The organism is Methanobrevibacter sp. (assembly GCF_017447225.1).
Lineage (GTDB): Archaea > Methanobacteriota > Methanobacteria > Methanobacteriales > Methanobacteriaceae > Methanocatella.
The window spans coordinates 1-42,462 of sequence record NZ_JAFSNZ010000111.1; the positions used below are offsets into that span (position 1 = coordinate 1).

A 42,462-nucleotide genomic window follows, 5' to 3' on the forward strand; every position below is an offset into this window, starting at 1 on the left:
ACCAACAACCATACTTTTATCCAGTTTCGCTTTATCTGTGGATATTGCTAATCCATTAGCAGATTGAGTTACTGCACTATAAGTTGTATTAGTATCACTTGCAGGAATACCCAATCCAGTAATATTATCTTTAGTAATATTTAAATTAGCAAAAGGTACTTTTGAAATTGTTTTCAAGTTATTACTTGAATCTGTGACTGCTACTTTATTAACACTAGTAATATCTGAATTTAAAGTACCACCATTAGCTAAAGAACCGTGAGTATGACTGGAAGCTGCTCTTGAAGTATCCACTGGATGGACATGGTCTGCTTTTGCAAAAGTTGATAATGAACCTGCACTTTGAGTACCATCCATCTTAATATTAGTAGCAGTACTATTAGCTGAAGGAATAGTTGGTTTGGCTTCGGTTGTTATTTTTCCATTGGCATCAGTTACAACATTCTTTGATGCTTGACCACTTATAACACCATCATTACTAATATTTCCATGAGCATGGCTTGAAGGAGTCATACTTGTAGGGAAATCTGTAATTTGTGATTTTGTATGTGTGTGAGTAGAAGATAAATCAATATCTCCTGCAACAATATCATCACATCTTTCATCAACTTCTTTAATAGCTGAATCTAATGCTGAATTAATGCTTGTTTGTGTAGCATTTGCCGCAGTATTAATTGCTTCGGTATGTGCAGTTGCATCTTTTAAAGTATCGGCAGTATAAGTAGTATTACTATCATATGAGTAAATTAATTGCCAACAACCAGTGCTAACAATACTTGTATTATACATGAAGATACAGGTGGATTTGTTTGGATATCTGCCTGCTGTAATTGCTGAAGCGTTGTAATATATTGGTTTAGCACCTAAACTATTAACATTTAAAGTAGCACTAGCAGCATTCGCACCAATTGCATTATATAATGCTATTAATGTTCCATGAGTTAATGTGACACCAGTTAGTGAAACCGTGTATGCTGAAGTTGTTCCGCCAACATTACCTGCACTGATACTCATACTTTTATCTAATTTTGTTTTATCTTCTTTACTCATCAAACCATTTGCAGATTGAGTTACTGCAGCAGTACTAGCACGACTGGTATCCGTCGGGTGAACATGGTCCCCACGAGCAAATGTGTTCTGTGTTCCTACTGCCTGCGTTCCATTCATTTTAATATTTGTTGCAGTACTTTCAAAATCTCCTGTAGTCAGTTTACCGGAGGTTGTTGTGATAACTGGCTTGTTTGCAGCAGAACCAATAGCACCCGCATTCGTAATATTACCATGAGTATGACTGGAAGCTGCTCTTGAAGTATCCACTGGATGGACATGGTCTTCTCTTGCAACATTTTCACTTGTACCTGCACTTTGGGTACCGTTCATTTTTATTTGTGATGCAGTTGATCCTAATTTTTTCTTAAACCAATTAGAGATATTTGCTGAGAATTTTTTTACCATATTGAATATTCCTCCTTTAAATAGATATTTTAGTAAATAAAAATTTTTTAGAATAATCTTGAAAAAAAATAGAAAAAAAAGTTAGAAGAAAAAAGAATTTTCCTCTAATAATCAATAGTTAAAATACCAGTGTCTTCATCAAAAGCAGGTTGGAAGTTTGCAGTTTGCATGTAACCAGATAAATCAATACGTGCAGTATCAACTTTCTCCCAATCATAATTATTACCAGATTTTACAGTGATGAAAATTTCATAATTATCATTGGTAGCACTGGTGGATTCTGCAACAAGATACATTTTATTCATAGTAGATGCTGAAGCAGTAGGGAGATTTGCAACAACAGTAATTAATTCAATTGCTAATAATGAACCAATTTTGGAGTTCACTGCACTGTTAATAGTTGCTTGAGTAGCACCTGCAGCAGTTTCTAAATTTGCATAAGCAGTTGCATCAGTAACTTCAGATGCGGAATGTGAATGAGAAGATGCTGCTTTGCCATCTAAAGCACTTTTAACTACTTTGTTTTGAACTGGGTTTTCACTTGTTGCATTTAATGCAGAATCAACTGTAGTGTTTTCTAATCCTGCTAATTTGGTTTTTTCAGCTGTGGTAAAGTCTTCTGTGGATAATCCTTTACCGTTTACTTTGTCAACTTTACCATCTAAAGCAGTGTATATTGCTTTGTTTTGAACTGGGTTTTCTGAAGAGTTGTCTAATGCTGCATCAACAGTAGTGTTTTCGAGGTTTGCTAATTTGTTTTTTTCTGCAGTAGTAAAATCTTCAGTGGATAATCCTTTACCTGATACTTTATCGACTTTAGTGTCCATTTGAGTGTCGATTTCAGTTTCAGTGTAATATAAATCTCCGTGTTCGTGGTTTGAATCTGCTTTACCATTTAATAAGGTATCTATTTCACTTTTTATGTAAGTTATTTTTTTAATATAGTTTTGTATATTTAATGTAAATTTTCCCATATTAATCACATTTTAAAATATATTTTTTATTTTTCGAAAGTTAATTCTCCATTCTCAAAATCAAAATCAAGATTTTTTATATATCCTTCGGATTCTAAGAATGTTTTTAATTCAATTTTACTAACATAATCTTGTATCAACTCATTAAAACGAGTTTCATCTACAAAACTGTTTAAACCATTTAAACTGACACTGTCAATTAATTCACCATCACTATAACATTGAATGCTGTTATCGATGACAAGGATATCATCTATTTTCTTATCTAGTTTATCGAAAATATCTACAAAGATATCTTTATGTTCATGATGACATTCATGTTGGTGATGATGCTTGCTATAACCACTTTTCATTAATGGAATAGTCACATCATTTGTAGTGACAAGGTCTCCTCCATAAACAGTGACTTTGAAGTATGTTCCGTTTAAGCAGGAAGCCGGCACTATGCAACTGCATTTGCATGATTTTCCAAGATGGGTTGTTATTTTATTTCCCCAGGAATCAGTGAATATTGCGAATTTATTAATATTTTCCCATATTTCACCGTTGAAAGAAAAGAAGGTTTTGATGATGTTTTTAGCATTTTGTACTATGACTATGGTGTCGGTTCTTTTTAATTGTTGGTTATTTACCGTGAATAAAGTTTCTATCACAAAATATCATCCTCCAAAGAAAATAATATGATTTTTCATAAAAAATTAGTCAATTCTCAATTTAATACTACGGTAAACTTGATAATAGTTTCCTGATCCAGCGAACATGAAATGTATATCAAATGTTCCAGGACCTATATTAATACCAATTGTCCCTCCATTATCAACAACTCTATTTGCACCATTGATAGAATAATGAACAGTAGTATTTGGAATAGCATAATTATCTATATTATCATATACATCTATGGGACTACCCATTTCATCTTGATTGAATACAACAACTTTCAAACGGGTGCCTTTATCAATAGTGATTAAATTTTGATTCGTATTGTCTTTATCAGAACTAATGTATATTCCAGGAACTCGTTTCTTTGCTTTAGCACCATCAGTAATACTATCCAGTTTATTTTTATCCGTACTAGACATTAAACCCCTATTTGAACTACTAGCCATAGTTAATGGAGCTTTATTATCCAATTCTGCAAGAATTAACCTAGATTCAATTGGATTTGTACTTTCCTGAATCCATTGATTATCTACAGTGACAAGTTCATCCTTATCCGCTTTATAAGATAAATCCTCTTCTAAACCAGCAATATTACTAACAGTATGAGTATGATTAGTATTGGCTTTACCATTCAATGCATTATTGATTACTTTATTTTGAACTGGATTCGTAGATGAATTATTTAATGCAGTGTCAACTGTATGAGTATGAATTGCATTAGCTTTATCATCTAAAGCATCTTTAACTACTTTGTTTTGAACAGGATTAGTGGAATTCGCATTTAATGAGGAGTCAACTGTATGTGTGTGGTTTGTATCTGATTTACCATTTAATTTAGTGGTTACTTCTGTTTCTGTGAAGTAACGGTCATCATGAATATGGTCTGTATCAGATTTTCCATTTAAAAGGATATCCACGTCACTTTTAAGATAAAAATGTGATTTCATTGCTTCTTTAATGTTGCATAATAAATCGCTTATACTATCAATTTTATCAATTAGATTATCTGTATCAACCATAAAATATCACCCATTATTTTCTACAACTAAAAATTTTTGTTCACTTACCGGATTTTTACCATCATAACCCGCCATTAATGCAGTGACAAGATAAGTTCCAGGACTTAAATTAATTGTAACTGCACTAGTTTTTCCTTGTCCATCAGTAATTCTATCATACATTACACCATTAATCAACAATCTTATTGTGCGTCCATTTAAATCATAGTCCTGCTCGTCACAATCAATACGTGCAACAATACCATTTCCTGTATTATACCCCATGATAATTTGAGTTCCAGTTTCGCCTGCACCATCACTTTTACGTGAAAGAAGTATTCGAACATTATTTTTCTTAACATTTCCTTCCAAATCTGTGAGTCTTGAATCTAATTCATAACCTTGCCTAGCAGATAATGCTTCCCCATCATGATAACTGTCATGATTGCAATTATCAACTAATTTAACATGACCATAATCTGATGTAGAACCTGCTCCATAAACTGGAGAAGATGAACTATGTGGACCTGGTGAAAATTGATAAGCATTAATATCATCTGTTTTTAGAAATTTATCACTAGCAAAACCAGATAGTGTAGTAGCATTAATTATGTTTGATTCGTTTGAATTTTCTAAATATTCTTTTAATTCATTGTTATCAACATAAGTAGTATTTAATTCACCTAATTGTTCAGATAATTCATCAAATTTTGTTTTATCGACTAAAACAATATTATCTATAACATCATCACCACTATAAATTATTACTTCAGCACCAATGACCTTACCTTCATTATCATTATGATAACATCTAACTTTAAAATCAGTCATAATCACACCTTATATTCAATATAATTTGGCTTAATATTCACTTGTTTATCAGTATTTTCCCTTTTAGCATAATAACCAATACTAATTGCATTATCATCCAAATTAGGAGTATAAACAATTTTAATAATATCTCCCTCGGCGATAATTGGTGATTCACCATCAAAATTAGTAATTTCTAAAAGAATATTTTTTTCAGATAAAACATAATCAATATTTTCATATAAATTCAGCTCTTCACCATTACTTTTTATCAAAGTAAATTTTCTGATTGGATCTATAGGTTCTGTTCGAAGATTAATATTTCTAGTTTCCACCATTTCATTATCAACGATAAATGTTTCTTCAAAATAATCTAGGATTAAACCTTCTGTTTTATCCGCTCTTAAACCAACTTCCTCATTTGTCAAACCTTCAATGAAAACTGGATTATATGAAACAGTTAAAGTTCCTTTCACAAGATTTTCAAGATTATAATCAGATAAAGTTAAAATATTCTCATCATAATCTATGATGTAATCATACCATTCACCATAATTAACAGTAGAACTACCAACAGCAGATGGTTGTAATGATGCATTAATCATAGGATAAGCCGGTTTATTAATGAATTTAAACTCATCAATGAAACCAATAACATAAATATTATGTTCTTTCAATAGGGAAACAATTGAAGGTTTATTCGTTAAATAAGTTTTAAGTTGATTTGCAGTTTTGCCTTCAATATCACTAGCTTCAATACCCTCAATATAAGTATAATATATTAAATCCGATGGTTCAATTATGATAAAATGTTCCATTACTTCTTTTTCTCTGATTATTTCCACACCACAAGTTGTTGTTGGGTCACAATCAAATGGAGCGAAAATTCTTCCCCAGACAGAAGCTCCTAGAATACAGGATAATTGAGGATAATAAAATGGAGTTCTAACATACATTTCACGAGGCAAATCAGTGCTTAAAGTTAATCCTAATGATTCAATGTACGGTGTTTTAGAACCATTAGTGCTTTTAAATATTGCTCTAACGAATAACACATTAACTGGATTTTCAAAATAGATTGTTCCACCATTAGATATGCTCTTCCAGGTATGGCCATCATTGCTTACTTCATATTTTAATGTGTAACCGGATGTAGCAGTTGACCCTTCACATTCAGCACCTAAAGTAACAGATTTGATTGGATTGTCAAAAATAGGCTTTAAGTATAAGTAACATTCATCCGTACTATAAGCAGTACCCAATTCTCTTATATGGCATTGATATGAGAAATCTTGCGGAGCATATTTTCCCTGATGATAATCTACATCTTCATCTTTACCATATCTAATCCAAGTGTATCCACAATTAAAACTATAGAATGCATGTTCATTTGGAGTATTATCCGCATGACAATGTTTATTCCACCCACCAACTGCATAGCAATTAGTTGAATGAGATAATGGAGATAATAAAACTATAGCATAAGTTTCACCTTCTTTAACCGTGCAAGGATAATCAAAAGTAACACTATATACACCAGGATTAGTATTATTAAATTTAACTTCCTGATAAGCCAAATGATTTACATCTGAATTAACAGGCACGTAAACATCATCAATTTTTTCTGTTTTTCTTATCTCAACAACAAGAGGCATTCCAGTATTTGTACCCCCTTGAAGATTAAGAACAACATTTTCTAGTAATCCTGAGGATTTAGCAACAAATGTTTGAGCTCTAGTAATTCCCGGTATTTCACCATTAAGCATATTAAAAAGCCAATTAGGCCTGACTTCATAATGTCTATTCCTATCAAATCCAATGTACCAAAATTCGTTACAAGTCATATCATCTGAAACAACATTTCCATCTTCATCTCTGATGGTCCATGGACTATAATTTCGAGTTTCCTTATTAATTCCTTTATCCAAAGTAACTAAAGGCAATTCAAATTTATGCTGCACGTTCCTATTATCATCAAGAAAAGACTTCCAAACAGCAGTGGTTTTTGCTGTATCGACAATACTTAAATCATCAAAATTAAAATTCAATGTTTTTAAAGTTGATTTATTAAATGTAATATTATTATTTTGCTGAATTTTATAACCATAACTCTTAGATTCATCAACAGGAATTGGTTTAAAATTTTTTCTAACAGCTGGTGGAGTTAAATACTCCAACTTTTCAATCTGCTTTTTTAGATATTCATCATTATTACAAAAAGTACGCAATAAATCCGCAGTAACATACCTTTGTTCACCAAAACTGCTGAGACCGGGATTTACATATTTATCTCCTGGACATGTCATAAAAAATAACCTCATTTTTATTTAGTTTGTACAATAATTTGAATAGAATTAGGATCTTTACCCAATAAAGGTTTTATATACACATTTTTACTGGTTACATCCCAATAGTAACAACCTTCAATTAATTCATCCCTACTTTTAACTTGATTATAACCGGAACCAGAATCTAATTCACTAACCCCAACAACAGTATTCGGCTCATAAATATAATATTCCCCAGATTCTGTAGGTTTCCAATCACTACGTAAACTACCTGTAACAAGACTGAAAGTGTAATGGATTGTAACAGAACTGGTGGTATTTCCAAGAAAAGTAGATGAAATTTTTCTATAAACATCATGACTAATTAACAAATCATCATTGCATACACCAATTTCACTTGTATCTAAAATTTCTGAAGCTGAAACATTAGTGGTTAATTCTATTTTTTTAGTTGTTGGATCCACTGAGTAATTACATGTTTTTCGACATGTTTCATTACCTAATGTTTCATCGCTTTTACGGGGCCTTGAAGTTCCTTTTCCCAGAACAATATATTTTATTGGTGAAAATTCATTGTTGACCCATCGATTCATGAAGAAACATTCACCGAAAAAAGTTATTAGATTATTGCCTTTAATTTCAATTGATTCATTCATGAACATTGTTGCAATAGGGATAATAAATCTATATGCTCCTTTAACATTGACATTCATCATATTATATCAACTCTTTTTACGTGATTATTTACTGTTAAGGATAACTCAGAAACAATATCTATTGTAGAATTTAATTCTTGTTTTCCTTCATCTAATTTTAAATGAATAGCTTTGCTTAAAGGCATTAATTTTTGCAATCTATTTGATAGATTCGGAACGTCTTCAAGAATAATATTTGATGGTATCTGATTATGATTTATTTCTAAATCATAATCGTTTGGTGTCCAATTGTATTTTGTTCTCATGTATTTACAATTTTTAGTCATTCTTCTTCACCTTCATCGATTAATAAGATATCCGGCTCACTATCATCACTATCAATTATAAGAATATCTTCATCTGTTAATGTTGATGTATCATACTCAATATCTGAAGTGATGATTATATTCGGATAATCATCATCCAATTCGGTTAAAACATGATATTCTTCTGTTGAATCAATATCTGTTGGGAATTCATCAACTAACATAATATTGAAATCATCATCTTTATTTGTTGAAATAATATAATATGGTCCATACACAATAAGCAGCACATCAGTGTTTACGTTTTCCAAATAATCATTTCCGGAATAGATTAATTTACATTGTACTTCACCAGTTTCTTCCATGACTACATTAAGTTCGCCAGAAGTTACATCCGCTATTGCAATTTCAGAATTATCATTATTATCAATCAATGATATTTCGCCATTTAATGGTATTCTAGTATTTCTAGATATGCTGAACGGAATTAATGTTGATTCTAAAACTGGAATTGAATGTTCTGATTCAGCAGTTAGTATTGGTGTAACTTTAGTAATCACAACATTTTTAGTAATATTTGATGCATTATAAAAAGTATTTTCAACGAAATTGAATGATAATTGATATGTGTCTGCTTTAAGAACTTCATCTATTTGTAAGTCAAATTGTCCATTAGTTATATTTTTAGAATAATTTTTATTGTTTAATGAAATATTGACTGTTCCAGTATCAACTTTACGATTATTTTCATCTGTTATTTCTCCAGAGATGTTAATTATTTCTCCGGCAGGTAAATTAATATTTTCAGATGTGATAATTGTGTTTAATTGTTTGAATTGTACAGTCACATCATCTGTGAAACTAGAATATTTATAATCTGTTTGATTATATTTGATTTGGAATTTAATGTCTTTTCCACGAATATTACTGTTTGTGGTGAATGTTGTTTCCCATTCTCCGAAGATATCTGTTGTTAATGATTTACTTTGAATTGTTGCACCATCAACAATCATGTTAACAAAAATATTTTCATTTGGAACCGGATCATCATCACTATCCACCAGATAACCATTAATATGAAGAACATCATCAGAGTAACTGTAATATGATTCATCTGCAAATATTCCACCAGAAAGATTAATTTCTTCTTTAACACCATAAACAATATGAGCAACATTACTGTAGACATCTCCATCAACAGTACTGACTGCCTGAAGATATGTTCCACTACAATTTATAATAGCTTGTGTGGATACATTCACCGCACACCATCCATCATTTCCTGTTGTGTAAACCTGACTAACATTGTTCTCACAAGAATTATTATAAGTATCCCATATTTTAAAAGTAGTTTTTAAAGGATTTCGATTGCTATCGCATGCAAAAACATTTATTGGAATTAAAGAGGAATTCGAAAGTAATACTTTGTTTTCAGGATATAATCTCAGATTAATATCCGCTAATTCATTTTCCCTCACTCTTACGCGATAACTATTACTGACACTTGAATAATATTTTCTTGTTTCTCCATATTCGAAGTGTAAATTATGTGTTCCTGAAGTTAATTTATCATTCCAAGAAACTTCCCCATTACTATCACTATTTAAAGTTGTTATTAACGAGGAGCCATCATATAGTTTTAAACTAGCATTTTCAATTGGATTACTGTTTTCATCAGTAATAATCCCTGTAAGTTTGATATTTTCATTAGTTAAGTATGTGGATTTTCCAGAGCCGATTAAACTAATAGAAGTTTCTAATTTAACAACTTTAACTGAAAATGTAATGTTACTATCAACATAAGTTTCATCATGAGAATAAACAAGTTTATAATTATGAATTCCTTCACTTGAAGGTGTGTGAGATAATCTTTCTCCGTTATCAACTGTTTTTAGAAGAGTATTGTTTTCATATAATTTTAATGTTCCTCCACTAACATTATTATCATAATAATCTAAAACTTCATAATTAACAGAGAATGAATCATCGATAATAATTTTGTCAGCAGTATTAGTCAATAAATAGGTAGGCATTGGGTTTACAGTAACATTATAATAATCTTCACTATAACAATATTTTTTGGATTCCTGGTGTTTGACTTTTAAATTAAACTCTCCAATTTCATTGAAATTATAATCTAAATTGTACAATCCAGTATCATCTGTAACTTCCGAATCCACAATAATATCTTTATGATATAATTCAATTGTTTCTCCACTTACAGGTTTATCTATCTCATTAGTACTTTCAGGACAGTTACTGGTTAAAGTACCATTAACTTGTATTTCATTTCCAACACTATAATCGCCAGTATTTGTTAATAATGATCCTGTAAATTGGATGTCTTTATGAGCATAAACTTCAAGTTCTTTTTCCATATTAATCTTAGTTGAAATTTTACAAACCCACTTAGGAATCGTGATATTAACGGGATAATTTAAAATATTTTGATTAATAAAATCATTGCCTGTTGCATTTATTTCACAGCATTTATGTTTTAATGTGATATTTTGAAGATATAATCTGGTATCTTGCATTATTTTAAAGATTTCCCATCCATTGTTTTGATAAATTACTGCTCCTGCAGGACAAGATAATATACTGCATGTTTCATTAATCACTAATGGATTATCAATATAAAATCGTTCATTCTTATTAATCAACACGATTACATTATTGGAACCTTCAATTCGTTCTAAAGCATGATTTATAGTACGTAACGGATAATCTTGAGAACCGTCATTGGAATCATTACCTGAAACACAGTCAACATATAAATCTGCAGTGGCACATCCTTTTATGATGATTCTTATTTCATCAGATTCAATGTAATTCTGTGAATTTTCCTGTAGTTTTTTCAATGATTCGTAAGCTCTGAAAGTGAAATCAAATTGATATTTACCATCATTTATTCCTGGAAAATCATCAGTGCTTACTGACCAGGAATTATCTGTTAGGTAAAACTCTTCCTGAAATATTTCATCATCAACATAAGGTACGATGTAAAATGTTTTATTATATCTTTTTGCGTAAGCATCATAAAAATTAAAAGTGAAATTCACTTTTCGTCCTTCAATGGGTGATGCATTGTCAACTTGTGCAAAGAAGAAAATTTTAGGTGAAATTGGACACCATAATGAGTCTTTATGCTCCCATCTTTCAGGCTGCCAACCATTATCATATTCTCCATCACTATTTAAATGTCTTGAAGTTTCAAACATTTTACATAAATATTTTTCACGATTAGTTAACTTAATCAAATCAGGATTAGTTGGATCTAAGCCATAAATCTTCCAAACTTCCAAAACAGGCAATGGGATTTTATTCAAATATTTAATATAATCCAATATTCTATTCATATAATGATAATCATCTTCTGTAGTGGAATTATTGAAAGGATGTTCTGTTTTTTGATAATAGTCAATTATCTGAATTGGACTCATTTCAGCTAAATCATTTGAAGATAATGTTTTGTATGTTTTTCTGGGAATATTGTATAATGCTCCGAAAGAATCTAATGATGTATCATGATCATAGATATCATCTATCAGGCCATCATTTTCAGGAAAGCCTTTCACTAGACTATATTCTTCATGAGTGGTGACATAAATCTTAAACTTATCTTCAGGAATGATATTTTCTGATGTGCTTTCATAAGAATACTCGAAAGTATGTACTTCATCATTATATGAAAATGTTTCAGTGTATATGGCTTCATCATTTTTATAGCAAGTAACACTTTTCAAGTACGGGAAATTAGCAACAAAATTAATTGCATACTCATTAGCTGAAGTCTGCTCTCTCCAAATAAGTAAATTTTTCTCTAATTTACCTGCAAGATAAACCTGGAATAACTCATTATAAACATCAACTAAACGATTATTGAAAACTTCTTTAGTTTTACTGAAATTACTACCATCAGACTTATCCAAGAAGTAAGGAAATTTATCCTTTAATTTTTTCAAACTATTACGTGGCATAAAATATCACTTACTCCATTTTAATAATAATTTCACCAGCAACACATTTCTCTTCATTATTAACACTGATAGGTTCTGTAGGATTTGAAAAAACAATATTTTTGAGTTCAGTAATTTCTCTATCAATAAAAACTCCTAATTTATGAGGTATGAAATCTTCACCTATAATCATTCCTTTATGATAATTACCATTTGCTAGAAAACCACCATTGATAAAAACTTTAATAGCTGACTTGATTTTTGCGGAAATAATTTCTTTTTCTTTAGTTGAATAAGGATTTAAACGGTCAATATCCGTATTACACGTAACATAAATATCAACAGGTTTTAATATTGGAGCCATTAAAACAATATCTTCCGTTTCTTGAGTGATTTCATTATTTAAATCATCGTAAATTTTATTAAGTGTATAACTATCTCCAGGATCCACTACAATTTTTACAGTTCCAGAACCATCCCAGTTAGGAACAATACTATACCCATCTATGCCATCAGCTCTTGCAAAATAATTTTGATATGCTTTATCACTGCCTTTAAGGTTAATTTCAATCCAGTTAAGTATTAATTCACGATATTCATCATCAGTGTAAGTTCTACTTCCACGGCTTGAAACATTATTATTAGTGCATGATACACCGACAGGAATATTATCGATGTTGCTAATGATTTTTGTTAAAGTATTTTCTATAACACTATATTCTACACCAGCATCAACTGATAATGCATAAACTGTACATTCTGTTTCACCAGATGGGAAATATAAATCCTCTACAGTCTTATAAACAATTCCTGTAGTTGATGAAATAAGTATTCCAGCAGGTTCCAGTACGTCTTCGTTCAATGTTCTTCTTAATGAAAAAGTTATTTCAACACCAGCATGTGTCGCCTGTGGTCTAGGACAATTAATTAATTGTCCCCATTTATCCAAATCTGTACCTGTTGCAGTTAAAGGGCTTCCAGCAAGATAAATATTATTTTCTTCGATATATGCATCTTCAAGGCTTTTAGCATCAACACTTAAATTCATTACATAAAAATTACTGATATCCTTCTTATTTTTGATATAATTAATGAATTCTTCTGAATTGCTAATTAAGCCCTTATCATAAGCATCCTTTAATGAATTTAAAAAGATTTCTTCATATTGTTTGGGTTTAAAAGTCATATTTCAACACTTCCTTCAACTAATTCATCAGAAATACTAGTTACACTAAAAGAAATCCTATGTCTGAAGTATTCATTATCCACATTATCTTCAACTGTAATATCATTTATTTTATGGATTCTACGCATATTTTTTAAGACATCTTCAATGAATAATTCCATTTTATATCTTGACATATTGGAGACCTTTCCTTTTATTAACTCGTGGATTCTACAACCAAAACCATCATATAAAGGCATTTCTTCTAATTCTTTGTATCTGGTCATTATTGCTATGCATATTGCATTGCGTAAACTATCCTGGCCAGTTACATTAATCCAATCACCATTACTAAATTGTACATCCCATTTGTTGTTTTCATCAGGTTTTAGAAGTACATCTTCATGTAATGTTTTATAAAATCTGAAATTATCACTTTCCAGATCAACCGGTAGAGTCACTATTATCACCTGTTAATTCTTCTCTTAATTTATCAATGGCTTTTTTAATTTCTTCATCAACTTCTTCTTTAGTGTAAATTTCTTTTTTATCATAGACATTATCTGAAGTTGCATATTCAACAACAGTATTCTCATCTGCAATCAATCCTTCTGTAAAGGTAACTCCATTATTAGAATTAATGCATATGTTTCCTGTGCCAACATCTAAACCATATTCATTTGTAGAACCCACATCAGATATTCTATAATGTCCTTGTTTAGCAGGATTAATGAAAACAATATCCTCTTTAATGAAATAACCCAATAATAACTGTTCTTTGGTATTATCATTAATATCTGCTATAAGACAATCAAGTTCACTACGTGGAATGATGCATGGTTCATTTAATATTTCACAAAAACTAGCATCACCATCTGGAGTAAAGAAATCAATAATGGATCCGTGCATTCTATGTAAAATTTTACAAAAAATTAATTTATTACCTACTTTAACTTGGGCTTTATCCAAATAGGGATAATATTTAGTTAAAACACCAATATGAATTTTAGATTTATCTACTTCAGACTTTATTTTATCATTGACTGTTGAATCAATGACTGAATGAATAATTGGAGAAAATGCTTTAATTACTCTACCATCCGTGGCGGTTATGTCACTACTTTTCATTCTAGTTCCTCCTCTGATGTTTCTTCTTCATTTTCTTCAGAATCATCATCTGAATTTTCTTTTGGTTCACCCAGACTAGGAGGATAATCTGTTAATGTTAAACTGCATTGAGAATTATTAGGAGAATTAGATTGTGAAACTTTAGTAATATACATAAAGCAATCCTCATCAAAACTGGGAATATAAACTTTAACCCATTCACCTTGACGCCATTTAGGAGAAGCATTTACTCTACATTCTATTGTATGACCATTCTCACGGCGAATTTTAGCCCATTCTGTTTTAGCGAAATTTAGAGCTTCTTCATAAGTTTCAACAGGAACTTCTTTGGTGGAAGTGGTAGTTTTAGATTCAGTACTAATAGAATCATCAGCATTACTATCTATTTCACTTGATGATGATTCACCGGATGATTCATCCGTTTCTGTGATAGTAATTGTTTTAACAGCATCTAATTCAGATACTTTCTCACCAAACCTATCTATTAACTCATCATTCATATAAACAATATCTTCACCATTATTCCAATGTACAATCAGTTTATTAATAGTGTTAGGATTATAATCAGTTATGCTTATTGAATCATATATTACATTAATTCCTTCCAATAATTCTAAATTATATGATGATTCTGGTTCAGGAATCTTATTAACAAATACTTTATCATTAATCACTTTACATTCAACTTCACCATCTAAAGGACTTAATACATCTCTTAAAGCTTCTTTTATTGATGATGCTGAAGATTCTCCATCATCATCACTTCCACCATTAGCTAATTTTGTGGCTATTTCATCAAAACTACAACCTAACTTTCCACAAACATAGTTAATGTACTGTTTATTCGCTTCAAAATAAGCTTTAGCAGTTTGACCAACGGACTCAATAGTACTTCCACTATAATTATCATCATGAGCTCTAACAAGAGGAGTATTGGCGATACCATTGCAGGTTAACCATTTGTCTGTAGTTGCAGTATTGGATGCAAATACTACCCACATATATTTATAGTGATAATAACCGTTTTTTAATCCTGTGACAAAGTCAACGAACATTCCTGCATCAGAACCATTGACAATAAATACTCCAATTTTTCCGGAGGCTTTAGATGATAATCCATATGATTGAATAGTATTTGGACCCACACCCGCATTTTCACAGGTATGACCTTTGGCTTCTAATTTCTTAATAACAGTATCAATCCAACCTTTCTCAGTTGCATGATTTCCATTAGAATAATTATCGGCTGCTACTACATATGTAGACAAATTAAATCACCTCTTAATTAACATGATGGGAAATCCCATAATCTAGTCACAGTTTGATTTTCATAGACTTGACCTAAACTTCTTCGAGCATAGCCAGGATCTGAATTTTGCCATTGCCCATCGACATAATATTGAACCCATACATGACCAGTACCATAAACTCCACGTGCTTTTAATTTAACAACCTGAGCCATTTCATAACCTAAACGGGCTCTGTCACAGCAATTACTATAACCTGAAGATAATACTTCCGATGGGCATTTATGATGATTAGGATAATTTGGTGCAGGGTATTTCACATGGTCACAGATAAAAGCAGTTATTGCATTAGCCTTTGCTTTTGCAGTTTTTTTACCTTTACAGACTTTTTTAGCCATTGCCTTAACATCTGAAGATACACTACCACTATAATCTCCACCATCATCGCCATCTTCACTACTGGAAACATTACTATAATCAATAACTTCATCAACCATTCCTGTAAAATCCACTACAGGAACCAATCCTGCAGTTTTAATAATTTCTTCAACAATAGCTGAACGTTTCATTTGAGAAAAATCAAACTGATATTTTTTATCTAGTAATTTAGTCATGCCTGCGATTTGAAGTTCAACATTATCTGTTGAAAATCTTTGTTCTGTTATGAATCCTAATAATACTTCAGCCATATCATCATAAGAAGTAGTTTCATTAGGTGATTCGACATATTCGCGAAGACAAGTTCTCACTCCTTTATAAAATCTTTTTTTATCAACATATGGGAATGAGATGCTTCCATTATTACTTATATCTTCATAATCATGTTCATGGGAAGAATTGAATATATTTCCATAGTAATAAATTTCTTGGATTTCTCCTTGATGTAATGTGAAACCTTCATTATTTTCCTCTTCTTCAGTGGTGGAAGTATCCTCTTCTTCTGAATTATCCTCAGAAGATTCATTTGATTCACCACCATTAGGAATATATGGAATGAAATTTTCTTCATCAGTTTTATAGACTTCAAATACACTACGATAAATATCATACTGTTCCATAATTGAAAATACCATACTTATTCCTCACTTAATTTATCTTCAGGTATGATGAATGTATCACCTGGAATCAAAGAATCCTCACCAGGTATTTCGATTACTTGAACATCTAAATTTATATGATTGGGAGATGCTTCCTCAATATCCTTGCTAATGATGACTTCTGCCATGAATTTACCTCCCATATACGGAGAGATTACCTCACAAGGTTTACTCATCATTTCACGGAAAATCTCATCATGAACATCTGGACGACCATCAGGCACATAAACCGTAGTGGAAAAACTATAATCTCTAACAACATATCTTCCTCTACTCACATGTTCAGTACCATTCATAATAGGTTCACGATTAGTTTCACGACGATTATATGCTTCATTAGCATTAATATTTTCAGCATAAAAAGGATATCCATCAATTTCAATGTTTTCAGATACATTTTCATTTACATCATCATACATTCCAACCATACATATCACATTCCTTTGATTGGTAAATCAATTCCTAAACTTTCTAATGCTAAAAGCAACCATTGTTTAGCTTCATAAGAAGTCATATTTCTCGCATCTATTGGGATGGAACCTTCATTGAAAATGATTGTTGTTGAGTTATTATTGGTAGTACTTGGAGGTGCTTGGGAATTTACAGTATCAATTGCAGACAATTGATCCATATTCCAACCAGAACTTATTACGGGTTCTGACAACATTAAACTAGGATTTCCAAAAGCATTCACAATACCCTGTGCCAGGCCATATGTAGCTTTACGTAACGGAGATTTTGCTTTTTCAATGAATCCTTTAATATAACCCATTTCATCATAAGTTGCCCAAGCCATAGCACCAGGAGAACCTGTTTCAATTCCATTTTTAAATGCTTGTACAATTTCCTCTGCACCGTTTTGAGCAGCTGTTTTAGCAGCGGCAATACCACTATCCACAGCAGATTTAACATAACCCATCTCAGTACTCATAACATCAGCTAATTTTAAAGTAGAACGGAAACCATCAGTAGTTTGAGAACCTAGATTTTGACCGCCTGATGATGCTTCACCACTCGCAGATGAAATTGCAGATGAAACGCTAGTCTGTACATTACCACTTAATGGTGCTAAACCTGTTTGCACACCCATTACAATTTGAGAACCTATATTTGTTGCAGGTGCACTGAAACCTCCGGCAAGATTAGTTAAAGTATCTCTAAGACCAGTTATCGCGGTATTGATAGTGCTTAACATAGTTGATGGGTCACCACCATCACCAAAAGTAATAGTTGAAAGATTACCTAATTCAGTAGCCGCCTTTTGGACAGTTGTAACTGCTGTTGTGATTGTATTCGGGTCAAATCCGTCCATTGGAGGTAATGAAGTTAAACTTGTCATTACACCAGAAACTTCACTTATAGCACTGGCAACGTTTTTAATATTAGTAATGGTATCTTCGTTAACTTCACCAACTGTCAAACCACTTAGAGAATCGGCGGCTGTTTGAACATTAGTCATTACAGTATCAATTGTGCCACTATCAAAGTTTTCCATTTTTGGTAAGCTTGTTAATCCAGAAGCAACATTGGATACTTCAGTTAAAGCATTGACAATATTTTTAATTCCTGTGATTAAATCTTCATTAATTGTATCATTACTAATATCTAATGTGGAAAGTTGTTCTGCTGCCTTATTAACATCTCCAATAATAGTCTTCAATGCTTCTCCAATATCTTGCCCACCAAATAATCCTTCCATCCATTGGTCAAAATTGTTATTATCTCTGAAACTTCTTAGTGTTTCAAATGCATCAGATAAACTAGTTAATGCATCAGAAACTTTTTTGATATTGTTACCTAAATCTTCAGGTATTGATGGAACACTCCAACCACTCAATGCAGTACCTGCATCATAAATATCCGTTTTAACAGCATTCAAAGCCTCACCAATGTCCACACCACCAAATAATCCATTCACAAAATCAGTGAACATATTATCCCAATTCTGACTATCACGAATACTCCTAAGAGCACCCATTGCATCACCAACACTAGCCAAACTATCACAAACATTCTGGATATTCTGTGCTACATTAGAATCCAATGGAGTTAAAGAAGAAAATTCATTTAACTTTTTAGAAGCAGAAATAATCTCATCTTTAGCCTGTTCAATACCATCAGTAATACTGGAGAACCCTAACATATTAGAAACCCAATTACTAAATCCAGTAGTAATATTAGTCCAAGTAATAGCATTCATAGCATTAGAAACAGCACTTAAACTATCACTAACCGCCTGAATATTAGTTGCAATAGACGGATCAATATTAACACTACTAAACGCTTTAAGTTCATTTGCAGCATCCATAATAGCATCTTTCGCTATTTTCAATGGAGTTGTAATTCCAGTGAAACCACTAGTGACAATAGCCAAACCAGTCATGATACTTGTGAATGTCATTGCAGCCATTGCTACTCCAACATAGGCTATTCCCATAGTAATTGATTTTAATCCTTCAACAGCACCACTTAAATCAATATTTTCAAAATGCAATGCTTCCATAAATTCTCCAAGTAACTTTATGAAAACCATTGCTTCAGCAGCAATTACTGCCACGATAGGAATCATGATCATGATAACGGCAGATAATGCTAAAGCCGGGACAATCATACTGGTAAAAGCACCGCTTAGGGTAGTTGTAGCAGCGGCTGCACCTTCTGCACCAGCAGCACCTGATGCAAGCATTGGGGCTGTATCACCAACTTCTTCAGCCATTTGTCCCATTTTTTTGATATCATCCCCAACTTCTTCTGCTTCTTTTAAACCAGAAAGTTTGTCTTTTAGTCCTTTAAAACTATCTGTAAAACTAAAATCACTAATAGAAGAGTATAAAGATTTATTTAAGTTATGTAATTTTCCTTTAATATCAGGCATTTTAATTTCAGAAATTGACTTAGTGAAACTAGAAAATTTCCCATTTATAGTTCCAGCAACATCACCTAATCCACCAAAACCTTTTTTTAATCCATTTTGTAAAGTTTCACCAACACTAAACTTTTTAATAGAATCAAAACCACTAAGAATACTCGTTTTAAATCCTTTCATTTTATTTGAAATAGATTTCGTTAAAGTCATATTCTTTTTTTCAAATTCCTTATCAAAACCATCAGCAATAGAATTGAAAAACCCAAATGATTCTTTTAATTGTTCAGGAGTAGGTTCTTTATTTTTACCCCGACTTTTAAATATATCTAGATTTTTAGCTTTTTCGATACTTTCTTTTAGATTAATATCTTCTTTAGATAATTTTCTTTGAGTATTTTTGAATTTTTTAGAATCTTTATTTTTGATAGAACGTAATTGTTCAATGAGTTCATTTCTTCTTGAAGCACTTTTTTCAATTTCTTTTTTAATTTTTTCATATTCATTAGTATTTCCTTTCATCAAGTCTGCTGCAGTTAATCCACCAATTCCCAAATCAACTGCTTTTTCAGTTTTACTAGCACCTTTAGCCACATCACCCGCACCAGCAACACCTGCCAAACCAGCCATATCTGAAGCATTAGAAGCAATATTTAAAGTATTATTAAACCCTTCAGCAGCATTACTAGCACCTTTAATAGCATCACGCACATCATGAAAAGCATCAGCAATATCTTGAACACCATTAATCATAGTAGAAGCAGTGAACAATGCTTGAGAAAGAGCATCGACACTTTCACTAGCAACAAGAATAGTCCCTGCTAAAGCACCACCCAATTCATTATCTAAATCAATGAATCCACGTTTTACATCTTTAATTATTGGTAAAAACTCATTACCTATTTTTTTACCGGCACGACTAAAACTTTTTCCAATTAATGCATCTAACCCTTGATTAGTCTCCATTAATTCTTCTGTTGAACCAATGACTTCTTCTACTGCAGCCATATATCCTTCAACATCATCTTCTTTACCAGACCATAAGCCAGTTCTTTTCAATGCATCTTCAGATACACCATACTGATCCAAACTTGCAAAAGCACCTTTAATCCCTTTTGACAAATCCATCATTGCTGATTGTGCAAGTTCTGTTGAACCTGTTTGAGCAAGAACAGCAGCACCAAAGTTAGCCATTTCATCAGTGACATTTTCTAATGCAGTATCTGAAGCACCAGTTGCTGCTTTAAATGCATTCATCGCAGGAATTAATTCTTGCATTGAAGTAAGACTACTATCCGTAACTTTATCAACAGTATCATATAATGACTTAGCAGCATCTTCTGTTTCAGTCATCATATTAATTAAAACTTTATTAGTTTCAGCTTTAGATGTAGTACCAAATATTATATCACTTGCAGTTTTACCGCCCGTAATGCCGCTAAGCATACTATTCATGCCTGTTGATAAACTCATTAGACCTTGGTTCATCTTGGACATTGCAGCAGTAATATTAGAAACCATGCTTTGAACTGATCCATCAATTTTTTGAGTGGTGTCAGTGACATTTTCTTTTGAATTGAATGTTATCATGATTTCTTCCATAGTTGCCATAGTATCAGTACCTCATTCTTTTTTGATGCTTTTTATTTTTCTTTGCTTGTTTACGGGCTTCACGAATAGATTTTTGTTCTTGTTTAATTTCTTCACCATATTTTCGCATTAACATTATCATATCCAAGTCATTGCGTTTATAAATCACTTCAGAAATAGGGATACAGAGATGTTTGGATACACGAAAATAGACTTCACCTAAGAAACTATCTAACAGGTGGAAATAATTCTTCTTCAAATGTATCATTGAATTGTAGAATTCCTTTCACTCTATTGAATAAGCTTACACGGTAATTTAATTCAATAGTTTTCCAGAATTCTATTTTTTCTTCGAATGATAATTTTTCATCATCTATAAAATCAAGACGGTCTGCTAAAAATTTAGTCATTAATTCCATTTGAGCTTCATCATCTTCTAGTTTTTCATTGATTTTATCCATGATGGATTGGTGCATTTTTTCTTCTTCTGGAGATAATGGTTCATTGTTATTGGCTTTATTGATTAGGATTTTTTCATTTTTATTTAAATCACGGAATATTCCTAATTGAGAACCTATTCCTTCCAGGTATTGTTTGTCTGTGAATGGTTTTACTTTGAGTTTTAATAAGTATTTTTTACCATTCATCCAGTAATTCATGTCAATACGATATCTTTTTTCATCATGTAGTAATTCGAGTAATTGTGATTGAGTTCTAATGATATTATCTGTTGTTTCGATGTTTTCTTCAGCTTGTTTAATATCATATTTTCTGAGGAATGGACGGTAGTTTTTTAATAATAATTTTAAATCTGCTAATTCTTCTGGTGTTAATTCTTCGTGATTGATACATTTTTCTGCGAGTATTTTTTCATCTTCTTCTAGATACTCCCATGGTAATCTTTCACATTCTAATGGAAATCTTGTTTTTAACATATGTTTGTCTAAATTTTCAGTGCTCATCTTATATCAGGCCTCTTTGAAAAAAAAAATTATTAAAAGATTAAAAATCTGTTTTTAAGATTTTAATCTTTAATTGATAATGCTGTTCCTTCAACATCTAAAGTTAAACCATCTTCACCTTGACTGCGGCTGATGGATGAAATTCTACAGGTTTTTAATACGCCTTGTTCTTCATAGTCACCGTCATCATCGAAATTGTAAATTCCGATTGGGAAGCTTTTACGTGTTCTTTGGTATTCACGTAATAATGGATAATGTTCTGGAGCAACTCCGGACGCACTCCATTCGTATTCATTTTTTCCGCCAGCGTAACGATATGGGTCACGACTGTTAGTTGCAGTTTTAGTTTCATTTTCTGAACTTAAGTCTACTGTGAATTCTTCACTGACAATAGGTTCTTTATCTAATCTTAATTCACCCATATCATATTTGTTATTATCTGGATCTATTGTAACCATAATTATCTACCTCCAGCAATAGTGTTTGGTTCTTTAACATACATTGTAAATTCTATGATTAAACTTGAGTTGACTGGAACTGCTACACCTTCTATTAATAAGTCTGTTGGGTCATCAACAGATTCTTTAACAGTTAATTTAGTTCCATCCATCATGTATCCGAGTTTAATTTTATCATCGACTAATACATCTAAATCAGATTGTAAGTAGGATAAGTTGATTTCAGTTTCGTTTCTTTTTAATTGTTCGAATATGATTTCGTATCCTTCTCTGATTAACTGGTCAGTATTTCTTCTTGCATGTAACCATGAGTCATTTGGCCTGTAATCTGGGTTAGCTGCAAATGCTGTGGATACGGCAAGATTGATACGTGGGATTAATCTTGAGCCTACTTTTTCATCTTGACCGAAGATGATACCTGCATTTTGTAATTGTTTTGCTTCAGTTTCTGTTAATTCTGGGAATTCTCCGGGTTTTACAGAACGCATTTCATAGAATCCAGGTTCTTCTGAGTAATGTGTAGTGCATATTCTTGCTACATATCTTGCAAATTTTTCAGGTTCTGTTAATATGATTCTTGATTGTTGGATTTTATTGGAATCACTAGTAGTCAATGCTTTTAATTCTGTAGTGGAATATCCTTGGACTGTGAAATATCCAATTCTTGGGTTACCATGTTCACTATCTTTTTCAATGTAAAGATTTGCTGATTCGAGTAATGCAATAAAATCATTAGCTGTTATTCCAGTGTCTTTTTTGAATCCAACATATACTTCAACTTGCACTTCTCTTTTAACTTTTGCTAATTCAAAAGCAGAAGTCCAAGCACTACCCTGTTTAACAGTAGCATTTCCTAAATCAATCACATACACATAAGGTACTTTCAAATCACCAGAAGATTTCTTTTTACTTTCAGCAAAAAATCCTTCAAGAAATGCAAGTAATGGATTTGTGGAAGTATCAGTACCAATACCACCATTAGCTAATGTTTTACAAGCATCAGTATAATCATCGAATTTTTGGATTCCTGATTTCGGAGTTTCATTTCCAGAGATTCCTATGATGATTGGTATTTCTGCACCAGAACCTGATAAAGTTGGATCTGAATCAGATTCTACATATTTAGTTTTTGGAGTTTCAGTTATTGTGATACCCATATTTATTCACCTTTTAAAAATTTTTTAATAATTTTATCTAATTCATTCATTGTGATACTTGGATTAATATCTTCAGTACCAGTAATGATTGCATGTTGTTCATGACGATATTTGTTTAATAAACCTGCTTTTGACAATGCCCCAATAATAACAGGGTTTTGTTCTTCATGATTTTGAACTGCTTCAAATAAAGTTAATTTATTTGCAGTTTCAGTTTTTTGAATTTCTTTTTCATCTGTATTCTTTTTAGATGTCATAATAAGTCCTCATTAAGTTGTATTTCATTAAAAGTTATACCACCTAAATCATGTGTTAAGTAATAATCCATATCCAATTGAATTAATGTTCTAAGAACTGGTTCTGCTATGTCTAATTCATCCATATCATTTCTACCAGATATCTTAAAACTATTCTTTACAATATGGTGATGATGGAACCAATTACAATAATTATATTTTTTAGGATAAGGACATTGTCCTTTGACACTCCTACCATTATTAACTGTTAATGATTCACATTCATGATTTAATGTGCTGCACATTGAATTCTCTTTATTAAAATTAGCACATGTTGTGTAATGGTTTCCTAATGCTTGAAATATTCTTTTAGTTACCTGGTTGATTAGTGAGTGTCTTTCTTCTTCTGTGTCACACCATATGTTAATCCATATTTCAGCATTATTCTTTAAACCGATGAGTTGAGAATCATTTTTATTTAAATATCTGCGAGATAATTGAACTTCAGCAGCTTGTTGAATGGTAATACATGGAGTTTTGTCAATTGGTTTTAATCTTCTGATAATTGGAATTTTTGTATTATCTAAGAAGATGTATCCTTTTAATAAATCTAGTAATGCTTTTTCCATAGGATACATTTGAATTCACCACCAAAATTATTATTTTTTAGAGTATTCCTTTCATGCGAAGTATTTCATTAAAATTAATTTCAAATAATCGTTTACCTTTTACTTTTTTCACAGTTCTTGTGACAAATGGATTAGCTTTTGTTCCAGGATGATTAACTTTACGTGCAAAATGCATTTTTTTATCTTCACCCTGCCATGCAAGTAGTTTCTTATTTTTCGGAGTGATTGTATGTGCTGATGTACCATATTGAACATTAACCCAGTATTTCACTCCTGCCGTTAAGCATACTGTACCCATATTGGGATGTGATGTTCCAATACTTCTGCGTAATGTTCCTGTGTCAACTGGAGCTTCTCTTTGACAGATTGTATCTGCTTCAACAATTGTTCTTGTTAAAACTTCATCAACAATTTTATCATATTGAGCACCAACAATCTTTTTATATTTATCACTGAAATCAACTGTAACATTAACACTCATTGACATCTTTAAATCAACTCTTTTCGCTGTTTTTGTAATGTTACTTTTTTATGATTTATCAAGCCATGATTCCATGTTTCCACAGATCCAAATATTTCAAAAGTACCTTCTCCAGGTATTTTTACTATGTCTGTATCTTCGATGGGAACATTACTATTGAGATACATTTTATATGTGTCTTGCAATATCTTTCCGAAGATTTGTTGGCTTGATTGTGGGGATAATGGTTGGATATCAGCTGAATATTCTCCTTTTAATGAGTAGTTATTTTTTCTTCCGTAATCATCATATTCTCCTTCTTCAAAAGAATATAATTGTATTAGGGTATTGTTGAAAAATGCTGGCATGGTTATAACATCCTTGTTACTACTCCTCTTCTACTATTCTTTAAATCATTTAAACGATTAATTATCATAGCATTTAAAGAAGTATTTGTATCATAATTAACACTTAAATCTCCTTCTTTGATGCTTGATGCATTTTTTGTTGGAGATTTGTCTAAACTATATAGGAGCATGTCATAAGCTAAAGGTAAAACTTTTGAGTTGAAATAAGAATCAGATTCACAACTCATATATTCGACAATTAATGCTTCTCCTTTAGGCAGTTTCTTTAGAAAATGTAATCTACCATTATCCTTATCCAAAATATAATCTTTTGGACAGATACATTTGTTGTCTACTCTAACTTGATGTATCTCATTGACAGGATAATATCGGACATTATAATCCTGTGATTCCCAGTTGAAATTAAAATCAACATCCGTATGAGCGGTGGGATTTAATTCTAATCCAGTTTCACTTGCTATTTTATCTATTTGAAGCTGAAGTAATGATCCATATTTGGAAATATCTGGGTTTTCATCTTCTAAAGAAATAATATTGTTGGAGGTTAGAAATGTTTGTAATGAGGCTGTGTCTATTCCTGGCATTTAACAAACCTCCTATACTAAATTTATTACTTTAAAAATCATCATCAACCTCATCATCACCATCTATAATGGTTGAGGCTGCTTTTTTATTGACAGTTAAATTCACTTTAACAGTATCTGAATTTACAGTGACTTTATCATAATTGGCTAAAGCATTATAATTTTCAGGTAATTCAAGGGAAACATCGTAAACTCCATAAGTTACATTTTGAATTGATGCTCCACCAGCTTTTCCAGTGTCACCAGTTTTATAAGTTGTGTTACCTGATGTTAATGTTACCTGTGCTCCTTCAACTCCATCTCCATTATCATCCAATACCTGGAAAGTAACTGTTGAAGTTTCACTTGCAGTTACTGCATTAACCGCATCCACTACTTCACATAGTTTATCATAAAAAAATTTATCTGCTCCATCTCTTGATTTATAAATTTTAGAGAATGGAGGCATTTCAATAGGCATAAAAAATCTACCTCCTTTATTCTAAAAAAAAATGATTTTTAGTCTTTGGTTAAAACTAAATCAACACGAGCTTCACTAGCAGAAACAGTGTAATCAGCAACATTGATTTTAGTGTAACCAGATGGTACTGTATCATAATCAACTTCATAGTCACCGAATGGTACATGTAACATTTCAGCTAAACCACGGTTGTCAGAAGTTCCTGATTTGAATACATCACCATCATCGTTAGTGAATTGTATTTTACATCCACCAACTGGTTTTGCATCAGTTCCAAGGAATCTGAATAAGATTTTTCCAGTTCTGGTTTTTAATGTTCTGTCTTCATCACGACCAATACCAGTAATCATTGCATTGGTATATTCTGCATCCATATATGAAGTGATAACTTGAATAATGGATTGGCTGGTTGATAAATCTGTTTTAGCCCATGGCACCATAGTTGGAGGTTGGAATTCTTTAACTTTAATACTGGAAGTATCAACAATAGCTAATTTTTCTCCTTCATCCCTTTTGATATGTGGATCAACAATGATTGGGACAATATTTCCAGATGAACTGTAGATTCCAGTTACTTTGTAACCCCCAGTCATTTCATATTCTAATGGTTTGGTTGTTCCTGGGAAATAGATATCATTGATTTGATTGGCAACTTCAGCAGTACAAACAAGACCTGCAGGGAAACCATTTTCTTCCACAATTGCATCAAATGCAGATACAATATCATCTTTGGTTAATAAGTCTCCACCGAGATTGAAAGTGTTAGTGTGAATGTTTTTAAAGATTCCTTTGAAATCTTTTGCTTCTGCTGTACCTTCACCTTCAAGTAAAGTGTAATCTAGAGTGTTTGCCATGTCGATTAATGCATCATCCAAATCATCTTTGAATAAATCGAATTCAGCTGCTGCTTCGGCAATGTCACCAATTTTAACATTTTGGTGTAAGATTTTCATGTAAGCGATTCTTTTATCATAATCGTTTGGAGTGTATTCAACAATTGGATCTGTTTCATTCATGAAGTTGGTTTTATTGTTGTTATGTTTGATTTTGTATCCAACTTTAACTTTATCAGTTGAAGTTACACATCCTTGTCCTCTTAAGAATTCGAGGAACGGTGTTTGTTGAATTATTCTTTTCTTTAATTGTGGATCATATTCAACAGGCATTACAACATTAGCATTAGTTGTAGTTTGCATTGCTTTTTGTAATTCATGTAATCCTTTATCTAAATCTACATATTGTGATTTTAATTGTTCTAAAGTTACTTCTTCAGACATATACTTATTCCTCCATATTAGCACCTAATCTATTGAATAGGCTATTGGATTTGTTTTGAGTTTGAATGTTTTTGAAGATTTCTTCAGCAGTGTATGTTTTATTAGCTTCATCACCAGGAGTATTTCTTGGTGCTGGAGTTGGCTCAGGATTCCTTTCATTTTTAATGAAATCTGCTAATCCTTTTTTGAAGTTTTCTTCAGTGAAAACATTTTTACCTAATTCTTCTTTGATTTCATCTTTGAAATCAGATAATATTTCAGCGATATCTTTCTCACTACCCTCACCAGAATTATTTTGTGGTTCTGAAGGTAATGTTAATTCTTTAATTTTATCATCAATCATGCGTTCAACATCTGCTTTACATGCTTCAATAGCTGCTGATTGAATTGCTTCTTGATTTTCAGCAAGATATTCATTCATGTAATTTTTACAGATACTTTTAACTTTTTCCTCAGTCATGACTTCATCATTTTGAGGATTAGGATTTGGATTTGGTTCAGGCATATTATTATCCCCCATATATTTTTTTCTTATTAAATTACATGCACCTGCTAAACATTTAGCCTCAACAATATTATTCTTAGTTGTTGTTACAGTACCAAATGTATCATAATTTGCAGGCATTCCAGTTAGACTAATTTCAAAAAGGTCTATGTCCTTTATCTCCCACCCATTATTAATTGGGTTATAGTCCGTTACTCTACCACCAATACTTAATCCGAGATTAATACCAATATCAAGCATTTCTTTTACTTCTTGAGCATACTTGCTACGGATAATGGCTTTGATTTTCAACAGATTATCTGCACTGTCTACAACTTCTTTGATAGCACCGATGATGCCATCGAAGAGTTTGTACTCATGATCACCATGAAGATTCTTATGACTTGTAGTTAATTGATGCTTCATGGAATCAATAGCTGATTGTAAGACAATGTCTCCTTGGAGATCTTTATTGGTGGTGGATGCGACACCTTCAATTGTTAATGTTCCATCTTCATTCAATTCATAGTTTTTGTTTAAGTCTGATGGGACATACAATTTGAATCGCATATCGTTTTCATTTATTGCTTTAATTGTCATAATTACATCAACTACACATAAAAAGTTTTTTTAGAGTGGGATTAGGGATTCAAACCCTTCTAAATATTATTTTTTAAAAGTAATTAATTATCCCACATTATTTTTAATTTTTAACCTAAAAAAAGAGGAATTATCCCCATTGAATAGTGGAAAGGAAAAATCGAAGGCGAAAAAAAATTAATCCACAGAGAATAATTCCCTAAAATTTTTTTAGGTACCAGAGAGTAAAAAAATGGTTTTTTATACAAAGACGCTGTTTTAGGTTTTTTGAAAGAATTTGTAAAAGAACGGATTTGTTGTCCCAGTTTACTCTGGGTGGACAAAGCAAAAAAAGACAATGTGTCTATCATTTTTTATTCTACATTTATTGTAAGAGACCACTCTTTACTTGTAGAATAATTGTTTTTTTTGGTGGAACAGGGAATCGAACCCCGCCAAGATTATTTCCACCATAAAGATAAATTAACAATAATAATTAAATAGATTAATTGGAGGTGATAACACATGATAGTGAATGTCTACATCCACGATGATGATGACGATGATGAATTTGAAGGAGAAATACAGAAAGGTCAATGATTGACCTTTCCTAAATAAAACAATAAATTAACAATGAAACAAATAATAATATCATCACAATATTAATTATAATTAATACAAAGCCAATATTCGCAAATTTAACTTTTCTTTTCATGATTTTCTTATTTTTATCTATAGTTTTTGGCAGTCTCTTAAAAAGTTTATCAGTAATTGCAGAATACTCCCTCTTTTTAATATAACTTTTTTCTACATAATTTGCAGTAGGAGCTTGCTTAAAAGTTCCCACAAATTTATATGCCAACATAAAAAGAATCATAGATACCACAGAGGTTATCAAAGAACCAATAAACAATCCAAAAATCCACATCTTAAGAGAACTAGGAATGTGACTATAAACAAATTCATTCAACAAACCTGTTGTGAATAAGGTTGCTTGTAATGTTAACATAGTTCCAGTCAACACAATCATCTGACTATTCTTAGAATCAATTAACTCATTACGAGCCACTTCTTCATCATAATTACGGAATAATAATGTTAATAATAATTCCTCAGATTCAGACATTAATAATGCCCCCATTAAGTAATTCATAAAATTATGAAGTTGTGGTGTTTTAACTATTGATATGAGGTTAGTAGTAACTATCCATAAAATTAACTTAATTCAATAGCAATCGCTAATTTATCATTATATCGATATCCCTTTCCAGGCCCACTTACACCATTAAGCAAAGCAAAATGATATAACATACCATCTTCACTAGGAGAAGAGAGAGAAATCATATATTTTTTATCATCACTAATAAATTCATAATATTCATCCTGAGAATCCGGATCATATTTTTTAGAAAATTTATTATAATTTTCATCGAATTCTAATTCAAGTATATGATCAGGTAATTTAAGATGCAAATCAAAATTATCCAATAATTCTTTGATAGTTATGCTCATTAAGAAACCCCTCAAATCATTGTGAAACCAGACATTTTTATTTCATTAATTTTTTTAAGAGCAAAATTATATTTATATGGATTTCTTTTTTTCCATTCTTCCAATGATATAGAATTCCTATGATAATCTTCAAGTACTGCCATATCTACATTGTCCATTTCATTAAATGCAACCATACTAACAGTTTCAGCCCAATTATCAGGTTGATTTGTCGCACCATACCATGAAGATTCTTCAATAGGAAATCCATTTAAATACTGAAATGCACGATCTTTTTCACATGCTTTTTGAAATCCCATACTTTTTGATATACTATATCTATCTTCACCATTATATATTTTTCTTAATTCCTTATTTGTAAAATATTGTGGGTACAACCAAGCATTGGCTGAAATTTGGTTCATTAAACTATAATCTAAACAATGACCCATTTCATGATATAATGTTTGAGCAACATTTCCTCTGCTAAAAATATTACATTCAAAAGCTCTTGGATGAATTTTAATGCCTTTAATGATTCCATCATATATGGGTAATGATGACCCGCAGACATTAGGTTTATTTTTTAGTATTTTTGTGAATAAAATTTGATTAGTCGCCTTTTTAAGTATTTGGGGGGCATCTTCATAAATCTTAATAATTTCTTTTAAATTATATTTTCCATTACCCGAATTAGTAAAATCAATATATTTTCGCATCGCACCTTCTCCGACAACATAATACTCATCAATGATAATTTCAGTTCCATTAAGTTTATCTTTAAATATATGTTTATTTCCATCCATTCTATACTCTAACTTATAAAATTTAGCAACATCCTCAGGAGTTTTAAGAGCACGATATTGGAATTTTCTACGAATATTCCTTAATTTTTCTTTAAGTTTATCCATGAATGATTGAGGAGTTAAATTAACAATCGATGCATCCACTAAGGGGTTGCCAATTAATATTCCATGTCTGATATATGCTGTAACTGAGCATCTGCATAAAGGGTGGAATGGTACTAAGTTGCTAGCTTCTTCTATTGGATAGATTTTGTCTGCTGCTTTTCTACATATTGCACAAACATTATCATCACCTGCAGTTAAAATCTTAACTTCCTGTACACCATAGTTAGCATAAGACTGTAAACGACCCTGTGTCATTGCACGTGCAGTCTCAGTACGAGCAATCATCATAGCACGCTGACGAGCAGACAATGTCTTACCAGTCAATGAATTATCTGTAGCATCAAGTATTCGTTTGGCTACTTCAGGCATTGATTCAGAAGCAGCAATACCTATAAATATTTCTGCTCGAATATGATTTTTTAAGTCTTCATTAACATTACTGATTAAGCTAAAGTTATAATCCTGTAAGAATTCTAAACCAAATTTTGTTGCATCGTTATAGTATTTGGTTCTTCTTATCTCATCAGCACCATGTTGTAGTCCTGAATCATAGATATGTGATATGATTTCATCAGCTGTGAGACTGGTATCTCCAACTATACTTTTGATTTCATTATCAATCTTTTCAAAGACTCGTTCATTGTAGGATTCATTTTCATAGAATATTCTACGTGCTTCATCACTGTCTAGCCAGTCTATGAAGAATTGTAATTGTTTGTCGAATCCACGTGTGATACTGTTATAGTATCTGATTTCTTCGGTTGATAAAGTTGAAGTATCAAACAAGTCTTTATCGAAATCAATAATATCTAAAAGTAATTTGTTAGTGGATATTCTGTCTTCTGTAGAGGTAATCATTTATAATCAGTTCTTATTCTTTCTAAAGCTAATGCTTTACGATAATATTGTTTTTCAGCCGCATCATCAGGAGTTAAAGTATTCATTGTTGCACCATAAGTTAATGGTACATCACCCCAACTTACCGGGTCCAATCCGTAGCCGGCCCTTACTTCATTTACAAAAGTAGATCCATTACGTAATTTTTTATCTTCAATGTTGGCTCTTTTTTCTTTATCTTCCAAGTCTATTTCTTTGAATTTGAAGATTTCTTCAAAACCGGAACGGCCAAATACTTTATTATGGCTGCCTTCAAAGAGTTTCAACCAACCGGATAAGTTTGCTTTTACGGTTTCTTTTTGGGATTGGCCGGTTCCTCCTCCAAGATTACCTGATTCTATGATTCCTGCTTCTGCTGGAGTGACACCATAAACGCTTAAGGTAATATCTCTTACAAGATTTTCAAGTTCAATATACTGCATTTCTTTATTAGTGGATTGGGTCGTGATATATTCGGCTCCTTGAACAATCAATGTACCATTAGGATTTTCTTTACGGTCCTTTTCCAAACGTATCAATTCACGTTCCAAATCATCAGGATCAATATTAATATCATAATTTAGTACTGCATTTGGATTGATACCATTATTTTCAAAAATGCTTTTATTGAATTTTAAGCCATAGATTTGGAGTGTCAAATATCTGGCCAAAGAATCAATAAGAGATGAACCCCATTTCTCACCACGAATACCTGGTTCACTGAAATGTATAATCTCATCAGTTTCAAATCGCGTATCATTGTATTTTAATCCCCACTGATCCGTATCATAATGATAAGTCATCCACTCAAAAGGCAGATATTCCAATCCGACAGGAACATTGTCGAATACTTCATCATAATGGACCCTTGCGAATGCATCGCCACATATTAAGAAGCTATCCCACATCCTGTCAATGTAAGTTTCATAAAAATCATCTGCATAAACACCCATTGGATTTTTCATTAAATTATTCAGATAATTAACAGTTGAAGGTTGGTTATACTGTTCATTGGGATTTGTTATCCTGTATCCCAATCCCAATACACGATTTTTTATTACCCTTCTGCATACTCTTATCCAGGGCATGTCTCCTGCATCAAAGTAAGTGCTAATGTTTAAGCCTATGTCTTTGACTCTTGGCTGTAATGTCCATAGGTAACCTCTTCGGAGATTATGTAATCTTTCAGCCTCTGAAATTTTAGGCTCTCGAATATTAGGTAAGTTCATTAAACCTTTAACTATTCTATTACGTAAATTCATAATTTTAATCTCCTTGAAGCATGATAAATTTCTTTTTTAGCTGTTTTCATTGTACCGCAGATTCCACCACGCCACATGTCCGGGCAGTGGTCATCTACTTTTAGTGGTTTGTCTTCACCTCTTTGCTGGGATTTTTTGTCCCAACTGTAAGTTTGAGCTTGTTCAATACTATTAATGCATGATTCGTGTATTTTGAATCTTCTATTTTTTATTAAATCTTGGATTATTCCAATGTCTTCATATACGTCAGGTGCATATGTTTTTACTTTCATCAATATTCTTTCGTCTTTTTGGCATGCTGTTTTGAGGCTTGCTGCGTCGTGAGGTAGAAAAAGAGTGTTGTTTCTGTTCAAATGATATTTATTCTGTAATTTGATAATGTCATCTACACGTTCACTATCTGATTGTGTGACCCCTATTACTTCAGCATCATAATAAGTTTCCTCTAAAAGATAATAGGAATTTCCTTTATCCAAATTCTTCTGAATACCCATAACACCAAAAGTAGTAACAGTCGATACACCATAGTCACAGCAGATATTAATCTCATGAACTTTAGGCATATTCGCGAAAGTATTCTCTGATTCCAGGAACATATCATAAATAGCACCTTCAGCAATAACCCACTTACCCAGAATATATCTTTTATATTGTAACTGTGATTTACTGTACAATAACTTCAAATGCTCAACATATTCAGGAGATAAATTAAGATTATCCCTCAAAGTAAAATGCCATACCTTAACAACCCCTTTATCTTTTAACTCCTGATTGTTAATGTATTCCTTGTAAATGTAATGGTAAGGACTGTCCGGATTCATTGTCCAGAACATTTGAGCACCAGGCAAACTGCACCTGTTCATAGCCATTTTAATAGCTGACTCCGGAGCAGTAGCAGTCTCATCACTATACCAACCACCAACAGTCATACCACGTATCTTATCAGTAGCACCTTCATCATTAAAACCTACCAACCAAATACGCTTATCACCAATATCAAAATAACCATCAAACTTATTATAATCATAAGGTAGCTTATTATGAATCATTTTAATAAGGTCACGAGTCACATTCCTCTCCAACGTGTCACGTGTTTTACCAGTCATTAAAAATTCATCATGAGGACTATTAGCAATAAAATCCAACCACCGCACATCAGCAGTGACAGTTTTACTAGACCTGACAGATCCATGAAGAATATTCACAAAAGCATTACTATTTTCCAAAAAATCTAAAGCTTTAGGAGAAAACAAACCATATTGAAAAGGCTTAACCTTTTTTTGCAATTTCTTTGCTCTTGCGAATGGCATCTGCTAACTCTCCAAAACCTTCAGTGATACTATTATCCATTGATGAGCCATTCTGAATATCATGTGCTAGTTTAACTGCTTTAAAACTAACATCAGCAACATCTTTTTCATTGACTTTACTATTTTCATTTTTAGCTGCTCTTTTTAAAGCATAATAATCTTCTTCAAAATTTTCTGCAACATTCAAAACTCCACGATATTGTCTTGCAGTAGCATCGGCAAGACCATTAATTTGAGAGTTACCTTTGATTTGACGATTAGCAGTATTTTGGATTACTTCATTTTTCTTGGAATCCACAGTTTTAGATTCTTCTTTTAACTGAGCATCTACAATTTCTAAAGCTTCATTTTTGATATGTTTATTTCTGAAATTGCTTATTGCACCATGACCAATACTCTCACCAAATTGATTTTTCAACTCACGAGATATCCATCTTGAAGATTTACCTTCATCTATCCAGTCGAGTATTTGATTATAATAGGGAGATTGCGATACTTTACTTTGTGGCGGCATGTTCATCACCATGTCATAATAAATTTTTGTTCATCTTGTTCCGGAACAAGTTGTTCTGTTTCACAACAGTGTTTCGAAACACTGTTTCATATTCTTATGAAGTGTAACACAACACCCACAATAATTGAGATTACAGGTATTAATGCCAACATCGTATTACGGAAACTTCTTTGACTACTAACAAAATCAGTCATATCATTACGATACTTAGATACTTCTTTTTGTAAATCATCAATCTTATCTTCCAAATCCTCAATTTTTTTATTATTTGCTGAGCGTTGTTTTTGCCCTTCTTCTAATAACACAGTAACACGTGTGACTTTTTCTATAAGTTCTGTTTGGAGTCTTTGCTGACGATCCTTTTCAATTTGTATCTGATGAATATCTTCTTTTTTACTGTCTAATCTTGCATTTATTTCTGCTATTTCTGATTCGATAGATGCGAATCTTTCTTCATGAATACAGTTATGGTTAGTCAATGTCATCAACTCCAGTGTTTGCTGGAGCGTATTGTTCTATGATTCTTTGTTCTGCAACTTCTACACGTGTGTTTTCTGTTGCCTGGACTACCAGATAACCTGCCAATAGGACAAGTATTGGTGCAAGATATGCGAATTCTTCAGGCAATATTTCTGCTAAAGTATCTTTTCCAATATATGTTATTAGTCCTGCAATGAAAACTATTGCATTGGCTGCTTTGGATTTGTATTTATATGTTTGTATCATATTTTAGCATCCCCAATTTAGTTTTATTATTGCTGATGGCTGGATTTGAACCAGCATTAGGAGAAAAAAATAAATTTAAAGTTTTTTTTAGTCTTCCACACCATTAAAAACTGTCTTTTTTATAATCATCAGCATAGGTAAGATATTTTTTTGAGGGAGGGAATTGAACTTAAAATCAACGTGAATAATTCATTTGATGAAAATTAGCAAAAAAACTGTAGGAAATTGTAATATATTAGTTAAAAATTTATTTTATATAGCTGGATTTTAAATTATGATTAGCCCGTAGGCTAATTCTATCGGTTTTCCGGCAACATATCTTGATGCTGCTCTTGTTATTGTGCCGCATTGGGTACAGTACTCTTCACATTTTTCTTCGTCTAGAATAATGGTTCGTGTTCGGCATTCTGGGCAAAGTTCCGGGTCGTCTAAGATGTTAATGTCCAGTTCATCTGTAGGTTCCCCTTCTGTAATATGTTGAGTATGTGTTTTTTGTTTCAATTTTAACTTCAATCCTCCTCACTATACTATAGGGATTTAGTGGAAAGATTAATGAAAAAATTATAAAAAAAGAAAATTGAAATTAAAAACTAACAAATAACTGAATAAATTCTTCATCACTACAATGATAATCCAAATTTTTAATGATATCAAATGTTTCTTTAACCCGATTATCCATTTCGATTTCACTAATAGTTTTTTGAAACTCTTCTTTAAGTAATAAATACTCTCTTGCAAAAAACCAATCCACATTTAAAATCCATTTAAAATTTAAAATAATTTCTGATTCATTTTTTGGAATTTTATTAAATAACTCTCTAGCTTTTTGTTTTCCATATAAATAATTAATATTCCAATTTCCAACTTCTAACTCCATATAAACTCCTCTACTTATCTAATTTATATTTTAATTTTATAATACTTTATCTTTGACCTGTTCTATATAACAAATCCTGATCATATTTTGTAGTTCCTACTGGAACAATTTTAGACTCAGACAACAATGCTTGAACTAACCTGCAGATAATCAATTCAAAAACATTATCTGTCAATCCATATTTTTTTGTGACACGATAATTGCATAATTTCAATTTTGGTTCATTTATTTTTGCAACATAGAATATGAATGTTAATATTATTGCTTCTTTGCTGCAGTTTCCGTGTAGTTTGCGGAAGTCTTGGAATTTATCTATTAAGTAATGTATGTGTTGTTTTTGATATTCAGTGAATATTAGGAATTTGGTTTCGTTTAGTAGTTCATCTGCTATTAGGTGTTTTTCTTGTAGTCTTTGTTTTTGTTTGTGGATTTTTTCTTGTCTGTGTGTTCTTTTTTCTCCAGGCACATAATTATTGTATTTTTTCAGTAGTTTGGTTGTTGATTCTAGGCTCATATTATCTCCTCATAGTCTTGTTTTGTGTCCATGTATAGTGCGGTTAATTTATCCCATTCTTTATTTCTGATTAATTTGTAAATTTTTTCTAGGTGTCTTGCTTGTCGAGTGTTTCTTCTTTCAAGCATCTGAATTTGATGGTCTAAGAATTTTATTTCTTCTTTTGCTTGTCTTAATTCACCTTGTTGTTCATAAAAGCTTTTTGATAATGCTTCATAATTCATTCGACATTCTGTCATTATATCATTATTATTTTGACTCATCCAAATATCTCCTTTTGTAATTCTTCTAATTCTTTTTCTAAATATGGTTTATCACTAATATCGGCAGTTTCAATCAAATAATCTCTTTTTGTTTCAAATAATTCTTTTTTTAACTGCTCATTCTCACATTCTAATTCTACAATCTTATCATCTATTTTATTCATCTCATCTGCATGAATAGTGCCTAATTCAAACATTGATTTTTTTAACTCATCGTTTTCATTTAACAAATCAATAATCTCTTCGCTTGTTAATGAATTGCTAAAAACATCATAACTATACTCTGCTTTCTCTTCAACTTCTTTTTTCGTTAGCTTATTTGAATCAAATATATAATACTCTTCATCATAATCAATACGGAAATATCGTTCTTTTTCACTCATACAGAATCACCATCTTCATAATCATCACAAAAATCAACATCCAACGGATGAATTATTTCAGCTCCTTTTTTATCACAGAAATGTTTAATCATTGTTTCTACTCCAAAGCCTCGATCACCAAGAATCTGCTCTTCAGCAGAATAATATTTACAAGAGCAGCAATCAATACCCACTTCCTCAATTGATAATAACACAGGTTTCTCGACAAACACAATTGCTGAATCCTCAAATTCTTTCAAATGATTAATCACTCCTTCAACAATGGTTTCAGCAGAATCTTGATTACAACAATTAAGTTTAACTTTAATAGTTGCTTCACAATACATATTAAAAACAACCTCCACTCAAATAACTTAAATTCTGACGTAATTTTCTATTCTCAGCACGTAACTTTTCACGCTCACATTTCAAATCAAACAAAGACTGCTTATACCTATCCTTAGTACCCAACCGCATCTCCAACACAAAATCAATAAACGATTTCGTATCCACAGTCTTATGCTTACGATGATATTTCAAATGACAATCCCTGCATAAGAGTACAATGTTTTCTTCATTACTGTAGCTTTCACGTGACTGCTTGACTTTTCTTATATGATGTGGTTCAATCTCCACTTTTGAACCACAAATAAAACAGGAATTATCTTCTTTTCTTAACTTATCCACTGTATGGCAGAAATCATAGTAATTCCTGTTTTTATGAATATTCCTACTCATCAATAAACCCAACCATTATATGTTTAGCATTCTGCCTGGCATCTTCTTTTGATTGCCCATTTCAAATGGTCCTCATCCTTATAATCTGATGCATGCTGAAGTTCGTCTTTGATGATTTTTGTGACTTGATCTTTATCCCAACATCCATAATTATAACACATCATAGACAAGTATCTATGGAAATCATCTACACTCATCACACAATCACCCCAATTTTATCCAACAATTTACTCCTACGAGCACTTAATTCATCAAGATACTCATGAAGACTGCACCATGTTTCATAATCCATGTTTTTCTTGAATAATAAAAATGATTTAACAACAGTTATTGTTGAATCCAAACCTGCTAATTCATCTTCCAAACGATTCATAATTTTAAACCACCATAAACTGATAATAATATAACCTATCAAAACGAGTTATTAACGGATAAATTTTAATCAAATCATTCTTCAAATCAGCCAATGAATCATAACCTTCACGCACAGCATCATCCAAGTTAAGAGATTTGAATTGCTTATAACCAATCTTCAAAATTTTAATATTTAAAGTATCTTCAAGACCTGGAAAAACTGCAGTTACAATATCTCCTTCCTGAACATCTAATCTTTTACGTGCTATCCTTAATGTTTGAGTTTTAACACCATCACGGATTACAGGATAATATTCCTTATTGAATTTAATTTCACTTTGAGATTCATGTACAACATAACTCATCCTATCACATCATCATTTTTAACTAGATAAATATCATCTTTTATGCATTCGACAAACACACCATGATCCACATCACTGATATGTTTCACACTAAAATTTTCGGCAAAACCTAGAACAAATTCACTTAACAACATCGAAAACCCTCAACAATAATCTTTAATTCTTTTAAACTTTCAGCACGCTCATCATCAAAAGGACCATACTCTTTTTTAGGAGTAGGTTTAGGCAGCATATAATCAGCCACCTTAAACACAAATCTTCTATCAATCATTAAAGATAATCCTCCACTCTACGATTTCTTATTACACCTATTCCATGGTCTACAAAACCACCTTCCAAGTTACTTTTCTTGCAAATAAATTTAATCAATTTATGCAACTCTTTATGCTTGTAAGCGTCAATGAAACGTTCCAGATACTCACGATTCATATCCTTATGATAAAATTCATAACTATTCAGAATATAATCAACATTACGCCCTTTCTTAATATCCAGAATCAGATCCAGTATCTCAGATGCTGTAACAGGAATGAAACATTTACCATTATTTGCATCATAAATACTGTTAACATTCATTGTAGAGGAATATTTTAACAGTTTTGGAGTAGCGTATTTACTTCTTAGAATTTCAATATTGCCTCCTTTCAATGAGTTTTTCAAATCCAATAATGCAAAATAAGACCCATTACTATTATTTAATGTATCTGTAATGGCATCAATAATCCAATCCACCTGCTCATCATTATAAAATTTACAAAACATCCAACCATTCAATGAAACCTGCTTTGAACTATCAATTTTCTTAATCAAATTTTTAATATCCGCACGGGAACAAACCCTCCTGGAAACAGGAGCCATATTATTAAACCTCATATCCAAATCCGCCTGACTAGTCATAAACAACCACCATACTTCAGAACATAATCCTTCATAGCCTCTTCAGCAGCTAAACTCAACCAATTAGGTCTAAAAGTCCTACTACTAGCAACACTCCTAAACTCACATAAAACACTCTCCGGAACACGAAGAGTAACACGAACCTTATCATCAACCATAATTATTTCACCTTCTCACAAACACCCATCACTTCAAAACCATACAAATACAACATGCTACCATTATCCAAAGTAACAAACTTATCCAACAGACACCTCTTCAAATCCCTCAAATTATTAAAACCACATTTGCATGCAATTTTATCAGATAACTCTGAAAACCTGACCCACTCAATACCGGAAATCTCAACAACAACATGATCATCCCTGCCACTGAATCTCATAGGAACCCAATCATTAACCCGGACATTCAACCTGGAAGATGGAGTTCGGACAATCATCGTTTTTTGACCTGACTTAACTTTATCATAATCTCCACCAGGAAGAGTTATTCTTTCACTCATCAGCAATCACCCGTAACCAAACAGCAACATCAGATTCATGATCCACTTTAACTTCAAAGACTTCATCACCAGCATCAATTAAAACATACTTCTCCTCATCAAATTTTTTCAAATCTTTAACTTTCATTTCAAAAGCACCTCACCGAGAATATTATTTTGTGTTTCTTCATGTTCATGGCCACAAACAGGACACTTCCAATACTTGGATAAAACACCATGAAAATTACTGGTGCATTTTAAAATAATTTTAGCTCCACAATCAGGACATATCATTTTACCTTAACTCCTAGAAATAATAATTGAAAAAGGATTTTTTAAATAAACCCTTTTTCACGCCTCTTTTGAGGATTATTCTCAACAAACTTATCCTCCTTTTTCAAAAGCACCTTCAACTGATAATCATCATAATTATCCACAATCAAACGAATACACTCAGAAGGACAAAAAGGATTCTTATCAATCAATTCACGAACATATTCCTCAAGCACATCATCAGAATAACCATAAGGAATACCATCCAACATCTTTTTAACTTCATCAACATTCAACTTAGTCTCCTGACCATTAACCCTCAAAGTACCATTATACACTTCAAAATGAGGATTATTAACCTGACGCAAATATTTATCATACTTAGACAAAATCATACTAAAATGCCCTTTAACCAAATGATAAATAATACATTCAAAAGAAGAACTATGAACACCACAAGTTGCCAGATAAGTACAACACTCATCAAACAAACCATTAGTTAAAACTTTACCATCAACCATCTTAGCTAACTTTTTCAACTGCTTAGCATTAATATCAAAAGTTTTACCACGTTTTGATTTAATATACAAATTATTAATCAACTCAAAACCAATATTATTATATCTTTGCTTAAACTGATACACACCATCCCCTTTATAGCCTTCATCTACAGCATCAGGAATAATTTTAACATAAATAATAGGAGCATTATGTATATCATTGACAGACATGAAACGAATATTTTTCATCGTTCTAGTTTTCTTAAACGTATTATTCACGGTAGATGAAGTTAATCCTAGTTTTTTAGAAATATTTCGAACAGTTGGTTCATCAATTAACTTTTTAGTTAAATTTCTACCAGTAATACCCTCGAATTTAGATCGAATTCTTTTAAAGTATTCCTCACATTCACTTTCAGTCATTTCAGGAAGACATTTTAATACGTTTTCATCATTTTTATTTAGTACAATTTCCTCAGTTGACTTTTTACTTTTGGATCCGTTTGAAGTGTTTGTAGTGTGTTTTACTTCAAGAGAAGGCATTCCATTAAAATCATTTGTGATTGGTTTGGTCTTAACAGATTTTTTAATTTCATCTAATTTTATTAAGATTTTGTCATCTATTGTAGATAATTCCTGGAAATCTTTTTTTAATTGGGTAGTTTCGTTATTGATTTCATCTATTTTGTTAGCAACTATATCAAAATAATCTTGTAATTTTTTATTGACATAGTTTTCAACGATGTTGTTGATTTCAGTGTTATTTTCGTTTTCTTGGAATATGTATTCTAGAAACATTTTTAATGCTTCTTTTTTGTTTTCGTTCATTTTTATCGGCCTCTTTTTTCCTTTTTTAAAATATTAACATTGTTATATTATATCATATATTGATAAAA

At 31.8% G+C, this 42,462-nt stretch carries 51 protein-coding genes; all 51 read right to left on the reverse strand.

The window, feature by feature from the left end; genetic code table 11:
* A partial coding sequence (locus IJQ68_RS10295; RefSeq protein WP_292800193.1) for a hypothetical protein occupies window positions 1-1,455 on the reverse strand: 1,455 nt, incomplete at its 3' end.
* Between the two features lie 104 nt (window positions 1,456-1,559).
* Complete coding sequence (locus IJQ68_RS10300) at window positions 1,560-2,429, reverse strand: hypothetical protein (RefSeq protein WP_292800196.1); 870 nt, start codon at window positions 2,427-2,429, stop codon at window positions 1,560-1,562.
* 26 nt (window positions 2,430-2,455) lie between these two features.
* Window positions 2,456-3,082: a hypothetical protein gene (locus IJQ68_RS10305; protein ID WP_292800199.1), complete on the reverse strand. Its 627-nt coding sequence runs from the start codon at window positions 3,080-3,082 to the stop codon at window positions 2,456-2,458.
* A 45-nt stretch (window positions 3,083-3,127) separates the two neighbouring features.
* Entirely contained in the window at window positions 3,128-4,039 is a 912-nt protein-coding gene (locus tag IJQ68_RS10310) for a hypothetical protein (RefSeq protein ID WP_292800202.1), read from the reverse strand.
* 78 nt (window positions 4,040-4,117) lie between these two features.
* Complete coding sequence (locus IJQ68_RS10315) at window positions 4,118-4,921, reverse strand: hypothetical protein (protein WP_292800205.1); 804 nt, start codon at window positions 4,919-4,921, stop codon at window positions 4,118-4,120.
* Between the two features lie 2 nt (window positions 4,922-4,923).
* Window positions 4,924-7,206, reverse strand: a complete 2,283-nt coding sequence (locus IJQ68_RS10320) for a hypothetical protein (protein ID WP_292800208.1) — start codon at window positions 7,204-7,206, stop codon at window positions 4,924-4,926.
* Window positions 7,207-7,223: 17 nt separating this feature from the next.
* Entirely contained in the window at window positions 7,224-7,904 is a 681-nt protein-coding gene (locus tag IJQ68_RS10325) for a hypothetical protein (RefSeq protein ID WP_292800210.1), read from the reverse strand.
* Entirely contained in the window at window positions 7,901-8,170 is a 270-nt protein-coding gene (locus tag IJQ68_RS10330) for a hypothetical protein (protein ID WP_292800213.1), read from the reverse strand. The genes IJQ68_RS10325 and IJQ68_RS10330 overlap by 4 nt, the downstream gene beginning before the upstream one ends.
* Entirely contained in the window at window positions 8,167-12,129 is a 3,963-nt protein-coding gene (locus IJQ68_RS10335; protein ID WP_292800216.1) for a carboxypeptidase-like regulatory domain-containing protein, read from the reverse strand. The genes IJQ68_RS10330 and IJQ68_RS10335 overlap by 4 nt, the downstream gene beginning before the upstream one ends.
* A gap of 10 nt (window positions 12,130-12,139) precedes the next feature.
* The gene (locus IJQ68_RS10340) at window positions 12,140-13,294 is read right to left on the reverse strand and encodes a baseplate J/gp47 family protein (protein WP_292800219.1); all 1,155 of its coding nucleotides are present in this window, start codon (window positions 13,292-13,294) and stop codon (window positions 12,140-12,142) included.
* Window positions 13,291-13,734 carry a hypothetical protein gene (locus IJQ68_RS10345; protein ID WP_292800222.1) on the reverse strand — a complete coding sequence of 148 codons (444 nt, stop codon included), beginning with the start codon at window positions 13,732-13,734 and terminating at the stop codon, window positions 13,291-13,293. The genes IJQ68_RS10340 and IJQ68_RS10345 overlap by 4 nt, the downstream gene beginning before the upstream one ends.
* Window positions 13,718-14,401: a hypothetical protein gene (locus tag IJQ68_RS10350; protein ID WP_292800225.1), complete on the reverse strand. Its 684-nt coding sequence runs from the start codon at window positions 14,399-14,401 to the stop codon at window positions 13,718-13,720. The genes IJQ68_RS10345 and IJQ68_RS10350 overlap by 17 nt, the downstream gene beginning before the upstream one ends.
* Window positions 14,398-15,669, reverse strand: coding sequence for a hypothetical protein (locus IJQ68_RS10355; protein ID WP_292800228.1), 1,272 nt, complete (start codon window positions 15,667-15,669; stop codon window positions 14,398-14,400). The genes IJQ68_RS10350 and IJQ68_RS10355 overlap by 4 nt, the downstream gene beginning before the upstream one ends.
* A 17-nt stretch (window positions 15,670-15,686) precedes the next feature.
* Window positions 15,687-16,721: a transglutaminase-like domain-containing protein gene (locus IJQ68_RS10360; RefSeq protein ID WP_292800230.1), complete on the reverse strand. Its 1,035-nt coding sequence runs from the start codon at window positions 16,719-16,721 to the stop codon at window positions 15,687-15,689.
* A gap of 2 nt (window positions 16,722-16,723) precedes the next feature.
* Entirely contained in the window at window positions 16,724-17,173 is a 450-nt protein-coding gene (locus tag IJQ68_RS10365; protein ID WP_292800233.1) for a hypothetical protein, read from the reverse strand.
* Window positions 17,174-17,178: 5 nt separating this feature from the next.
* Complete coding sequence (locus IJQ68_RS10370; RefSeq protein WP_292800236.1) at window positions 17,179-21,219, reverse strand: hypothetical protein; 4,041 nt, start codon at window positions 21,217-21,219, stop codon at window positions 17,179-17,181.
* 206 nt (window positions 21,220-21,425) lie between these two features.
* Window positions 21,426-22,160: a hypothetical protein gene (locus IJQ68_RS10375; protein WP_292800238.1), complete on the reverse strand. Its 735-nt coding sequence runs from the start codon at window positions 22,158-22,160 to the stop codon at window positions 21,426-21,428.
* A 62-nt stretch (window positions 22,161-22,222) separates the two neighbouring features.
* A complete protein-coding gene (locus tag IJQ68_RS10380; RefSeq protein WP_292800242.1) occupies window positions 22,223-22,618 on the reverse strand; it encodes a hypothetical protein in 396 nt (131 codons plus the stop codon).
* A 2-nt stretch (window positions 22,619-22,620) separates the two neighbouring features.
* Window positions 22,621-23,775: a hypothetical protein gene (locus IJQ68_RS10385; RefSeq protein WP_292800245.1), complete on the reverse strand. Its 1,155-nt coding sequence runs from the start codon at window positions 23,773-23,775 to the stop codon at window positions 22,621-22,623.
* A 2-nt stretch (window positions 23,776-23,777) separates the two neighbouring features.
* A complete protein-coding gene (locus tag IJQ68_RS10390) occupies window positions 23,778-24,032 on the reverse strand; it encodes a hypothetical protein (RefSeq protein ID WP_292800248.1) in 255 nt (84 codons plus the stop codon).
* Window positions 24,029-24,649, reverse strand: a complete 621-nt coding sequence (locus IJQ68_RS10395) for a hypothetical protein (RefSeq protein ID WP_292800250.1) — start codon at window positions 24,647-24,649, stop codon at window positions 24,029-24,031. Before IJQ68_RS10395 ends, IJQ68_RS10390 begins: the two co-directional genes overlap by 4 nt.
* A 28-nt stretch (window positions 24,650-24,677) precedes the next feature.
* Window positions 24,678-25,121, reverse strand: a complete 444-nt coding sequence (locus IJQ68_RS10400; RefSeq protein WP_292800253.1) for a hypothetical protein — start codon at window positions 25,119-25,121, stop codon at window positions 24,678-24,680.
* An 8-nt stretch (window positions 25,122-25,129) separates the two neighbouring features.
* The gene (locus tag IJQ68_RS10405; protein WP_292800256.1) at window positions 25,130-25,468 is read right to left on the reverse strand and encodes a hypothetical protein; all 339 of its coding nucleotides are present in this window, start codon (window positions 25,466-25,468) and stop codon (window positions 25,130-25,132) included.
* A gap of 2 nt (window positions 25,469-25,470) precedes the next feature.
* On the reverse strand, window positions 25,471-26,052 hold the full coding sequence (locus IJQ68_RS10410; RefSeq protein ID WP_292800259.1) for a hypothetical protein: 582 nt from the start codon (window positions 26,050-26,052) through the stop codon (window positions 25,471-25,473).
* A 31-nt stretch (window positions 26,053-26,083) separates the two neighbouring features.
* Window positions 26,084-26,512: a SpaA isopeptide-forming pilin-related protein gene (locus IJQ68_RS10415; protein WP_292800262.1), complete on the reverse strand. Its 429-nt coding sequence runs from the start codon at window positions 26,510-26,512 to the stop codon at window positions 26,084-26,086.
* 38 nt (window positions 26,513-26,550) lie between these two features.
* On the reverse strand, window positions 26,551-27,789 hold the full coding sequence (locus tag IJQ68_RS10420) for a SpaA isopeptide-forming pilin-related protein (protein ID WP_292800265.1): 1,239 nt from the start codon (window positions 27,787-27,789) through the stop codon (window positions 26,551-26,553).
* A 4-nt stretch (window positions 27,790-27,793) separates the two neighbouring features.
* Window positions 27,794-28,873 carry a hypothetical protein gene (locus IJQ68_RS10425; RefSeq protein WP_292800268.1) on the reverse strand — a complete coding sequence of 360 codons (1,080 nt, stop codon included), beginning with the start codon at window positions 28,871-28,873 and terminating at the stop codon, window positions 27,794-27,796.
* A gap of 589 nt (window positions 28,874-29,462) precedes the next feature.
* On the reverse strand, window positions 29,463-29,978 hold the full coding sequence (locus IJQ68_RS10430) for a hypothetical protein (RefSeq protein ID WP_292800271.1): 516 nt from the start codon (window positions 29,976-29,978) through the stop codon (window positions 29,463-29,465).
* 89 nt (window positions 29,979-30,067) lie between these two features.
* On the reverse strand, window positions 30,068-30,364 hold the full coding sequence (locus IJQ68_RS10435) for a hypothetical protein (RefSeq protein WP_292800274.1): 297 nt from the start codon (window positions 30,362-30,364) through the stop codon (window positions 30,068-30,070).
* Window positions 30,365-30,375: 11 nt separating this feature from the next.
* Complete coding sequence (locus IJQ68_RS10440; RefSeq protein ID WP_292800277.1) at window positions 30,376-32,112, reverse strand: minor capsid protein; 1,737 nt, start codon at window positions 32,110-32,112, stop codon at window positions 30,376-30,378.
* Window positions 32,109-33,392, reverse strand: a complete 1,284-nt coding sequence (locus tag IJQ68_RS10445; protein WP_292800280.1) for a phage portal protein — start codon at window positions 33,390-33,392, stop codon at window positions 32,109-32,111. Before IJQ68_RS10445 ends, IJQ68_RS10440 begins: the two co-directional genes overlap by 4 nt.
* Entirely contained in the window at window positions 33,389-34,702 is a 1,314-nt protein-coding gene (locus IJQ68_RS10450; RefSeq protein WP_292800283.1) for a PBSX family phage terminase large subunit, read from the reverse strand. Before IJQ68_RS10450 ends, IJQ68_RS10445 begins: the two co-directional genes overlap by 4 nt.
* A complete protein-coding gene (locus IJQ68_RS10455; protein ID WP_292800286.1) occupies window positions 34,662-35,216 on the reverse strand; it encodes a hypothetical protein in 555 nt (184 codons plus the stop codon). Before IJQ68_RS10455 ends, IJQ68_RS10450 begins: the two co-directional genes overlap by 41 nt.
* Before the next feature lie 86 nt (window positions 35,217-35,302).
* Window positions 35,303-35,695, reverse strand: coding sequence for a hypothetical protein (locus IJQ68_RS10460; RefSeq protein ID WP_292800289.1), 393 nt, complete (start codon window positions 35,693-35,695; stop codon window positions 35,303-35,305).
* Window positions 35,688-35,942 (reverse strand): hypothetical protein, encoded by a 255-nt coding sequence (locus IJQ68_RS10465; protein WP_292800292.1) that lies wholly within the window; start codon window positions 35,940-35,942, stop codon window positions 35,688-35,690. Before IJQ68_RS10465 ends, IJQ68_RS10460 begins: the two co-directional genes overlap by 8 nt.
* Before the next feature lie 267 nt (window positions 35,943-36,209).
* Window positions 36,210-36,443, reverse strand: coding sequence for a hypothetical protein (locus IJQ68_RS10470; protein WP_292800295.1), 234 nt, complete (start codon window positions 36,441-36,443; stop codon window positions 36,210-36,212).
* Window positions 36,444-36,525: 82 nt separating this feature from the next.
* Window positions 36,526-36,819, reverse strand: coding sequence for a hypothetical protein (locus IJQ68_RS10475; protein WP_292800297.1), 294 nt, complete (start codon window positions 36,817-36,819; stop codon window positions 36,526-36,528).
* Between the two features lie 46 nt (window positions 36,820-36,865).
* Complete coding sequence (locus IJQ68_RS10480; protein ID WP_292800300.1) at window positions 36,866-37,333, reverse strand: hypothetical protein; 468 nt, start codon at window positions 37,331-37,333, stop codon at window positions 36,866-36,868.
* On the reverse strand, window positions 37,330-37,572 hold the full coding sequence (locus tag IJQ68_RS10485) for a hypothetical protein (RefSeq protein ID WP_292800302.1): 243 nt from the start codon (window positions 37,570-37,572) through the stop codon (window positions 37,330-37,332). Before IJQ68_RS10485 ends, IJQ68_RS10480 begins: the two co-directional genes overlap by 4 nt.
* Before the next feature lie 20 nt (window positions 37,573-37,592).
* Window positions 37,593-37,979 (reverse strand): hypothetical protein, encoded by a 387-nt coding sequence (locus tag IJQ68_RS10490; RefSeq protein WP_292800305.1) that lies wholly within the window; start codon window positions 37,977-37,979, stop codon window positions 37,593-37,595.
* Window positions 37,976-38,305 carry a hypothetical protein gene (locus IJQ68_RS10495; RefSeq protein ID WP_292800308.1) on the reverse strand — a complete coding sequence of 110 codons (330 nt, stop codon included), beginning with the start codon at window positions 38,303-38,305 and terminating at the stop codon, window positions 37,976-37,978. Before IJQ68_RS10495 ends, IJQ68_RS10490 begins: the two co-directional genes overlap by 4 nt.
* 1 nt (window position 38,306) lies before the next feature.
* A complete protein-coding gene (locus IJQ68_RS10915; RefSeq protein ID WP_369334613.1) occupies window positions 38,307-38,696 on the reverse strand; it encodes an HNH endonuclease in 390 nt (129 codons plus the stop codon).
* 23 nt (window positions 38,697-38,719) lie between these two features.
* Window positions 38,720-38,893 (reverse strand): hypothetical protein, encoded by a 174-nt coding sequence (locus IJQ68_RS10500; RefSeq protein WP_292800310.1) that lies wholly within the window; start codon window positions 38,891-38,893, stop codon window positions 38,720-38,722.
* Entirely contained in the window at window positions 38,893-39,069 is a 177-nt protein-coding gene (locus IJQ68_RS10505) for a hypothetical protein (RefSeq protein WP_292800313.1), read from the reverse strand. Before IJQ68_RS10505 ends, IJQ68_RS10500 begins: the two co-directional genes overlap by 1 nt.
* A 4-nt stretch (window positions 39,070-39,073) precedes the next feature.
* The gene (locus IJQ68_RS10510) at window positions 39,074-39,415 is read right to left on the reverse strand and encodes an ASCH domain-containing protein (RefSeq protein ID WP_292800316.1); all 342 of its coding nucleotides are present in this window, start codon (window positions 39,413-39,415) and stop codon (window positions 39,074-39,076) included.
* A gap of 270 nt (window positions 39,416-39,685) precedes the next feature.
* A complete protein-coding gene (locus tag IJQ68_RS10515) occupies window positions 39,686-40,312 on the reverse strand; it encodes a hypothetical protein (RefSeq protein ID WP_292800319.1) in 627 nt (208 codons plus the stop codon).
* Window positions 40,309-40,470: a hypothetical protein gene (locus IJQ68_RS10520; protein WP_292800322.1), complete on the reverse strand. Its 162-nt coding sequence runs from the start codon at window positions 40,468-40,470 to the stop codon at window positions 40,309-40,311. Before IJQ68_RS10520 ends, IJQ68_RS10515 begins: the two co-directional genes overlap by 4 nt.
* Window positions 40,471-40,472: 2 nt before the next feature.
* Complete coding sequence (locus tag IJQ68_RS10525; RefSeq protein WP_292800325.1) at window positions 40,473-40,814, reverse strand: hypothetical protein; 342 nt, start codon at window positions 40,812-40,814, stop codon at window positions 40,473-40,475.
* Window positions 40,807-40,941, reverse strand: coding sequence for a hypothetical protein (locus IJQ68_RS10530; protein WP_292800328.1), 135 nt, complete (start codon window positions 40,939-40,941; stop codon window positions 40,807-40,809). Before IJQ68_RS10530 ends, IJQ68_RS10525 begins: the two co-directional genes overlap by 8 nt.
* Window positions 40,938-41,087 (reverse strand): hypothetical protein, encoded by a 150-nt coding sequence (locus tag IJQ68_RS10535; RefSeq protein WP_292800331.1) that lies wholly within the window; start codon window positions 41,085-41,087, stop codon window positions 40,938-40,940. Before IJQ68_RS10535 ends, IJQ68_RS10530 begins: the two co-directional genes overlap by 4 nt.
* A 41-nt stretch (window positions 41,088-41,128) precedes the next feature.
* On the reverse strand, window positions 41,129-42,364 hold the full coding sequence (locus IJQ68_RS10540) for a hypothetical protein (RefSeq protein WP_292800333.1): 1,236 nt from the start codon (window positions 42,362-42,364) through the stop codon (window positions 41,129-41,131).
* Window positions 42,365-42,462: the final 98 nt, after the last annotated feature.

Bases quoted from the DNA above. Each gene is read 5' to 3' on its own strand.
- IJQ68_RS10300 (WP_292800196.1), bottom strand. From the start codon at position 2,429: ATGGGAAAATTTACATTAAATATACAAAACTATATTAAAAAAATAACT.
- IJQ68_RS10310 (WP_292800202.1), bottom strand. From the start codon at position 4,039: ATGAAATCACATTTTTATCTTAAAAGTGACGTGGATATCCTTTTAAAT.
- IJQ68_RS10315 (WP_292800205.1), bottom strand. From the start codon at position 4,921: ATGACTGATTTTAAAGTTAGATGTTATCATAATGATAATGAAGGTAAG.
- IJQ68_RS10320 (WP_292800208.1), bottom strand. From the start codon at position 7,206: ATGACATGTCCAGGAGATAAATATGTAAATCCCGGTCTCAGCAGTTTT.
- IJQ68_RS10325 (WP_292800210.1), bottom strand. From the start codon at position 7,904: ATGATGAATGTCAATGTTAAAGGAGCATATAGATTTATTATCCCTATT.
- IJQ68_RS10330 (WP_292800213.1), bottom strand. From the start codon at position 8,170: ATGACTAAAAATTGTAAATACATGAGAACAAAATACAATTGGACACCA.
- IJQ68_RS10335 (WP_292800216.1), bottom strand. From the start codon at position 12,129: ATGCCACGTAATAGTTTGAAAAAATTAAAGGATAAATTTCCTTACTTC.
- IJQ68_RS10340 (WP_292800219.1), bottom strand. From the start codon at position 13,294: ATGACTTTTAAACCCAAACAATATGAAGAAATCTTTTTAAATTCATTA.
- IJQ68_RS10350 (WP_292800225.1), bottom strand. From the start codon at position 14,401: ATGAAAAGTAGTGACATAACCGCCACGGATGGTAGAGTAATTAAAGCA.
- IJQ68_RS10360 (WP_292800230.1), bottom strand. From the start codon at position 16,721: ATGGTATTTTCAATTATGGAACAGTATGATATTTATCGTAGTGTATTT.
- IJQ68_RS10365 (WP_292800233.1), bottom strand. From the start codon at position 17,173: ATGGTTGGAATGTATGATGATGTAAATGAAAATGTATCTGAAAACATT.
- IJQ68_RS10370 (WP_292800236.1), bottom strand. From the start codon at position 21,219: ATGGCAACTATGGAAGAAATCATGATAACATTCAATTCAAAAGAAAAT.
- IJQ68_RS10375 (WP_292800238.1), bottom strand. From the start codon at position 22,160: ATGAGCACTGAAAATTTAGACAAACATATGTTAAAAACAAGATTTCCA.
- IJQ68_RS10380 (WP_292800242.1), bottom strand. From the start codon at position 22,618: ATGGTTACAATAGATCCAGATAATAACAAATATGATATGGGTGAATTA.
- IJQ68_RS10385 (WP_292800245.1), bottom strand. From the start codon at position 23,775: ATGGGTATCACAATAACTGAAACTCCAAAAACTAAATATGTAGAATCT.
- IJQ68_RS10390 (WP_292800248.1), bottom strand. From the start codon at position 24,032: ATGACATCTAAAAAGAATACAGATGAAAAAGAAATTCAAAAAACTGAA.
- IJQ68_RS10395 (WP_292800250.1), bottom strand. From the start codon at position 24,649: ATGTATCCTATGGAAAAAGCATTACTAGATTTATTAAAAGGATACATC.
- IJQ68_RS10400 (WP_292800253.1), bottom strand. From the start codon at position 25,121: ATGAGTGTTAATGTTACAGTTGATTTCAGTGATAAATATAAAAAGATT.
- IJQ68_RS10405 (WP_292800256.1), bottom strand. From the start codon at position 25,468: ATGCCAGCATTTTTCAACAATACCCTAATACAATTATATTCTTTTGAA.
- IJQ68_RS10410 (WP_292800259.1), bottom strand. From the start codon at position 26,052: ATGCCAGGAATAGACACAGCCTCATTACAAACATTTCTAACCTCCAAC.
- IJQ68_RS10415 (WP_292800262.1), bottom strand. From the start codon at position 26,512: ATGCCTATTGAAATGCCTCCATTCTCTAAAATTTATAAATCAAGAGAT.
- IJQ68_RS10420 (WP_292800265.1), bottom strand. From the start codon at position 27,789: ATGTCTGAAGAAGTAACTTTAGAACAATTAAAATCACAATATGTAGAT.
- IJQ68_RS10425 (WP_292800268.1), bottom strand. From the start codon at position 28,873: ATGACAATTAAAGCAATAAATGAAAACGATATGCGATTCAAATTGTAT.
- IJQ68_RS10430 (WP_292800271.1), bottom strand. From the start codon at position 29,978: ATGTCTGAATCTGAGGAATTATTATTAACATTATTATTCCGTAATTAT.
- IJQ68_RS10435 (WP_292800274.1), bottom strand. From the start codon at position 30,364: ATGAGCATAACTATCAAAGAATTATTGGATAATTTTGATTTGCATCTT.
- IJQ68_RS10440 (WP_292800277.1), bottom strand. From the start codon at position 32,112: ATGATTACCTCTACAGAAGACAGAATATCCACTAACAAATTACTTTTA.
- IJQ68_RS10445 (WP_292800280.1), bottom strand. From the start codon at position 33,392: ATGAATTTACGTAATAGAATAGTTAAAGGTTTAATGAACTTACCTAAT.
- IJQ68_RS10450 (WP_292800283.1), bottom strand. From the start codon at position 34,702: ATGCCATTCGCAAGAGCAAAGAAATTGCAAAAAAAGGTTAAGCCTTTT.
- IJQ68_RS10455 (WP_292800286.1), bottom strand. From the start codon at position 35,216: ATGCCGCCACAAAGTAAAGTATCGCAATCTCCCTATTATAATCAAATA.
- IJQ68_RS10465 (WP_292800292.1), bottom strand. From the start codon at position 35,942: ATGATACAAACATATAAATACAAATCCAAAGCAGCCAATGCAATAGTT.
- IJQ68_RS10475 (WP_292800297.1), bottom strand. From the start codon at position 36,819: ATGGAGTTAGAAGTTGGAAATTGGAATATTAATTATTTATATGGAAAA.
- IJQ68_RS10480 (WP_292800300.1), bottom strand. From the start codon at position 37,333: ATGAGCCTAGAATCAACAACCAAACTACTGAAAAAATACAATAATTAT.
- IJQ68_RS10485 (WP_292800302.1), bottom strand. From the start codon at position 37,572: ATGACAGAATGTCGAATGAATTATGAAGCATTATCAAAAAGCTTTTAT.
- IJQ68_RS10490 (WP_292800305.1), bottom strand. From the start codon at position 37,979: ATGAGTGAAAAAGAACGATATTTCCGTATTGATTATGATGAAGAGTAT.
- IJQ68_RS10495 (WP_292800308.1), bottom strand. From the start codon at position 38,305: ATGTATTGTGAAGCAACTATTAAAGTTAAACTTAATTGTTGTAATCAA.
- IJQ68_RS10915 (WP_369334613.1), bottom strand. From the start codon at position 38,696: ATGAGTAGGAATATTCATAAAAACAGGAATTACTATGATTTCTGCCAT.
- IJQ68_RS10500 (WP_292800310.1), bottom strand. From the start codon at position 38,893: ATGAGTGTAGATGATTTCCATAGATACTTGTCTATGATGTGTTATAAT.
- IJQ68_RS10505 (WP_292800313.1), bottom strand. From the start codon at position 39,069: ATGAATCGTTTGGAAGATGAATTAGCAGGTTTGGATTCAACAATAACT.
- IJQ68_RS10510 (WP_292800316.1), bottom strand. From the start codon at position 39,415: ATGAGTTATGTTGTACATGAATCTCAAAGTGAAATTAAATTCAATAAG.
- IJQ68_RS10515 (WP_292800319.1), bottom strand. From the start codon at position 40,312: ATGACTAGTCAGGCGGATTTGGATATGAGGTTTAATAATATGGCTCCT.
- IJQ68_RS10520 (WP_292800322.1), bottom strand. From the start codon at position 40,470: ATGGTTGATGATAAGGTTCGTGTTACTCTTCGTGTTCCGGAGAGTGTT.
- IJQ68_RS10525 (WP_292800325.1), bottom strand. From the start codon at position 40,814: ATGAGTGAAAGAATAACTCTTCCTGGTGGAGATTATGATAAAGTTAAG.
- IJQ68_RS10530 (WP_292800328.1), bottom strand. From the start codon at position 40,941: ATGAAAGTTAAAGATTTGAAAAAATTTGATGAGGAGAAGTATGTTTTA.
- IJQ68_RS10535 (WP_292800331.1), bottom strand. From the start codon at position 41,087: ATGATATGTCCTGATTGTGGAGCTAAAATTATTTTAAAATGCACCAGT.
- IJQ68_RS10540 (WP_292800333.1), bottom strand. From the start codon at position 42,364: ATGTTTCTAGAATACATATTCCAAGAAAACGAAAATAACACTGAAATC.